Consider the following 57671-nt stretch of genomic DNA (forward strand, 5'->3'; position numbering starts at 1 on the left):
CTTCAAGAAAGGCTGTTACACCGGCCAGGAAATCGTCGCCCGCATGCAGTACCTGGGAAAACTCAAACGCCGCCAGTACCGCCTGGCACTGGACCAGCAGGCCATTCCTGCCCCGGGCGCCGAGATTTTCTCGCCCACCCATGGTTCGTCGGTCGGTGAAGTGGTCATTGCTGCCGGCAACGGCGCGGGCTGCGAACTGCTTGCCGTGCTCAGCGCCGAGGCAGTGGAAGACGGCAACCTGCACCTGGGCAGCCTCGAAGGCCCGCGCCTGCAGGTACTGACCCTGCCTTACGAACTGGACCGCGACCGGGAAATCCAGCGCTGACCAGCCTGCCCCACCCCTGTGGCGGGGCCGCACCACCACTGCGGTAGACATGCCCATGAACAAGCTGGCCGAGTTGGTTCAAGCACAATTGCTCGACGCCATCGAAAAGGATGACCTGGTCCTGCCCACCCTGCCCGAAGTTGCCTTGAGCATCCGCGAAGCAGCGGAAGACAGCGAGATCAGCGTAGCGGCCCTGAGCAAGGTGATCGGTCGCGACGCGGCCCTTTCAGCGCGCCTGATCAAGGTCGTCAACAGCCCACTGCTGCGTGCTGCGGTCGAGGTTACCGACCTGCACACCGCCATCACGCGACTAGGCATCAACTACAGCTGCAACCTGGCCATCGGCCTGGTGATCGAGCAGATTTTCCATGCCCGCTCGCCGGCAGTCGAGCAGAAACTGCGCGATATCTGGGCCAGTAGCCTGGAAGTGGCGGGCATCAGCTACGAAATCTGCCGCCGCTTTACACCTCTCAAGCCTGACCAGGCCACCTTGGGTGGGCTGGTCAACCAGATTGGCGCGCTGCCGGTACTCATCTATGCCGAAGAGCACAACGAACTGTTGTCCGACCCGGTTTGCCTGCATTACGTGATCGAGCAACTCCAGCCCGTGCTGGGGGACAAGATCCTCAAGGCCTGGGAGTTTCCGGAGCAGTTGGTCCACCTGCCAAGCCAGGTTCATGACCTGGACCGCCAGACGGACAAGATCGATTACATCGACATCGTGCAGATCGCCCGCTGCATCAGCCAGCGCGGGCGCCACCGGCCATTGGCTGCGCTACCGGCTTACCGCCATCTGGGGCTGCCGTTTGGCACCGAGCTGGAGGTCGATGAACTGCTGGAAGCGCGGAGCATGTTGCGCTGAGCTGTAACAGCCTGCCAGGGCCTTTTCGCGGTGAACCGCGAAAGGGTCGACACAGGCAAGCCATCAATCCGCTATAAAACTCACCCGTACCCGCAACCCGCCCTTCTCACCATCATGCAGGCTCACCTGCGCCAGGTGCGCCCGACAGATCTCGCCAACGATCGCCAGCCCTAACCCACTGCCCTGCGCGCTTCGCCGGTAGAACCGTTCGAACACACGCTCGCGCTCGGCCTCGGGAATACCTGGCCCGTCGTCTTCCACTTCCAGCACTGCCGGCGCCTTTACCCGCAAAATCACATTGCCACCCGCTGGCGTATGCGCCAAGGCATTGTCCACCAGGTTGCTCAACAACTCGTTGAGCAACGTCGGCTCCCCTTTCAGCCATACCGGCGCCTCGGCCTCCAGCGCCAGCGCCACCCCGCGCTTGTGCGCCAAAGGCGCCATGGCCATGCCCAGCTCGCGGGCCAACTGGCTCAAATCCAGACGCTGCGCACCGCCTTCGGCGATTGCCCGTGCGCCATTCTCGACCCGCGCCAACGACAACAACTGGTTGGCCAGGTGAGTCAGCCTGTCGGTACCCTGGGCTGCAGACTCCAAGGTCTGCCGCCACTCCTGTGGCTCGGCCGAGCGCAAGCCCAGCTCGACACGTGCCTTCAACGCCGCCAGCGGCGTTCGCAGTTCGTGGGCCGCGTCGGCAATGAACTGCGCCTGGCGCTCGAACTGGCCGCGCAAGCGCTCGGTAAAGTGGTTCAAGGCACGCACCAGCGGGCTCAGCTCACGCTGTACCTGTACCACCGGCAACGCTCGCAAGTCGTCCGGCTGGCGTTCTTCCACTGCTGTGCGCAGGCGCTCCAACGGACGCAACGCGGCACTCACGGCAAACCACACCATCACCAACGCCCCCAGTGCCAGCATGCCCAGGCGCAGCAGGGTATCGGCCATCAACCCTCGGGCCATACGCACCCGCGCTTCCTCGGTTTCGGCTACGCGGATTTCTGCCATGCCGTTCATGTTCGGCTCGCTTACCGGCTTCAGCAGGCTGACCACACGAACGTCCTGACCAAGGTAAGTGGCGTTGTAGAACCGTGCCAATGCCGGATAGTCATCGGTGCGCGGTGTGCCAGGCGGCGGTGGCGGCAGGTTCTCATAGCCAGAAATCAGCCTTTGCTTGATATCCAGCACCTGATAGTAAATGCGCCCCGCACTGTCATAGGCGAACGTGTCCAGCGCCACGTAAGGCACATCCGCGCTCAACGAACCATCGCGCTGCGACAGGCCCGCGGCGATGGTCCTCGCCGAAGCCAGCAGGGTGCGGTCGTAAGCGGTGTCGGCGGCCTCGCGGCCATTCCAGTAGGCGCTAAGGCCGCTGGCCAGCATCAGCACCACCAGCAACAGTGCCAAATTACCCAGCAAGCGCCCGCGCAGGCTGCCGTTGTCACGCATCGCGGTGCTCAAGCAAATAGCCCAGGCCGCGGAAAGTGACGATGGCCACAGGGTGCCCGTCGAGCTTCTTGCGCAGCCGGTGAATGTAGATTTCGATGGCATCAGGGCTGGCTTCTTCGTCCAGGCCAAACACCTGGGCAGCCAACTGCTCCTTGCTCATCACTCGGCCAGGACGAGCGATCAGCGCTTCCAGCACACTCTGCTCGCGCGAAGTCAGCGCCAGGTTGTCGTCACCGAGGGTGAAGCGCCGGGTGTCCAGGTCATACACCAACGGCCCACAACGTTGCTGGCGCTCGCCACCGAGCACACTGCGGCGCAGCAAGGCCTTGACCCGCGCCTCCAGCTCGGTCAGCTCAAACGGCTTGGCCAGATAATCGTCGGCGCCCAGGTTCAGGCCATGGACCCGGTCCTTGACGTCGCTGCGCGCAGTCAGCATCAGCACTGGCAAGGTCTTGCCACGACCTCGCAAGCGCGCCAACACCTCAAAGCCGTCCATGCGCGGCAGGCCGACATCCAGCACGGCCACGGCGTATTCCTCACTGGCCAGCGCCAAGTCGGCCGCCACGCCGTCATGCAGCACATCTACGGTCAGGCCATGGCTTTTCAAGGCCTGGGCCACGCTTTCGGCCAGTTGCAGGTGGTCTTCGACCAGCAGCACACGCATCGGGTTCTCCCTGCTCGGGTGGGACGGTGGCGCGGAGTGTACCGCTGTCATCACGCCTGTGAAGCCCCTCGTGACAAACCTTTCACGCTGAAAGGTTAGCGAAAGGTTCGTTGCCTAGCATCGCACCACGGTCGCCCTTCGCGCCGAAAAAAGCACCAGCAAGGTGCAACGAATAAGAACAATAAACGGAGTCCTCGACGATGCTGTCATCGCAGCCGCAGGCGTTCGCGCCTACCCGTTCCTTTATCGCACGCCCCTCGGCCATCGCCAGCGCCCTCGCGCTTGCCGGTGTCGCCCCGATGAGCCAGGCCGCCTTCTTCGAAGACAGCACGGCCACCTTCGAAACCCGCAACATGTACTTCAATCGCGACTTCCGCGACGGCACCAGCGCGCAGCAATCCAAGCGCGATGAATGGGCCCAGGGCTTCATGCTCAATTTCGAGTCTGGCTACACCGATGGCACCGTGGGCTTTGGCCTGGACGCATTGGGCATGCTCGGCATCAAGCTCGACTCCAGCCCGGACCGTGCCAACAGCGGCCTGCTGCCGACCCACGATGACGGCAAGGCTGCCGACGAATACTCCAAGCTGGGCCTGACCGGCAAGGTGAAGATCTCCCAGACTGAACTCAAGATCGGCTCCCTGATCCCCGAACTGCCGACGCTGCAGCCCAACGATGGGCGTATCCTGCCGCAAACCTTCGAGGGCGGCCTGCTCACCTCCAAGGAGATCAAGGGCCTGACCTTCACCGGTGGCCGCATAGACAAGGCCAAGGACCGCAACGACACCAACTGGGAAGACCTGGCGCTGAACAACAAGAACGGCCGCTTCGGTGGCTCTTTCAACGCTGACAACCTGGCTCTGGGCGGGCTCGACTACCAGTTCACCGACCGCATCACCGGCAGCTACCACTTCGCCCAGCTCGACGATATTTACCGCCAGCACTTCATCGGCATGGTCGCCACCCAACCATGGGGCCCGGGCACCTTGGGTGCCGACCTGCGCCTTGCCATGAGTGACGACGCTGGCGCAGCCAAGGCCGGCAACATCGACAACACCACCTTCAACGGCATGCTCAGCTATGCCCTGGGCGGGCACAAGGTCAGCGCTGCCTGGCAGCAGTTGTCTGGCGAAAGCGCCTTCCCGTATGTGGATGGCGCCAACCCGTACCTGGTCAACTTCGTCCAGATCAACGACTTCGCCGGGGCCGACGAACGCTCCTGGCAGGCGCGCTACGACTACAACTTCGCCGCGCTCGGCGTACCGGGCCTGACCTTCATGACCCGTTATGTCAGCGGTGACAACGTCAGCCGGGCTGCCGGTGGCGAAGGCAAAGAGTGGGAACGCAACACCGAACTGAAGTACGTGGTACAAAGCGGCCCGTTGAAGAACGTCGCCGTGCGCCTGCGCAACGCTACCTTCCGCTCCAACTTCGCCCGTGACGCGGATGAAGTGAGGCTGTTGGTCAGCTACAGCGTGGCGCTGTGGTAACCCCATAGCGGTAATCCGATAACAACAACGCTCACGGAGATCGACGATGACCTTTTCACTGCGCCGCCTCGTCCTCGCTACCGGCTGCCTGCTGTTGGCCGGCAACGCCCTCGCTGCAGAACCGAAACGCCCCGAATGCATCGCACCCGCCTCACCCGGTGGTGGCTTCGACCTGACCTGCAAGCTGGTGCAAAGCGCACTGGTACAAGAAAAGATCCTCAGCAAGCCAATGCGCGTCACCTACATGCCCGGCGGTGTCGGCGCGGTCGCCTACAACGCCGTGGTCGCCCAGCGCCCGGCAGACGCCGGCACGCTGGTGGCCTGGTCCAGCGGCTCGCTGCTTAACCTGGCCCAGGGCAAGTTCGGCCGTTTCGACGAAAACGCGGTGAAATGGCTGGCTGCCGTCGGCACCAGCTACGGTGCCATCGCGGTGAAGAGCGACTCGCCCTACAAGACCCTTGATGATCTGGTCGCCGCGCTGAAGAAAGACCCGAGCAAGGTCGTGATCGGTTCCGGCGGTACCGTCGGCAGCCAGGACTGGATGCAGACCGCGTTGATCGCCAAGGCCGCTGGCATAAACCCGCGCGACCTGCGCTACGTGGCCCTGGAAGGCGGTGGCGAAATCGCCACGGCACTGCTGGGTGGTCACATCCAGGTCGGCTCTACCGACATTTCCGACTCCATGCCGCACATCCAGAGCGGCAACATGCGCCTCCTCGCAGTGTTCTCGGAAAATCGCCTGGACGAGCCGGAAATGAAAGACATCCCGACGGCCAAGGAACAGGGCTACGACATCGTCTGGCCGGTGGTGCGTGGTTTCTACCTGGGGCCAAAGGTGAGCGATGAGGATTACGCCTGGTGGAAGGCCTCGTTCGACAAGATGCTGGCCTCAGAGGACTTCGCCAAGCTGCGAGACCAGCGCGAGCTGTTCCCGTTCGCCATGACCGGCGAAGAGCTGGACGGCTATGTGAAGAAGCAAGTGGCTGACTACAAGGCACTGGCCAAGGAATTCGGCCTGATCCAGTAAGCCTTCCACGACCTTTCATAGCCCTTGTGGGTGCGGGTCTACCCGCGCCCACAATCGAGGATTCCCCAATGATCCTTCAACGCATTTTCGCCCTGGCCCTGCTTGCGGTGTGTGCCGCCCTGGCCGTCATGGCCTGGCCCTACCAGGCTGCATTTTCCTATGAACCGGTGGGCCCGCGCGCTTACCCGTTGCTGGTGCTCGGCCTGATGGGGCTGGGGCTGCTGTACCTGGTATTCCGCCCAACGCCCATCGTGCGCAAGGACGACGAACCGGAACTCGATCGCGAGACCCTGATCAAGATCGCCGCCTGTGTCGGCCTGCTGCTCGTCTTCGCCGCCACCTTCGAAGCCCTCGGCTTCATCCTCAGCGCTGTCCTGGTCGGCCTGCCCATGGCCCGCCTGTACGGTGGCCGCGGGCTGCGCAGCGCCATCGTGGTGGTCGGCATGAGCATCTTCCTCTACTGGCTGTTCGACCGCGTGATGGACGTGCCCCTGCCCCTTGGCCTGCTGAGCGTACTGGAGAACTGACACATGGATACCTTGAGCTACCTGGGCCAGGGCTTCGGCATTGCCCTGTCCCCCTACAACCTGGTCACCGCCCTCTCCGGCACCTTGATCGGTACCGTGGTCGGCCTGCTGCCGGGCCTGGGCCCGATCAATGGCGTGGCCCTGCTGATCCCCATCGCCTTTGCCCTCGGCCTGCCGCCGGAATCGGCGCTGATCCTGCTGGCTGCGGTGTACCTGGGCTGCGAATATGGCGGGCGTATCAGCTCGATCCTGCTGAACATCCCGGGCGAAGCCTCGACCGTCATGACCACCCTCGATGGTTACCCGATGGCCCGCCAGGGTCTGGCCGGTGTTGCCCTGTCGCTGTCGGCCTGGAGTTCGTTCATCGGCGCCTTCATCGCCACCTGCGGCATGGTGCTGTTCGCCCCGCTGCTGGCGAAATGGGCCATCGCCTTCGGCCCTGCGGAGTATTTTGTGCTGATGGTGTTCGCCATCGTCGCGCTGGGTGGAATGGCCGGTGACAAACCACTGAAAACCTTCATTGCCGCACTCATCGGCCTGTTCCTGTCGGCGGTCGGCATCGACGCCAACAGCGGCGTGTACCGTTTCACCGGTGACAGCGTGCACCTGGCCGACGGCATTCAGTTCGTGGTGCTCGTGCTGGGCCTGTTCTCCATCAGCGAAATCCTCCTGCTGCTGGAAAAGACCCACCATGGCCACCAGGCAGTCAAGGCTACCGGCCGCATGCTGTTCAACTTCAAGGAAGCGGCCTCGGTGTTCCTGGTCAACATCCGTTGCGGCCTGCTCGGTTTCATCATGGGTGTTCTACCCGGCGCCGGCGCAACGCTGGCCAGCGCCGTGGCCTACATGACCGAGAAGCGCCTGGCGGGTGAAAGCGGCAAGTTCGGCAAGGGCGATGCCCGTGGCCTGGCAGCGCCAGAAACTGCCATTGGTGCGTCCTGCTGTGGCGCCCTGGTACCGATGCTGACCTTGGGCGTACCCGGCTCCGGCACCACGGCGGTGATGATCGGCGCCCTGACCCTGTACAACATCACCCCTGGCCCACTGCTGTTCGAGCAGCAGCCAGATATCGTCTGGGGCCTGATTGCCTCGCTGTTCGTCGCCAACATCATGCTGGTGATCCTCAACATCCCGATGATCCGCATCTTCACCCGTATCCTCGCCGTGCCAAACTGGGCGCTGGTGCCGGTGATCGCCATCATCACCGCGATCGGCGTTTACGCCGTGCATGCCACTACCTTCGACCTGTTCCTCATGGTCGGCATCGGCATCATGGGCTACATCATGCGCAAACTGGACTTCCCTCTGTCGCCGATTCTGCTGGGCTTCATCCTCGGCGGGCTGATGGAGCAGAACCTGCGTCGGGCGCTGTCGATCTCCAATGGTGAACTGGGCATCCTCTGGTCGAGCCCGATCAGCATGGGTATCTGGGCGCTGGTAGTGGCAATGCTCGCCCTGCCGCTGCTGCGCATCTGGCGCAAACGCAGCCTGCAGCGCCGGGCCTTGGCCGATGCCTGATCGGTCGTTGCCATTGTTCGTCGCGACCGGGCTGGTCGGCCTTGCTGGCGGTTTTGCCGCCAGCAAGGTCGGCTGGCCTTTGCCATGGATGGTCGGTTCATTGCTGGCGATCATCCTGGTGCGCTGCCTGACGCCCTGGCAACTTTCGGAAATCCCCAACGGCCGCAAATGTGGGCAGTGGATCATCGGCATCGGCATCGGCCTGCACTTCACACCAGCGGTGATTGAGCAAGTAGCCAGCCATTTCGCGCTGATCTTCTTCGGGGCGTTGTTCACCACCCTGTCCAGCGTGATCAGCGTATGGCTGCTGCGGCAAACCGGCGAAGACCGTGCCACAGCGTTCTTTGCCAGCATGCCAGGCGGTTCGGGAGAAATGGTCAACCTTGGGGCGCGCAATGGCGCGGTGCTCAGCCAGGTGGCGGCAGCGCAGAGCTTGCGTGTGCTGGCAGTGGTGCTGTGCGTGCCGGTGCTGTTCAAGTTCTTGCTGGGTGACGGTGTACCACTGAACCACACCGGTAGCGTGAGCTGGGGCTGGCTGGCGCTGATTGCGCCCCTGGGCGTTGCCGTTGCCTTGCTCTGGCAGCGCTTGCGTCAGCCCAACCCATGGTTGTTCGGGCCATTGCTGGTAGCAGCTACGGTCAGCCTGGCCGGCAACCTGCAGATCGCCCTGCCCAATGGCGCCAGCCAGATCGGCCAGTGGCTCATCGGCAGCGGCCTGGCCTGCCATTTCAACCGCGCGTTTTTCCGCCGCGCACCGTCGTTCCTGGGGCGCACCTTGATGGCCACGGTGTTGTGCATGGCGATTGCCGCCACTGCTGCGTGGGTGCTGAGCATGATGACTGCACTGGACTTGCGTTCGCTGACACTGGGGATGATGCCTGGCGGGATTGCCGAAATGAGCCTCACGGCCGAAACGTTGCAGTTGTCGGTGCCACTGGTTACGGCGCTGCAGGTAATGCGCCTGATTCTGGTGTTGTTTCTTGCAGAACCGCTTTTCCGGTTGTGGGACAACAGGCATTCAAGCTGCAAGCACCCTGAAGATAGATAGTTACCACTTGCTCAATGCCCGGGTGAATAGAGTCGGATTGCTGCCCTGATCGCCAGCAAACCCACACTTCCCGGCATTCAAGAGGTAAAGATGAAAGTCCTTCTTTCTTGCAACTATCGCTCGGCTATTGCCTGGGCATGCCTTGCCTTTAGCGCAGGCAGTCTTGCCGCAGAGTCACCTGCCCCCGTCCAGATCAACGTCGTGGCTATCAATGATCTTCACGGCTACCTGGAACCCAACCCCCAAGACTACGCCGGCGCGCAAGGCGCTACCCGCCTGACCTACGGCGGCATCGCCACACTCGGCGCCATGCTCGATGAACTGCGAACGCAGGACCCCGATCTGCTGTTCATCGGCGCTGGCGACTTGATAGGGGGCAGCCCCGCCATTTCTGCGCTCTGGGCTGACGAGCCTGTGCTTGAGGCCTTGAACGCGATGGGCATGATCGTCAGCGCATCCGGGAACCACGAACTGGATGCAGGCAAGGCCGAGTTTCTTCGACAGATCCACGGAGGATGCGAGTCAACGCGCCCTGAAAAGGCTTGCAAGTTTCGCGGCAACTATCCGGGAAGTGGCTTCCCTTACATAGCGTCCAACCTGATCGATACCACTACGGGCAAACGCTTGTTACCGGCCTATCACATTCAACAGGTAAAAGGGGTCAAGATAGCGTTCGTCGGTGCAGTACCGCGCAACATGGAAAAAGTGGTTTCGGCCAGAGCATTCGCAGGGCTCAAGGCCACAGATGAAGCGCAAGCCATCAATGACGTGATTCCGGAGCTCAAAGCCAAAGGTGTCAATGCAATCATTGCGGTCATGCACCAAGGAGGGGATACCGCCGAGCCGTTCGACACGAAGGATTGCAGTCAGCTGGGCGGTGCGATCGTCGACGTGGCGAAGCGGCTGGATCCTGCGGTAGATGCCGTCATCAGCGGTCACTCGCATGCCAGCTATCAATGCAAGGTGGGTGATCTGAGCATCACTCAGGCTGGCAAATACGGCCACTTCCTGACTCAGTTGAAGTTGCAGGTGACGCCAGGCACCCATCACGTCACGAACATCACCGCCCGCAATATTCCTGCTGACCCACAGAACTACCTGCCGAATGCCAAGTTGACGAGTTTGCTGGAGGAAGTGCGTCAGCGGTCCGGGGAAAAACTGCTCGAACCCATAGGACGCATCTCGACGGCAGAACTTGACCGCGAAGAAAATGCCGCCGGTGAAACAACCTTGGGGAACCTGGTCACGGATGCCCAATTGGCCATGACCCAAGCGTTTCAGACACAGGTTGCCTTTCTCAACCTGGGTGGGCTGCGAAGTGACCTGATACAACCTGCCGATAGCGACCTGACCTACGAACAATTATTCGCCGTACAACCGTTCAATAACCCTCTGATAGTTCAGGAACTGACAGGCAGGCAGATTACCGAACTGCTCAACCTTCAATGGAACAGGGGCAGTTTCAATCCGCTGCAAGTATCGAAGGGTTTTCATTATGAGTGGGATGGTTCACGGCCTGTCGGCAGCCGTGTCGTCGAGGGGAGTGTGCGTCTTCACGGCAAACCCGTTGAGCCGTTGACCCATTATCGCGTCGTCAGCAACCTTTTCCTGGCCGATGGTGGCGGTGGCTTGGCCACTTTCAAAGAAGGAAGGCGACGCCAGGACACCGGCATCACCGACCTTGAAGCCTTGGTGGAGTATGTGCGCCAGAACCATGAGCGGGGTATTGCAATTGGCCAGCGCAGCGAGCCGCGCATCAGCATGACGCCCTGAGCGATTGCGTACCCCACCCGCGGTTTCTCACAGTGGGGGCAGTGCCCAGTTGATGGGCCCGAGCCCCCGCTGCTCGAGGAAGCTGTTGGCACGACTGAAATGCCCGCAGCCGATGAACCCGCGATACGCCGACAGCGGTGAAGGATGGACCGACTTCAATACCAGGTGCTTGGTACCGTCGATCAGCTTCTGCTTGCTCTGCGCATGAGCCCCCCATAGCAGGAATACCACGTTCGGGCATTGCTCACTGACCACCTGGATGATCCGGTCGGTAAACAATTCCCAGCCTTTCTTGGCATGCGACGCGGCATTGGCGCGCTCGACGGTCATGGTCGTGTTGAGCAATAGAACGCCTTGTTCCGCCCAGCTCTGGAGGTAGCCGTGGCTGGGGATCGGGATGTTCAGGTCGCGCTGCAGCTCCTTGTAGATATTGACCAGCGACGGCGGCGTGGCCACGCCCGGTTGCACCGAGAAGCACAAGCCATGTGCCTGCCCCGGCCCGTGGTACGGGTCCTGACCGAGGATGACCACCTTCACCTGATCCAGCGGTGTCGAATTGAGCGCATTGAAGATCAGCGGCCCTGGCGGGTAGATCTCCTTGCCGGCAGCGTACTCGCCACGCAGGAACTGGCGCAGCTGGTGCATGTAAGGCTGGTCGAATTCACCGCGCAATGCGGCCTTCCAGCTGGGTTCGAGTTTGATGCGATCGTCTTCAGTCATGGGGCCTTCCATAAACAATGGCGCGACACTAGGTAAGCCCTTCGCGCTTGTCAAACGATCCGACCGACGACCGGCATGATCGGCCAGGCAAGCCATACTTGAGCGATGACTTGCGAGAGGTAGTCCATGACCATTCACTGCGAGGTACTCACCGGCGTCGATGGCGCCCGCATCGGCATCGCCACCCTGGATGCACCCAAGGCGCTCAATGCCCTGAACCTGCCGATGATCGAGGTGCTGGGCGAACAACTGCATGCCTGGGCCCGCGACCCGGGTATCGTCTGCGTGCTGCTGCGCGGCAACGGGGCAAAAGCCTTTTGCGCAGGCGGCGATGTACGTGCGCTGGTGCAAGCCTGCCGCGACCACCCCGGCAGTGTCCCGCCGTTGGCGGCCTCCTTCTTCGCCGCCGAATATCGCCTGGACTTTGCCCTGCACACCTACCCCAAACCGTTATTGTGCTGGGGTCATGGGCATGTCCTGGGTGGCGGCATGGGGCTGCTGCAAGGCGCCAACGTACGCATCGTCACACCCAGCAGCCGGCTGGCCATGCCGGAAATCAGCATCGGCCTTTACCCTGACGTAGGCGCCAGCTGGTTCCTGACCCGGCTGCCGGGCAAGCTGGGTTTGTTCTTCGGCCTGACAGGTGCACCGATCAACGCCCGCGATGCCCTTGACCTGGGCCTGGCTGACCGCTTTCTGGGCGAGCACCAGCAAGAAGCCTTGATCGAGGAGTTGCTGCAACTCAACTGGCAGGAGCAGACCGCCATACAACTGAATAGCCTGCTCAAGGCCGAGCAGCATCGTGCCTGCGCCGAGCTGCCTGATGCCCAGTGGTTGCCGCGACGGCAAGAGATCGATCAGTTACTCGACGTGGCTGATGCTGCCTCAGCCTGGCGCGCGCTGGAAAGGCTCAAGCAGCATGACGACCCATTGCTGGCCGATGCCGGTCAACGCCTGCATGAGGGTTGCCCGCTGACGGCGCATCTGGTCTGGGAGCAGATCCGCAGGGCGCGGTACCTGTCATTGGCGCAAGTGTTCCAGATGGAATACAGCATGAGCCTGAACTGTTGCCGCCACCCTGAATTCAGTGAAGGTGTGCGCGCTCGCCTGGTGGACAAAGACAATCAGCCGCGCTGGCACTGGCCTGATGTGGCGCAAGTGCCGGCGGCGGTAGTCGAGGCGCATTTTGCCAAGGCATGGGAAGGGCGGCACCCATTGGCGGATGTGGGTTAGCTTGCTGATCCGGGGGCTGCTTTTCAGCCCCCGCCTCCACTCACCTAGCGCTGCCAGTTTCCTCCTCGTCCCTGCCCGCGCCGCCCGTCCCAGCGGCCGCGGTCGTCCACCTGCCGATTGGAGTGCCGATCGCCCTGCCGGTAACGCTGGCTGCCATTGCGATAGTCATGGCGATCCCGGTCCTGCCTGTAGTCTTGCCGCTGGCGATTGCCATAGTCATGGCGCGGGTTGCCATGCCACTGGTTCATCCCTGGCTGCGCATATGGCCGGTAGTGGGGTGCAGGGGCCGCCCCACGGTAGTAACGGGGGGCAGGCTGATAGTAGTAGCGCGGGGCTGGCGCCACATAGTAGCGGTCATGGCGGTAATACCCCGGCGCCACATAGCGGTCGGTGGAGTAGTAGTCCGAACGGTAATAGCCCCCGCGCTCGTAGTACGGGGCGCAGGCGGAAGTCATCAGCCCCAGCAGGGTGACCAACAGGATTCGATAGGACATGGCGGCCTCCTGGACCGCTGGAGTGCCCGAGCAGCGGCGCTGGCGAGCGTCGACACGAGATAGGTCGGTCGACACTGAATAAGACAGTGGCGCGCAGGTGCAGTGCCATTCCTGCAATAACTTGATACAGGTGAAATAACCCTTAAAAACTTGCAGTCATTTGTCGGCCATCTCACTAGAATAAGCGGCTTGGCACACATCACGGGAAGATCATGCCCTTACGTTCCGCTCTGTTCTCGCAGCGCTCGCTGATCGTTACCCTGCTCGTGTTACTGGCCTGCGGCTTCCTGGCTACTTCGCTGCTCAGCTACTTCTCCTCGCGCAGCGCCATCCGCGACGGCATCATCAATACCGAATTGCCGCTGACCTCCGACACTGTCTACTCGGAAATCCAGAAAGACCTGATCCGCCCGGTGCTGATCGCCTCGATGATGGCCCAGGACACCTTCCTGCGCGACTGGGTGCTGTCCGGCGAGCAGGATACCGAACGAATGACCCGCTACCTGGGCGAGGTCACGGGCAAGCAGGACATCTTCACGTCCTTTTTCGTGTCCGATCGCACGCTGACCTACTACCAGGCCAAAGGTGTACTCAAGCATGTCGAACCAGGTACCTGGCGTGATGCCTGGTATTTCCGCCTGCGTGAACTCAAGGCCCCTTATGAGATCAACGTCGATCTGGACATGGCCAACCAGGACAGCCTGACCGTGTTCATCAACTACAAGGTGCACGACTACCAGCAACGCTTCATCGGCGCTGCAGGCGTAGGGCTGAGCGTATCGTCGGTGGTCAAGCTGATCGATCAGTACCAACGCCGCTACCAGCGTGCGGTGCTATTCACGGATGCCAAAGGCAAGGTGCTGCTGACCGGCTCCGAGGGCGGCCCGCATGGTTTGCAAGTCGGCCAGCGACTCAGCGACAACCCTGAGCTGAAGGACATGCTGGCCGAGCAGTTGGTGCCAGGTGAAGGCAGCCACGAGTACCATGACAGCGAAAACCACAGCCACTTTCTCAACGTGCGCCACCTGCCCGAACTGGACTGGTACCTGTTGGTGGACAAACGCGAAACCGGCATCCTCGACCGCATTCGCCACGCTTTGTACCTGAATCTGGCGATCTGTACGATGATCACCCTGGTGGTGCTGGCACTGGTGCATGCCATGGTCCGCCGCCACCAGGCCAGCACCGAAGCCTTGGCCACACTCGACAGCCTCACCGGCCTGCACAACCGGCGCAGCTTCGACCTGCTCGCCGCCCAGGCGCTGCGAGAAGCCCGGCGCGACAGCAGCCCACTGGTGGCCTTGCTGATCGACCTGGACCACTTCAAGGCGCTGAACGACACCCACGGCCACCTGGCAGGTGACGAAGTGCTACGCCAATTCGCCAATGTGCTGCAAGGCAGCCTGCGTCAGTCAGATATACTGTGCCGCTGGGGCGGCGAGGAATTCATCGTGCTACTGCGCGAAGCTGAAGGCCGCCAGGCCATCGAGGTGGCGGAAAAGATCCGCCGACGCACCGAGCAGCTGACCTTCAGTTACGACGACCAGCCGCTGCGGCTGACCACCAGCATCGGCCTGAGCAGCCTGCAACCGGGGGATACCCTGCACGCCCTGCTGACCCGCGCCGACCGCGCGCTTTATCGTGCCAAGCAGGCTGGCCGCAACCGCGTCTGCAGTGAAACACGCCATGAATGACCAGCAACTCTGCCCCGCTTGCGGTGCCCTCAACCAGTGCAGCCTGGCCGACCCACGCCGCGCCACCCAGGCTTGTTGGTGCTACAGCGTGACCATCGACCCGGCCGTGCTCCAGGCCCTGCCCGACGAACTGCGCAACAAGGCCTGTCTGTGCCCGCGCTGCGCCGCCGTTGAAGAACAGCTCCGTCCATCCGCTGCCCACTGATCGTTACCATGCGCCTTGACCGTTTCCTCGCCAACCTGCCCAGCTACAACCGCCAGCAAGTTCGCCTGATGCTGGTGCAACGCCGCGTGCGGGTGGACGGCCAGATCGTCAGCGACCCGCTGACCGAAGTCCGTGAGTTCAGCCGCGTAGAGCTGGACGAGCAACTGCTGCAGGCCGGCCGCCCGGCCCGCTACCTGATGCTGTACAAGCCTACCGGCTGCGTAAGCGCCACCCACGATGCGCAACACCGTACCGTTCTCGACCTGCTGCCAACGGTGTTGCGAGATGACCTGCACATCGCCGGGCGCCTGGACTTCAACACCACCGGGCTGATGATCCTGACCAATGATGGCCAGTGGTCAAGGCGCCTGACCCAGCCTGCTACCAAGCTGCCCAAGCATTATCTGGTGGACACCGAGGACGAGATTGGCGAGCACTATGTGGCCAAGTTTCGCGAGGGTTTCTATTTCGCCTTCGAAAACCTGACCACCCAGCCTGCCCAGCTGGACATCCTCAGCCCCCGCCAGGCCCGGCTGTCGATCGTCGAGGGGCGTTATCACCAGGTCAAGCGCATGTTCGGGCATTTCAACAACAAGGTGGTGGGGCTGCATCGGGAAAGCATGGGGGCGATCCGGCTGGATCCGGGGTTGGCGCCGGGGGAGTATCGTGAACTGACGGCGCATGAGATAGCCACCGTCTAGGCCGCAACAGACAGCCCGGCTCGTCATACGACCGCTCAGCGACAAAAGTCACATTACTTACCGAACGGCACTTGCGCGATCCCCAACCCACTGCTTGAATCCAAATCGTCAGTCTGCATGTGACTACCAAGTCACACCCGCGGTCGATGACACTTTTTGCCGGCCACCCAAGGCCTAGATGCCTTGGGGCACGGCAAATTGCCCGCCAAAAACAATACCGTCGACGCAAGTGCCAAGGATCGACACAGGGCCCCCGGTTTTATCTTCAGGCAAATGCCTACCTGTCATAAAGCACGTGCACCCTAGGTGACGCGAATACCCTTTTTGCGCCAGGAGTCGATGACATGAGGCCAGAAATCGCTGTACTTGATATCCAAGGTCAGTATCGGGTTTACACGGAGTTCTATCGCGCGGATGCGGCCGAAAACACGATCATCCTGATCAACGGCTCGCTGGCCACCACGGCCTCGTTCGCCCAGACGGTACGTAACCTGCACCCACAGTTCAACGTGGTTCTGTTCGACCAGCCGTATTCAGGCAAGTCCAAGCCGCACAACCGTCAGGAACGGCTGATCAGCAAGGAGACCGAGGCGCATATCCTCCTTGAGCTGATCGAGCACTTCCAGGCAGACCACGTGATGTCTTTTTCGTGGGGTGGCGCAAGCACGCTGCTGGCGCTGGCGCACCAGCCGCGGTACGTGAAGAAGGCAGTGGTGAGTTCGTTCTCGCCAGTGATCAACGAGCCGATGCGCGACTATCTGGACCGTGGCTGCCAGTACCTGGCCGCCTGCGACCGTTATCAGGTCGGCAACCTGGTCAATGACACCATCGGCAAGCACTTGCCGTCGCTGTTCAAGCGCTTCAACTATCGCCATGTGAGCAGCCTGGACAGCCACGAGTACGCACAGATGCACTTCCACATCAACCAGGTGCTGGAGCACGACCTGGAACGTGCGCTGCAAGGCGCGCGCAATATCAACATTCCGGTACTGTTCATCAACGGCGAACGCGACGAATACACCACCGTCGAGGATGCGCGGCAGTTCAGCAAGCATGTGGGCAGAAGCCAGTTCAGCGTGATCCGCGACGCGGGCCACTTCCTGGACATGGAGAACAAGACCGCCTGCGAGAACACCCGCAGTGTCATGCTGGGGTTCCTCAAGCCAACCGTGCGTGAACCCCGCCAACGTTACCAACCTGTGCAACAGGGGCAGCATGCATTTGCCATCTGAGCGGCTCGGCGCCTTGTAGCAAATACCCGCAGGCCACAGGCGCCGACAAGCTTTTTTATAACTTGGGCTTCTAATTCGCTGAAGGTTCTGGTAAAAAGTCCAGCTCAGATGCGGGTATAGTTTAGTGGCAAAACGAAAGCTTCCCAAGCTTTAGTTGAGGGTTCGATTCCCTCTACCCGCTCCACATCGCATTCCCGCATGGCGTTCCAGCAACGTCATCGCAGTCAAAAGGAGCCTTGGCTCCTTTTTTCGTTTTTCCCCTTCCCGTGATCTGGCCCATGGCCATTTACCCGCCGATCCGCTTCAATGCGCATCGGGCCTCAGTGCGTGCAAGCGAAACGGCTTGTGGCGGATATGCTCAATGGATTCGTGAAACCATTCGAAAGGACAACGCATGTTTCTCTCCCACTGGCTACCGGGCCTTGCCAATCTGCTGCACTACCGCCGTGAATGGTTCCACGCCGACCTGCAAGCCGGCCTGTCGGTAGCCGCGATCCAGATTCCCATTGCCATTGCCTATGCGCAGATCGTCGGGCTGCCGCCGCAATATGGCCTGTACGCCTGTGTGCTACCGATGATGGTCTACGCGCTGATCGGTAGCTCGCGCCAGCTGATGGTCGGCCCCGACGCCGCCACCTGCGCGATGATCGCCGGTGCCGTGGCACCGCTGGCCATGGGCGACCCACAGCGCATCGCTGAACTGTCGGTGATCGTCACCGTGCTGGTCGGCGTGATGCTGATTGCCGCCGGCCTGGCGCGAGCCGGGTTCATCGCCAGCTTTTTCTCGCGGCCGATCTTGATCGGCTACCTCAACGGTATCGGCCTGAGCCTGATCGCCGGGCAGCTGTCCAAGGTGGTGGGCTTCAAGATCGAGGGCGACGGCTTCATCCTCAGCCTGATCAACTTCTTCCAGCGCCTGGGGGAAATTCACTGGGTCACATTGATCATCGGTCTGGTCGCCCTGGGCCTGCTCATCTGGCTGCCACGGCGCTACCCGCGCCTGCCCGCAGCCCTCACGGTAGTGGCGCTGTTCATGCTGCTGGTTGGCCTGTTCGGCCTCGACCGCTTCGGCGTTGCCGTCCTTGGGCCAGTACCTGCAGGCATCCCGCAACTGGCCTGGCCACACAGCAACCTGGCGGAAATGAAGAGCCTGCTGCGCGACGCCCTGGGTATCGCTACCGTCAGCTTCTGTAGCGCCATGCTTACCGCACGCAGCTTTGCCGCCCGGCATGGCTATGCGATCAACGCCAACCACGAATTCGTCGCGCTGGGCGTGAGCAACCTGGCGGCCGGGGTTTCCCAGGGCTTTGCCATCAGCGGCGCCGACTCACGCACTGCAGTCAACGACATGGTCGGAGGCAAAAGCCAGTTGGTGGGCATCATCGCTGCACTGGTGATCGCCCTGATCCTGCTGTTTTTCACCGCACCCATGGCGTGGATCCCGCAGGCTGCGCTGGGCGCAGTGTTGCTGATGGCTGGCTGGGGGCTGATCGACATCAAGTCGCTGGGGCACATCCGGCGTCTTAGCCGCTTCGAGTTCTGGCTGTGCCTGCTGACCACGGCGGGCGTACTGGGCCTGGGCGTGCTGCCCGGCATCGTGTTTGCCGTAACCCTGGCGATCCTGCGCCTGCTTTACAGCATCTACCAGCCCACCGATGCCGTACTGGGCTGGCTGCCGGGCACCGAAGGCCAGGTGGACATCCGCAAGTTCAAGGACGCCCGCACCGTGCCTGGCCTGGTGGTGTACCGCTTCGACGACGCCATCCTGTTCTTCAATGCCGACTACTTCAAGATGCGCCTGCTGGAAGCCGTGCAAAGCCAGGACCAGCCTAAAGCCGTGCTGTTCGATGCCGAAGCGGTCACCAGCATCGATGTCAGCGGCATCGCCGCCCTACGCGAAGTGCGTGACACCCTGGCGGCCCAAGGCATCTTCTTCGCCATCGCCCGCGCCCGCGGTACTTTCCTGCGCATGCTGGTGCGCTCGGGGATGGCGCGGGACATGGAAGACAAACTGCTATTCGGCTCGGTACGCGCGGGAATTCGCGCGTACCGCGTGTGGCGCAACCGAAACCGCAGTGTGCAAGTGACCGAACAGGGCTGAGCGGCTTTCGTCCTGTTCAACGTGCTGCGACTGTGCTGGCCCTTTCGCGGGTAAACCCGCTCCTACATGGACCTGTAGGAGCGGGTTTACCCGCGAAAGGGCCAGCACAGACAACACAAGACCATCGCCTTGACACCAACCCTCGCACACCTCGCACGACATGCTAAAGTCGCCCCCGTTCCCGCACCACCCAACGGACCCAGCATGCCCGTACTCGATGCCACCCTTACCCCCTGGCCAGAACTCGCCGCCCGCCACCCCTGCGACGCCCTGCTGCTGGGCAATGGCGCCAGCCGCGCAGTATGGAAGCCGTTCGGCTACTTCTCGCTGTTCGAGCAAGCGCAACGCGCAGGCCGCAAGAAAGGCCTGGCGGTCAGCGACCAGGCACTGTTCAAGTCCTTGGCCACGGAACTGTTCGAGCCGGTGCTCAGCGCCCTCAACACCACGGTGCGTACCAATGCCGCCCTGGCCATCAACTCCACCGCACCGCTGAACCGCTACTACTCGATCAAGGAAGCGTTGATCCACGCCGTGCGTACGGTGCATCTGCCCTGGCAACTGCTGCCGCCGGCCACCTTGGCAACCCTCAATCAGGCGCTGCGCAGCTATCGAAGCGTCTACACCAGCAACTACGACCTGCTGCTGCCATGGGCCGTGCAGCACGCCCCGAATGGCTTCGCCGAGCTGTTCGACGAACAGGGCTATTTCGACGTGCGACGCACCGGCAGCGAAGGTACCCGGGTGATGCACCTGCATGGCGGCCTGCACTTGCTCAAGCTGCCCGACGGCACCACCCGCCAGCGCAGCGCTGAAAGTGCCGAACTGCTCGATGGGTTTGCCGTGAACATCCCGGGTGAAGTACCGCTGTTCGTCAACGAAGACCGCAGCGACGAGAAACTGCGCGCCATCCGCAACTCGGACTATCTGAGCTGGTGCCTGGGGCAGCTGGCAGGGGAAAGCCAGGGGCTATGCCTGTTCGGGCAGCACCTGGACAGCAGTGACCGGCACCTGCTCGACGCTGTGCGCCAAGCACGTCCGCAACAGCTGTCCATTGCCATTCGGCCGCTGGGCGAGGCGTCGGTGATTAATCAGAAGCAGCATTTTGCAGATCGTTTCGGGGATTTGCCGGGGACGACGCTGCATTTCTTCGATGCCAGCACCCATCCGCTGGGGCAGGCAGCATTGGCTGTCGAAGTGCCGTCCAGCCTTGAACGAGGGGCTTGAGCAGAAGCTCAATAGGTTGAGTCACAAGCACCAAACACTCGCTCATACGCACTTGAGACATTTACAGCAACGCTCTGCGAGCCAGCTCCAAGGTGCCCTGAGCAAGCCAGTAGTTGCCTTAGGCTCTGTACGAAAAGCCTTTATACTTGTTCATCCTGCGTTGAAAACAGCCTTGGAATGCTCATGTACTCCAGTACACTCCGCTTCCTCGGTTGTTTTCGCCTTGCCTGACCTGCGCCCCAAGACTTTCGTACAGAGCCTAAGAGACCAGATGTCGCTTCGATGAGACGAGCGCTGGTCACAACACTGCAAACGCCTTTCAGCGCGCTCTTGATCGCTTCTTTCGCAGAGGTAGATTCGCGGATAAATACTAGCGCCAATCGAATTGGCTGTCCTAAACCGACCAGCGCAAACTACACCCGCCTTCGGCCAGATGTTCCAATATCGCATCGGTGCCTACTTTTTCGCTCAACTGATACTTGAGCGTTAACCCATATTCCATCGCTACTTCTCCTTCCCAGCATTTGGCGCAACTATCACCGCTTTGCTGCCCAAGCCGTTATCGACCACACGCCTTAACTGGCGCGCAAAATTGCCAGGACGCAGAGGGATGCAATCAGAATACCAACTTCCAAACTCCGAGCAAGACCAGAAATATCCTACAAGCCATTAGGATCGCTCCGTAGTACTTACTTTAAAATGCAACTGCACCTGCAAAAAATCTTGACCGCTCATACGTCTGATGATTCTATCAAGTGCGTCTTATATGTACCTCGCACCATCGCGCCGGGCCTTGACCTGATTCATCAACAGATAAAATAACAGGAAGTTACCCGATGAAATTTATAATTATAGGGTACGGAGCGACTGCAACCGCACTTCTCCCCATACTCTTCGATGAGTTTGGCGACCAGATATCTTCACTTACTGTCATTGACCCACACCCCCGCTGACTATCTCGGCGTTCTCTTGATGGGACATGAGAAGAATGCATATTGGTACGGCTCTGCCCTTAAAAACTGTGCAGCTCAAGCTTTGAATCCCCAAAGTTCTGCCACCACCTTACAAGTAGTTGCAGGTGTAATAGCTGGCATCAGATGGGCCTTAGAAAACCCAAGACATGGAATTGTGGAGGCGGAGGAAATCGATTTCCAGTTCATACTCGGCATTGCACAACCCTATTTGGGAGAGCTGGTCGGCGCATACACAAACTGGTCACCTGATTACAACGCAAAGGATAGCCTTTATCCCTCAACCTACCTCTCATGGCAGTTTGAGAAATTCCTTGAACACGTACAGGACGTACAAACATGGGCTATATAAAGACGGCAATCGGCCTGAAGTGCCATGACTGGTCATCAGTCGAACTATTGAAAGAACTTTCACCTGCTACCATTACCAAAAACAAGAAAGACATCAAGCGTCGCCAAGAAAATTTATGGCACGACATGAGTTCCGAGTTCGATTCGAAGCACTTTCTTCTCTATCTCCTGAAACGTAAAGACCTTAATCTAAGCGATGAATTCCTGGAGTTTACATGCCTTTGGCATCTCGACGAACAAAACCACTACAGAGGCCTGCGCAAGATAAACAGCGTTCTTTACGGACAAAGCGAAGAGCTCATCGAACGCCAGCTGAATGCCAGAGAGCCAGACTTTGGGGCCATTGAAAAATTTCTGACTGATGAATTCACCATTCTGCTCTCTATTGCATTCGATGAAATAACAAGCACAAGAGCCTACAAGCAAGACTTTGATTTTTTTGATAGCTTGGGACCTTCATGTCTGTCAACCTGGATACGTAACGCCGCTAGGGATGAAGCTGCACACTATGGAAACACAATAACAATCTTGAAGCTTCGCCACTCATCAAGATTAAAGGAGGCGCCAACTATACTGGACAACATTTTGGCACATGAAACCTCACAATCATTCACCTACAACAATACATTCCTTTTTGATCATAACACTGACGATTTTTCCCATGAACTATTACAACATAGCAAAAGCACGATCATCGGTGCCCTGGAGCGTCACCCATGACTTGGATATACTTATCTCTAATGGCACCATTACTATGGAGCCTATCCAACATACTAGACAAATTCGCCATTGAACATATAACATCAAATTATATACCCTTTATTTTTCTTCTCAGCATAGGTAATATATTTTTTGCCGCAGCCATACTTACTTTTCTTGATGTCTCTGAAATCGACCCCCTATTCGCCAGCCTTAATATACTTTCTGGGCTTGCTATATTCCTTCAGTATTTCGCATATAGCTACTCCCTGGAGGACATGGATGTTTCGGTAGTGATACCTATCCATCAGTCAGAGCCACTATTTGTTCTGGCGGCATCCATATTAATATTTCACGCTTTCCCCACGCACGAGCAGTTTTTAGGATTTTTCTTGATCACCGGGGGTATTTTATCGCTCTGCCTGTCAAAAAAAACAATTCTTGGGCTAGGAGAAAGAAGGCATGTTGCGATGGTATTTGTATCCGCATTTTTTGGCGCTATATCAACCATCATTTCCGACGAAATACTAAAAAGCAAAAACCTTGAGTTCGTTCTGCTTTTCAACTTTTCAGGGTATGCATTCGGTGGGCTTCTACTGCTGCTTAACCCTGCCTGGAGAAGGCTAATAATTCAGGACCTGAAAGTTCTTAACGCCAGGCAATTTAGCATTTTCGCCGCCACCAATCTATTCGATGTAGGAGGCTACGTATTTTTCATGGCCGCATTGGCAGTAGGCGGCGGCGCGGCCTTGGTCTCAGTCGTTGTTAGTATTCACCCTGTGTTTGTACTTATTTTTGGAATCATCGCCACCCGGTTCTTTCCGAACTTCATTAGCGAAGATATCGCACCCTCTGGCATCCTGAGGAAGTCCATCTCAATCCTGATCATCATATCAGGCATATCGATAGCGGCATTTAATGACATGTAAAAAGCATGAAACTGCAAGAGCCTGGGGGCGCGCCAACATTCACGCAAAGATGACCATCAAAGCAATCCATCCGCGCGCAACAATGTTTCCAGGCAATGCTCCTGCACCCCATAGAACGCCTTGAGCTGGGCAATTTTCTCCAGCAACGCCCCGTTATCCCCCGCCTGGCGCCGCTTCACCGCAAGAATCATCTTGTTCTTGTTGGTGTGCTCCAGCGAGATGAACTCGAACACCTTGGTTTCATAGCCACAGGCTTCCAGATACAGCGCGCGCAGGCTGTCGGTGAGCATTTCGGCCTGCTGGCCCAGGTGCAGGCCGTACTGCAGCATGGGTTGCAGCAACCCCGGGCTGTGCAGTTGCGGGCGGATCTGTTTGTGGCAGCACGGCGAGCACATGATGATTGCGGCGTTGCAGCGGATGCCGGTGTGGATGGCGTAGTCGGTGGCGATGTCACAGGCATGCAAGGCGATCATCACCTCGATGGCCTCAGGCACCACGCTGCGTACATCACCACACTGGAACTCCAGGCCCGGGTGGTCCAGGCGTGCGGCTGCGGTGTTGCACAGGTCGACCATGTCCTGGCGCAGTTCCACGCCAGTCACCTGTGCGTCGCGGCCCAGGCTGTTGCGCAGGTAATCGTGCATGGCAAAGGTCAGGTAGCCCTTGCCCGAACCGAAGTCGGCCACCCGCAGCGCCTGTTCCGCCGACACCGGTGCATTGGCGAGGGCGTGATCGAAGACCTCGATGAATTTGTTGATCTGCTTCCACTTGCGCGACATGGACGGGATCAGTGCGCCTTGTGCGTCGGTCACACCGAGGTCGCGCAGAAATGGCCGCGACAGTTCCAGATAACGCTTCTTCTCGCGGTCATGCCCGCTGCCCGCGTCGGCCACACGCGGCGCCTGGGCACCGTGGCGCTGGAGCATCGGTTTGCCCTTCTTGCTGAAGGTCAGCTGCACTTCGCCGTCAGCATCGAACAGGTGAGCATTGCGGAAGCTGTCCGGCAGCAACTCGGCAACCAGCACCTGGGCCTGGTCCAGCGGCAGGTTGCGGGTGATGTCGCGGGTCTGGTGGCGGTAGACCAGCGACAGGCACGGCTGGCCCTTGACCTGCAGCGGCTTGGCAATGATCCGTTGCAAGGTCTGGTCGGCACCGACATGGCGCGCCAGCACCAGCTTGACCAGGGTTTCGCCGTGCAGGGCGGCGTTCAGCAGGTCGAGAAACTGAGCGCGCGCATCCGGCGCGCAAGAGGCAGAAGTACTGGCGGACATGAAAAAGGGAGCCTTGGGTAGCGGAACGCCTATTCTAACGTGCCCCAAGCACCCTGTGGGAGCGCTCTCCAGAAACGCTGGTGCTCCTTCAGTCGAGAATCACCAAACGGTTGGGCAATTCGTTGCGGGCATGGGTTGGCGGCACGTGCTGGCTAAGCAGCTCGCCACACGCCTCGATGCACTCGACAAAGCCCTGGAACGTTCGCCCCTGGCGCACCTGCTCGGCAAAGCGGGCACCGATGGCCGCGCGGGCTTCGGCATCCAGGCAGTGTTCAATACCCCGATCGACCAGTATTTCCACATGCCGCTCCGCCTCGCTGACAAAAATCAGCACGCCCGTAGCGCCTGCTGTGCGCTGCAGGTTCTGCTCGCGAAACTGCTGGCGGGCCAGGCGCGAGGCGCGCCAGCGGCGCAAGGCACGGGGGATCAACCAATCGGCCAGGCGCGGGTTGCGCAGAAGCAGGCACAGGCCGACGAACAACAGCACGTTGCCCATCAGCACACCGCGCACGCTGGGCCAAGCCAGCAGCCAGTGCAACAGACCGGGTACGGCCAGCGCCAGCACGGCGGCCCAGAGCAACGGCCAATAGGCATAATCGTCTGCTCGGCGGGCCAGCACCGTCACCAGTTCGGCATCGGTACGCCGTTCGGCACGGGCAATGGCTTCGGCAATCTGCCGCTGATGGTATTCGTCGAAGGGGGTCATGCCGTCGGTCTCTTGAGCGTTCTTATAGTTGTTATCCCGGCATTCGGGGCTTCATCCGCAGGCGACATATTCAGGCATAATCCGCCGCTGGAAGAATTGCCCGCAAATCGTACAACAATAGCCGCCTGAAAACTTCGGTCGCGCACCTATCACCGTGGATACGGCAGCGGCCCCATAACGGAATTGATGATGAAACTGTCTTTGCTGGGCCTGGCCATGGGCCTTGCCAGTCAGGCGGCCCTCGCCGCCCCCTCCGCCCCGCCCCTGCAGGACAAGCAGGCATTCATCGAGCATCTGATCAGCCAGATGACCGAAGCCGAAAAAATCGGCCAGTTGCGCCTGATCAGCATCGGCCCGGAAATGCCCCGCGACAAGATCCGCGAGGAGATCGCCGCCGGCCGCATCGGCGGCACCTTCAACTCACGCACTGCCCCCGAAAACCGGCCAATGCAGGACGCGGCCATGCGCAGCCGCCTGAAGATCCCGATGTTCTTCGCCTACGATACCGTCCACGGCGAGCGCACCATCTTCCCGATCGGCCTGGGCATGGCCGCTACCTGGGACATGGAGGCCGTCGCCAAGGTCGGCCGCACCGCCGCGATCGAAGCCTCGGCCGACGCCCTGGACATGACGTTCGCGCCAATGGTGGATATCGCCCGTGACCCGCGCTGGGGCCGCACCAGTGAAGGTTTCGGCGAAGACACCTACCTGACCTCGAAAATCGGCCAGGTAATGGTGCGCTCGTTCCAGGGCAGCAGCCCGGCCAACCCCGACAGCATCATGGCCATCGTCAAGCATTTCGCCTTGTATGGCGCCGTGGAAGGCGGGCGCGACTACAACACGGTCGATATGAGCCTGCCGAAAATGTACAACGACTACCTGCCACCCTATCGCGCCGCGCTCGATGCAGGTGCCGGTGGCGTGATGGTCGCGCTGAACTCGATCAACGGCGTACCGGCCACCTCCAACACCTGGCTGATGAACGACCTGCTGCGCAAGGAGTGGGGCTTCAAGGGCGTGACCATCAGCGACCACGGTGCCATCCAGGAACTGATTCGCCACGGCGTCGCCCGTGATGGCCGTGAAGCCGCCAAGCTGGCGATCAAGGCCGGCATCGACATGAGCATGAACGATACCCTGTACGGCGAAGAGCTACCGGGCCTGCTGAAGTCCGGCGAGGTGACCCAGCGCGAACTGGACCAGGCGGTGCGTGAGGTGCTTGGCGCCAAGTACGACATGGGCCTGTTCAAAGACCCATACGTGCGTATCGGCAAGGCTGAAACCGACCTGAAAGACTACTACAGCAACGACCGCCTGCACCGCGAAGCTGCGCGTGACGTGGCACGCCGCAGCCTGGTGCTGCTGGAAAACCGCAACCAGACCCTGCCGCTGAAAAAGGCCGGCACCATTGCCGTGGTCGGCCCGCTGGCGGATGCCCCGATCGACATGATGGGCAGCTGGGCCGCCGACGGTAAACCCGTCCACTCGGTGACCGTGCGCGAAGGCTTGCGCCGCGCCGTGGAAGGCAAGGCCAAGCTGGTCTACGCCAAAGGCTCCAACGTCACGGGTGACAAGGCGATACTCGACTACCTGAACTTCCTCAACTTCGATGCCCCGGAAATCGTCGACGACCCACGCCCGCCTGCCGTGCTGATCGATGAAGCAGTCAAGGCGGCGAAGCAATCCGACGTCGTGGTCGCCGTGGTCGGCGAGTCCCGCGGCATGTCCCACGAGTCGTCAAGCCGTACCACCCTGGAGATCCCGGCCAGCCAGCGCGAGCTGATCAAGGCGCTCAAGGCCACCGGCAAACCGCTGGTGCTGGTGTTGATGAACGGCCGGCCGCTGTCGATCAGCTGGGAGCGCGAGCAGGCCGACGCCATCCTGGAAACATGGTTCGCCGGCACCGAAGGCGGCAATGCCATCGCCGACGTGCTGTTTGGCGACTACAACCCCTCCGGCAAGCTGGCCATTACCTTCCCACGGTCTGTGGGCCAGATCCCGATGTACTACAACCACACCCGCATCGGCCGGCCGTTCACGCCGGGCAAGCCGGGCAACTACACCTCGCAATACTTCGAAGAACCCAACGGGCCGCTTTACCCGTTCGGCTATGGCTTGAGCTACAGCAGCTTCGAGCTGTCGGGCCTGAACCTGTCGGGCAAGGATCTCAAGCGCGGCGATACGCTGGAAGCCAAGGTAACGGTCAAGAACACCGGCAAGGTTGCAGGCGAGACGGTGGTGCAGTTGTACCTGCAGGATGTGTCGGCGTCGATGAGCCGCCCGGTGAAAGAGCTGAAAAACTTCCAGAAGCTGATGCTTGAACCGGGCGAAACCCGCACGTTGACCTTCCGCATCAGCGAGGACGACCTGAAGTTCTACAATGGCCAGTTGCAGCGGGTTGCCGAACCAGGGGAGTTCAATGTCCAGGTAGGTCTGGATTCCCAGGCGGTGCAGCAGCAGAGCTTTGAATTGCTTTGACTGAAAAAGGCCGCCTGTTCCGGCCTCTTCGCGGGTAAACCCGCGCCTACAGGTGCTGCAGAGTACCTGTAGGAGCGGTTTACCCGCGAAGAGGCCGGCCCCGATACCCCAACACCGGATCCGCCCCCAATGCCCTTTTCCTTTCGCGCCCTGCGTCTGGGGCTGATCACCCTGCTGATCGTGCTGGGTACCGCACTCAGCGCCGGCTGGGCCATGCACCAGGCCAAGCGCCAGGCCATGGAAGACGACGCCAAGCGTGCCAGCCAGCAACTGGGCCTGTACGCCAACGCACTGCACACCCTGATCGACCGCTACCGTGCCCTCCCCGCCGTGCTGGCGCTCGACCCGGAACTGATCGCAGCCTTGCGCGGCCCGGTCGACGAAGGCGTTCAGAACGCCCTGAACCACAAGCTCGAACGTATCAATGGCGCCGCCAATTCCTCCACCCTCGAACTGCTCGACCGCACCGGCCTGGCCATTGCCGCCAGCAATTGGCGGCTGCCCAGCAGCTACGTCGGCTCCAACTACGGTTTCCGTCCCTACTTCAAGCAAACCCGCAGCCAGGGCAGTGGCCGCTTCTATGCCGTGGGCGTGACCAGTGGCGTGCCGGGCTACTTCCTCGCCAGCGCGGTGAACGACGAGCACGGCCGATTCCTTGGTGCCATGGTGGTGAAGCTGGAATTCCCAGAGCTGGAACGCGAATGGCGACAGGGCAACGATATCCTGCTGGTCAGCGACGCCCGCGGCATTACGTTCATCGCAAACCAGGATGGCTGGCGCTACCGCGAGCTTCAGCCGCTCAGTGGCGCCGACCGAGCCGAGCTGGCCGAAACCCGTCAGTACGACAAGCAACCGCTGGTGCCGCTACAGCATCAGGTACTGACGCGGTTTGCCCCCTACAGCACCCTTAGCCGCGTGCAAGGCCCCGAGGGTAGCACCGAGTACTTGTGGGAAAGCCTGCCGCTGGAAGGCGAAAACTGGACCTTGCACCTGCTGCGCAAACCGCAGGTCGCTGCAGACGGCCGTAATGCAGCCCTTGGCGCCGCCGCCGTCTGGCTGAGCCTGGTGTTCGCCGCCCTTTTCGTCAGTCAACGCCTGCGCCTGGCACGCCTGCGCCAGCGCAGCCGGCAAGAACTCAAACGCCAGGTCGAGGAGCGCACCCGCGAGCTGCGCACTGCCCAGGAAGGCCTGGTGCAATCAGCCAAACTGGCCGCACTCGGGCAAATGTCAGCGGCCATGGCCCATGAAATCAACCAGCCGCTGACCACCCAACGTATGCAACTGGAAACCCTGCGCCTGCTGCTTGACCATGGTCGCCATGACGAAGCGCGGCAAGCGCTGGAGCCGCTGGAACAGATGCTCACGCGCATGGCAGCACTTACCAGCCACCTGAAAACCTTTGCCCGCAACAGTCCGATGGGCCTGCGCGAACGCCTTGACCTGGCAACCGTGGTCGACCAGGCCTTGCACCTGCTGGAAGCGCGCATTCGCAGCGAGGAAGTGGAGGTGGCTCTGTACCTGGCACGCCCGGCCTGGGTACGCGGCGATGCCATCCGCCTGGAGCAGGTGCTGATAAACCTCCTGCACAACGCACTCGACGCCATGATCGACAAGCGTTACAAACGCCTGGAGATCCGCATCGAACCCGACGGGGAGCTATGGCGCCTGAGTGTGCTCGACTCGGGTGGCGGCATTGCCGAAGCCGACCTGGCCAAGGTCTTCGACCCGTTCTTCACCACCAAACCGGTGGGGGAAGGGCTAGGGCTGGGCCTGGCCATCTCTTACGGCATCGTCCATGAGGCCGGCGGCCAGTTGCGGGCCGAAAACCTGCCTGGCGGCGCGCGCCTGAGCCTTACCCTGCCCCGTGACCTGGAGCCTGTATGTTGAATTCGGTGATCGTCGTCGATGATGAAGCCAGTATCCGCACTGCTGTAGAGCAATGGCTGAGCCTGTCCGGCTTCAGCGTGCAGTTGTTCGCTCGCGCCGAAGAGTGCCTGGCGCACCTGCCGCAGCACTTCCCTGGGGTGATCATCAGCGATGTACGCATGCCGGGTATGGATGGCCTGCAATTGCTCGAACGCCTGCAAGCGAACGACCCCGACCTGCCCGTGATTTTGCTGACCGGTCACGGTGATGTACCGATGGCGGTAGAAGCCATGCGCAGCGGGGCCTATGACTTCCTGGAAAAACCCTTCACGCCGCAAGACTTGCTGGGCAGCCTGCGTCGCGCCCTGGAAAAGCGCCAGCTGGTGCTGGAGAACCGCCGGCTCCACGAGCAGGCCGACCTCAAGTCACGCCTGGAAGTCACGCTGCTGGGCATGTCCCAGGGCCTGCAACAGCTGCGCCGGCAAGTCCTGGACCTGGCCAGCCTGCCGGTAAACGTGCTGATCCGCGGTGAAACCGGCAGTGGCAAGGAGCGGGTGGCCCGCTGTCTGCACGACTTTGGCCCCCGTGCCGCCAAGCCCTTTGTAGCCCTTAACTGCGCGGCCATCCCCGAGTCGTTGTTCGAGGCCGAACTGTTCGGCCATGAGAGCGGCGCCTTCACGGGCGCCCAGGGTAAACGGATCGGCAAGCTGGAGTATGCCAACGGTGGCACCGTGTTCCTCGACGAAATCGAGAGCATGCCACTGGCCCAACAGGCCAAGCTGTTGCGGGTGATTCAGGAGCAGAAGTTGGAGCGCCTGGGGGCCAACCAGAGCATCAGCGTCGACCTGCGCATCATTGCTGCGACCAAGCCCGACCTGCTCGAGGAGGCGCGTGCCGGGCGCTTCCGAGAAGACCTGGCCTACCGCCTGAACGTCGCCGAATTGCGCCTGGCACCGCTGCGCGAGCGGCGAGAGGACATTCCGCTGCTGTTCGAACACTTTGCCCGCGCTGCCGGTGAAAAGCTTGGTCGCGCGGCCCCTCCGCTATCGGGTGCACAGCTGGCGCAGCTGCTGTCACATGACTGGCCTGGCAACGTGCGTGAGCTGGCCAATGCGGCGGAGCGGCATGCGCTGGGGCTGGGTTCGCCAAACATCGAGGTGGCACCTGCCGGGCAGTCGCTGGGCGAGCAGATGGAAGCATTCGAGGCGCAATGCCTGCGTGCGGCCTTGCGTCAGCATGGGGGCGAGATCAAGTCGGTGATGGAGGCTTTGCAACTGCCGCGGCGCACGCTTAACGAGAAGATGCAACGGCATGGGCTGGTGCGCGAGGATTTTATTGGGCAGGCATAAGCGGAAATCCGCTCATGACCAGGACCGGGTAGGCGAAAAACCGCTCATCTCGTCGAGATTTCAGACTGCTTTGCAGCCCTTCGCGGTCAGGCCCGCACCTGCAAAGGGCGGCGCAACCCCCACTACTGTGCCGGCTTGGGATATTTGACGCCCTCAAATGAATCAGCCTGCACCCATTTGGCACACCTTCTGCAATTGCCTTGGCAAGCTGCGCCACGGCGCGCTCCACAAAAACAACGAGAAGGTATCCCTGATGGATAACGCCACCTCCCTGCCCGCCGGGGCGGCCACCGCGCCTGCCGCAGAAAAAACCACCGCCAGCCGCTTGAAGTCGATTTTCAGCGGGTCCATCGGCAACATGGTCGAATGGTACGACTGGTACGTCTACGCCGCATTCTCGCTGTACTTCGCCAAGGCTTTCTTCCCGGCCGGCGACTCCACCGCACAACTGCTCAATACCGCCGCGATCTTCGCCGTGGGCTTCCTCATGCGCCCGATCGGTGGCTGGCTGATGGGCCTGTACGCCGACCGCAAGGGCCGCAAGGCCGCGCTGATGGCGTCGGTACTGCTCATGTGCGCGGGCTCGCTGGTCATCGCCCTGACCCCCGGTTATGAAACCATCGGCGTCGCCGCGCCAGTCCTGCTGGTCATCGCACGCCTGCTGCAAGGCCTGTCGGTGGGTGGTGAATACGGCACCTCGGCCACCTACCTCAGCGAAATGGCCAGCAAGGAGCGCCGTGGTTTCTTCTCCAGCTTCCAGTACGTGACCCTGATCTCCGGCCAGCTCATCGCCCTGGCGGTGCTGATCGTCCTGCAACAGACCCTGACCACCGAGCAATTGTACGCCTGGGGCTGGCGCGTGCCGTTCGTGATCGGTGCGCTGTGCGCCGTGGTGGCCCTGTACCTGCGTCGCGGCATGGAAGAAACCGCCTCGTTCACCAAGAAGGAAAAGGCCAAGGAAAGCCTGATGCGCACGCTGCTGCGTCACCCCAAGGAGCTGATGACCGTCGTCGGTCTGACCATGGGCGGTACCCTGGCCTTCTACACCTACACCACCTACATGCAGAAGTACCTGGTCAACTCCGTAGGTATGAGCATCAGTGACTCGACCACCATCTCGGCCGCCACGCTGTTCCTGTTCATGTGCCTGCAGCCGGTGATCGGTGGTCTGTCCGACAAGATCGGCCGCCGTCCGATCCTGATCGCCTTCGGTGTGCTCGGCACCCTGTTCACCGTCCCAATCCTCAGCACCCTGCACACCATCCAGAGCTGGTGGGGGGCGTTCTTCCTGATCATGGCAGCGCTGATCATCGTAAGCGGCTATACCTCGATCAACGCCGTGGTCAAAGCCGAGCTGTTCCCTACCGAGATTCGCGCCCTGGGCGTGGGCCTGCCGTATGCCCTGACCGTGTCGATCTTCGGTGGCACCGCCGAATACGTGGCCCTGTGGTTCAAGAGCGCTGGGATGGAGAGCGGCTTTTACTGGTACGTCACCGCCTGTATCGCCTGCTCGCTGCTGGTTTACGCGACCATGAAGGACACCAAGCAGCACTCGCGGATTACCACTGAGTAACGCTGGCCTGGCAATACTGAAAGGGGCGCTCCATTGCATGGAGCGCCCCTTTTCTATTCAGACCTTTCCTTCTTAACGCCCTATTAATTCCACCTTATCAAGCTGCAATGGCTGGCAGAACGTTGGCGCCCGCGCGAACGCTCCCAAGCCAGGCTTGAGGCCTGAAGCACGACATACTCGGCTAAAAACATCGAACAAATAGATTATTAAGCGCTGTTTTTTGCGCTTTTTAATCAAATTATTCGGCGTAGGATTAAACCCATAGAAACAAACAACTCACAAACCCCTGGAGCAACGACCATGAAAAATAAACTGATCCTGACCCTGGCCCTCTCGGTTTTCGCAGCTGGCGCCTTCGCCGAAGATGGCTTCGACCGGACCGACGCTCACACCTTTGCCGCGGCTCAAACCCAGCCCGCCAGCTACGCTGAAGACGGCTTCGATCGCACCAACGGCCAACGCTTCGCCGAAGACGGCTTCGATCGCACCAACGGCCAGCGCTTCGCCGAAGACGGCTTCGATCGCACCAACGGCCAACGCTTCGCCGAAGACGGCTTCGATCGCACCAACGGCCAACGCTTCGCCGAAGACGGCTTCGATCGCACCAACGGCCAGCGCTTCGCCGAAGACGGCTTCGATCGCACCAACGGCCAACGCTTCGCCGAAGACGGTTTCGACCGCACCGGCGGCCAGCACTTTGCCGAAGATGGCTTCAACCGCACCAACGCGCACCGCATCAGCTGATACCTGATTGCGAGCACCCAGCCCGGCTTCGGCCGGGCTTGATCATTTGCAGGCGAGCTCAGGCTTGGCACACTAGGCACCTTGTCCACCAGGAGGTAGGGCCAACAAGCCCAGCACAGATGTATTACTACGAACCCGCCAAAGGCCACGGCCTGCCGCACGACCCGTTCAATGCCATCGTCGGTCCCCGCCCTATCGGCTGGATCTCCTCTCAGGACCGCGAAGGCCGCCTGAACCTGGCGCCTTACAGCTTCTTCAATGCGTTCAACTACATCCCGCCGATCATCGGTTTCTGCAGCGTCGGGCGCAAAGACAGCCTGAACAACATCGAGCAGACCGGTGAGTTCGTCTGGAACCTGGCCACCCGCCCTCTGGCCGAGCAAATGAACCTGAGCTGCGCACCGGTTGCTGCCGAAGTAAACGAATTCGAATTGAGCGGCCTCACTGCCGCACCCTCGAGCATCGTCAAGGTGCCGCGCGTGGGTGAAACGCCGGTAGCCTTCGAGTGCAAGGTCAGCCAGATCGTCCAGCTCAAGCGGGCCGACCAGGAACAGGTGCCCAGCTGGCTGATCCTTGGGGAAGTGGTGGCGGTGCACATTGCCGAGCACCTGCTGAACAACGGCATCTACGATACCGCTGCCGCCGAGCCTATCCTGCGGGGGGGTGGCCCGGCGGACTATTTCGAGCTGGGCAACCTGTTCAAGATGGCCCGGCCGCCGGCCTGATCACCAGACCAGCTCACCCTCTTCGCTGACGCCCTGCAGGCGTTGCAGCTCAGCGGTGGCCGCTTCGTCGGCGGCCACGGCGCCCTTGAACACCTGCCCGTCGAGAACCTTGTGAAAGCGCGGCGCGCCGCCCATGCCCAAGGCTTTGACCGCGATGGCGGCGTTGTAGCCGCCACCTTCCACCGGCACCATCGCCGATACCGCTTCGAAATGAGTGAATTCCCTACGTGCCATATTGCTGTCCGCGTGATTGAACAAAGGCGTCACTTTACCTCATCAACACTCAATCGAAGGTATGCAAGTCCAGGCTGCTGACCACCTGGGCCTGCACCAGCTCACCAAACACCTCCAGTGTCGGCGAAGCAAAGTAACCACTCATCGCCTGCTGGTCCTGCCAGCTTCCGCTGAGCAACCACAGGTCAGCATCAGCCTGCGAACGCTGCACGGTAAAACTCAGGCAACCCGGTGTACGCAGCGAAGGCTCAAGCATGTCACGCAGGCGCGCGCCCAGCTCTGCCGAGCGCCCGCTGCTGGCACGGATGAAAGCAAGGTGGGTGACCGGTTGTTTAAGGGTCATTGCACAATCTCCTTGAAGCAGGCGGACGGAAAAGCCAGGCTGCCAAGGTTAGGCGCTCACCCGCGCGGCGCGTTAGGCCATTACTGCACGCCGATTGCCTGATCCTGCAGCGCGGCAGGATCAGGCAATCGGCGTGCAGCTTTCGACTAGCGCCCGTCTTTGCCCAAACCTATGCTGCGTCGGTCAGCAGAGGAAAGCCATCATGACCACCGCCACGTCCACCGAACCGACCCTGGAACTGCAGCGCCTGGAGCTGGCCGAGCTGATCAACCGCCACGCGGGCGAGCCCTATGGCCCAGCATCGGCCATCGATGACCTGTACCTGGTGCGTCACACCGAAAATGTGCGTTCTGTACCCACCCTGGCGCAGCCTGCCCTGTGCATCCTTGCCCAGGGCAGCAAAAGCCTGTTCCTGGGTGACGAGCAGTACGCCTACGACCCACTGCATTACATGGTCGTTTCGGTAACCTTGCCACTCAGTGCCGTGAGGCTGGATGCCAGCCCCGAGAACCCAAGCCTGGGCCTGCGCATGGACCTGGACCCGGCCGAGATCAGCCAGCTGATCGCCGAGAGCGGGCCGATGCTGGTACCCAATCGACCTTCCGGCCGTGGTTTGTATGTGGAAAGGACAGATGCCGCATTACTCGATGCCCTGCTGCGGCTACTGCGCCTGCTGGACACCCCCCGCGACATCGCAATGCTGGCGCCGCTGTTCCGCCGCGAGATTCTCTACCGCCTGCTGCGTGGTCCGCAGGGTTACCGGCTGTATGAAATTGCCTTGGCCAACAGCCAGACCCACCGGGTGTGCCAGGCCATCACCTGGCTCAACAACAACTACCAACAGCCGCTGCGGATCGAGGACCTGGCCCGTGAAGTCAACCTCAGTACCTCGACCTTGCACCACCGCTTCAAGGCCGTGACCTCGATGAGCCCGCTTCAGTACCAGAAGCAACTGCGCCTGCAAGAGGCGCGGCGGCTGATGTTGAACGACGGGCTGGAGGCGGCGGTGGCGGCTTATCGGGTGGGTTATGAAAGCCCGTCGCAATTCAGCCGTGAATACAGCCGGCTTTACGGCGCGCCGCCAATTCGCGATGTGGCTCGGTTGCGGGCTACTGCGGTCTGAAGCTCGACATTCGCCTGCAGCGGCGCTTTCGCGGGTAAACCCGCTCCTACAGGTTTTTGCACAGATGCGAAAATTGCGCGCTGCCTGCAGGCGCGAGAGGCCGATACAGGCAATCGCAATGCTTCACCCCAACACCGCGGCCTGCCACTGATTCTGGTCCACCTGAATCAAGGTCGGCCCCTTGCGCTCCGCCGCTTGCCCGAGCACGGCCTGCAATTGGGCGATATCGGCCACGTTCTCTGCTGCCGCGCCCAACGCCCGCGCCACGCCGATGAAATCCGGGGTATGGATATCCACCCCGACCGGCTCGATCGCCCGATTGACCATGTATTTCTTGATTTCCTCGTACCCCTGGTTATTCCACAGCAGTACGATCAGCGGTACCTGCGCCTCCACTGCACTGGCAAGTTCCGGCAGGGTGAACTGCAAACCACCATCACCAATCAGGCACACCGCCGGGGCGCGTTCGACGGCCTGCTCGGCACTGCCCAACCAGGCGCCCATGGCTGCTGGTAACGCGTAACCCAAGGTACCGTAGCCGGTCGAGGCGTTGAACCAGCGGCGTGGCTGCTCCATGTCGAGTGTCAGGTTGCCGGTGTACACAGGCTGGGTCGAATCGCCCACCAGAATGGCATCAGGCAGGCGCTCCAGTATGGCGCTCAGCAAGCGCGTCTGGCTCAGGGTGGGCTGGTCCCAGTCTGCCGCCAGGACCTTGCGCAGATTGGCCACGCGGGCCACGCCCCAAGTGCTTTCGTACACTGGCTGCGGCTGGGCTTGCAGGGCGCCGATCAGCGCTTCGGCTGCCAGCTCGGCATCGGCTACCAGCGCCAGCTCCGGCAGATAATTGCGCACGGTCTGGTCCGGGTCGATGTCAATACGCAACAGCCTGCCCGGGATCTCGAAACCACCCTTGAAGGTCACGTCATAATCGGTTTCGGCCAGTTCGGTGCCGATCGCCAGCACCACGTCGGCCTCGGCAATCAGCGCCCGTGTGGCGGGTAACGACTGGGTCGAGCCGATCTGCAATGGGTGGCTGGCAGGCAGCAAGCCTTTGGCATTGATGGTCAGCGCCACCGGGGCCTGAAGGTGTTCGGCCAGGCGCGCCAGCGCAGCGCCCGCAGCCAACGCCCCGCCACCGGCCAGAATCAGCGGCCGACGTGCACTGGCCAGTCGCTCAGCCATCTGCGCCACGGCCTGCGGTGCAGCCCCTGCCCGACTACCACGTACGGGGCGGCCCGGCAGCAGGAAGTCGGCCGGCTCAACCAGCACATCGAGCGGGATTTCGATATGCACCGGGCGTGGCCGGGCACTGTCGAACACGGCAAATGCCCGGGCCAGCACCTGCGGCAAGTCGGCTGCACTCATCAAGGTGTGGGAAAACGCCGCCACACCCGATACCAGCGCGGCCTGGTTGGGCAGCTCGTGCAGCTTGCCACGGCCACCGCCCAGCTGGTCACGGGGCTGCACGCTGGAAATCACCAGCATCGGGATCGAGTCGGCATAGGCCTGGCCCATGGCAGTGGTGATATTGGTCATGCCCGGGCCGGTAATAATGAAGCACACCCCGGGTTTGCCGCGGGTGCGCGCATAGCCGTCAGCCATGAACCCGGCACCTTGCTCATGACGTGGGGTGATGTGGCGAATGGAAGAGCCCGCAAGGCCACGATAGAGCTCCACGGTATGTACACCGGGAATGCCGAAGACATGATCGACGCCATAGCCTTCAAGGAGTTTGACCAGTACTTCGCCGCAGGTTGCCATCAGGGATCACCATGAATCTTGTTGGGGTATGCCCTTATTGGACCCAAGCCACGGCTATCGCCACAATGTAAAAAAACACATACTAGCCATGTCCTGTGATCATGGCTTACTGCAATGAAACGCCTCCCACCCCTGCCTGCCCTGCACACATTTCTGGTCACCGCCCAGCACTGCAACTTCACCCGCGCAGGGCAGCAGTTGCACATCACCCAAGGCGCTGTCAGCCGCCAGATTGCAGCTCTCGAAGAACACCTGGGTTATGCCCTGTTCAAGCGCGAGGCCCGCGGGTTGAGCCTGACCCGTGAAGGCCTGGACTGGCTGCCGCGGGTGCAGCAGGTGTTCGCGCTGATCGAACAGGGGGTGCGCGAAGTGGGTGAGCACAGCACTACCTTGCAGCTCAAGGCACCCACCTGCGTGATGCGTTGGCTGCTACCGCGCCTGATGGAATGGCAGGCACTGCGCCCGGACGTACCGGTGGAGCTGACCACGACCGTGCAGCACGGGGTGGATTTGCGTCGCGAGGGCTTCGATGCAGCGGTGGTCTATGGCAATGCACCAAACCACGGGCTACATGTGCGCAAACTGTTCGATGAGCAACTGACCCCAGTGTGCGCTCCATCACTGCGTGAAGGGCCAGTGCCGTTGCAGCAGGTGGAAGACCTGGCCAGGCACATGCTGCTGCACCCCTCGCGAGATGAACACGACTGGCGGTTGTGGTTGCAGGCGGCTGGAGTGACGCTGGCCACACATGGACCCAAACAGCATTTCGAGACACTGGACATGGCGATGGCCATGGCTTCGCAGGGCACAGGGGTGGCGATCGGTGACTGGTCGCTGATTGGCGATGACCTGCGCGGTGGGCGGTTGTGCATGCCGTTTGCGCTGAAGGTGCTGACGGGCAAGGGGTATTACCTGGTGAGCCAGGCCAGAAGCTTGCCGCCGGGGTTGCTCGAATTACTGGACTGGCTGGAAGGCCAGGCCAGCCTGTGACAGCCCTTTCTCGGGGTCGCCCACAGGTATGCACATGCCTTGGGATCTGCGCGGTCCCAGTGGGAGATCACCCAGCCCTTCCGGGCTGCGCTGTCGCGCAGCAAACATGAGGTGTACGGCTTTAGATCCGCAGCGACGCTGACATTTTGAAAAAGAAAAGGCGGTTGGCCCGGTAGGGCCAGCCGCCTTTTGCTTTGTTAGGGTTCGTGTGCGCGGGACAGAGATCGTAGCCAGCACTGGTGTGTGTCCGCACACCCGCGTGGGAGAGTGATCCGCACGGTATCGGCGTGAAGTCCCTGTAGGCATCAGCTGATTCAGCTGTGACCACGTATGAGAGAGTGAACCCTTTCGCCACCGTGTGCCCCGCGCGCCCTTTATCCTGCGAGGATTCATCATGGCGCGCAAGCCTTCCAAGCAACGCTTTACCGTCGTCCATCCCGATTGCGCAGCGATCGATGTCGGTGGTCGAGAGCATTTCGTGGCGGTCGATCCCCGGCACGAAAATCCCGTCCAGTCGTTCACGTCCTTTACTGACGACCTGCTCAAGATGGCTAACTGGCTTGAAAGCCTGGGGATCAAGGTCGTTGCCATGGAATCCACGGGGGTTTATTGGATTCCAATTTACGAGATTCTCAGCGAGCGCGGTTTTGAGGTTTATCTCGTCAATGCCAGAGCAACTCGGCAAATCACGGGCCGTAAATCAGATGTGCTGGATTGCCAGTGGATTTGGCAGCTGATGACTCATGGACTGCTCAGAGGCGCATTCCGCCCCGATGATCTGACCTGCTGCGTCCGGTCATTGGTCAGGCAGCGTGCTTCCAAAGTGAAAGACCAGGCGCAGACGCTGAACCGGATGCAAAAGGCCATGAGCCAAATGAACATCCAGCTGGCCAATGTCATCAGTGATATTTCCGGCGTAACTGGCATGAAGATTTTGCGAGCCATCTGCGCAGGTGAACGGGACCCAGTGCAACTGGCTGAACTGACCGACCGCCGCATCAAGGCAGGCAAGGAGGCTGTCGCTCGGAGTCTTCATGGCAATTGGCGGCGCGAGCATTTGCATGCGCTAACTCAGGAATTGGCTGCCTATGACTTCCTGGAGCAGCAAATTGCTGATTGTGACGACGCCATAAAAGCCGCGTTAGAGCAGTTGCCGGTGCTGCAAAACAAGCCAGAGCCATCCAATAAGCCTTTACGGAGCCCGCACCGAAACGGTGCCCAACAGACTGAACTGCATCAGACATTGTGGAAAGTTCTTGGCGTGGACCTAACCGCAATTCCAACCATTGGGGTGGACACTGCATTAGTGCTGACAGGGGAGATCGGTACAGATCTATCACGCTTCCCGTCCTCACAGCACTTCTGCTCTTGGTTGGGACTGGCTCCCCCTACTCGAATCTCCGGCGGTCATCGACTGGCAAGTGGTGGGCCAAAAATAGTCAATCGAGCAGCTCAAGCACTCAAGCAGGCTGCATCCAATGCCCGTAACGACAAGGGTTTCATTGGTGCATCGCACCGAGCCAGACTGACTCGAATGGATACCAGCTGCGCCATCAAGGCCACTGCGCATCAGTTGGCACGTCTGGTGTACAACCTTTTAACCAAGAAGCAGGCTTATGTTGAAAAAGGTCTTGAGGAGTTCGAAACCAGAAGCCAGGACCGGCAGGTCCGGGCTTTGCTCCGCAAAGCCCGGAAACTGGGGTATCAGCTGGTGGCCGCTTGAGTGCTTAGAAAACAGTGGGTTGTATTTTGTTTGATGAGAGCGGGCATGCCCGCGAAGCAGGCGACTCAATGGCCGACTGTGGGGTGCAAACTTGAGCGCCGTCCGTTGAATGGACGGCGCTCTGCCGATCACTCCTCGACGCTCATGTATTCCTTGGCCCAGCGAATGTAGTCTTCAGGCTGGGTGTAGGTGTGCGACAGCTCGGTGGCACTGAGGTTTTCCGACTTGTTCTGCCGACCACGCTGCAGCCGCAGGCAGTCGTAAGTGGCCTTGATTGCGGCAAAGTAAGCCGCATGGCCATCGACTACGATGCGCACGCCCAGACGCGCCAGGCGTTCGTCATCGCGCAGGTTCGGGTTGCCATAGGTGACCAGCATCAGCGGCACCGTCAGGTGCTCGGCAATCTGCTCGAGCTGCTCGAAGTCTTTGACCCCGACCATGCAAATGCCATCAGCGCCCGCTTTCTGGTAGCTCTGCGTACGCACGATGATTTCTTCGGTGCTGAGTACGCCCGCGTTGGTTCGGGCAATGATCGACAGGGACGAGTCGACCCGTGCCTCCAGCGCCGCACGGATCTTGCCAACACCCTCATCGACCGGAATCAGGTCGGTGGACTTGCGCCCGAACTGGGCGGGCAGAAGGGTGTCCTCGATGGTCAGTGCGGCCACACCGGCGCGCTCCAGTTCGATCACCGTACGCATCACGTTCAGTGCGTTGCCATAGCCGTGGTCGGCGTCCGCCAGTACCGGCAGTTGCGCGACCCGACCAATGCGGGTGGCCTGCTCGACGAACTCGCTTAGGGTGATCAGAGCAAAGTCCGGAGCAGCCAGCACCTGCAACGAAGCGACCGAACCGCCGAGGATACCGACTTCGAAGCCCAGGTCTGCGGCAATGCGTGCCGACATCGGGTCGAACACCGAGGCAGTGTGGAAACAGGAACCTGAAGCGAGCAGCTCGCGGAAGGCAAAACGCAGATCTTGGTGGGAAGCCTTGGGCATGATCACTCCGCAAAAAAGTTGAAATTTGAACGGTAACTACCGACCCCTGTAATCGGGTCTACCTGACCTGTTCCAACCGTCGCCATCTGGGCGGTCATGCTCGACATGCAGGCAGAGGAATAAAAGGTGTGGGAGACAGCGTACTGAAAAACCTGCGGCAATATGTTGCACCAAGCTGGTGCAAGCCCCGAATTTCAGCCTCTGTGGCATACCAACGATATCACGCAGCCATGCCTCGCTGGATGAATGCGCCAATGCCGATCTTGCATAGGGGATGCAGATAGTACATAGGAAGCTACCTAACTCAGGGTACAATTCGGGGGCTTCTCTGAGAGCAGGCTTGCCCGCCAAGGGGCTGCCGTAGACAAAACAAGGTATTCCCGTGACCGCCGCCCTGCCCCCTACCTCCCTGCGCAACGTGCTCACCGCCCTCATGCTGGCCATCTTCCTTGGCGCTCTGGACCAGACCATCGTCGCCGTCTCACTGCCCGCCATCTCGGCACAGTTCAGCGATGTCGGCATGCTGGCCTGGGTCATTTCCGGGTACATGGTGGCAATGACCGTGGCTGTGCCGATCTACGGCAAACTGGGCGACCTTTACGGCCGGCGCCGGATGATCCTCACCGGCATCAGCCTGTTCACCCTGGCTTCCATTGCCTGTGCAATGGCCCAGGACATGCAGCAACTGTTGCTGGCCCGGGTACTGCAGGGTATTGGCGCAGGCGGCATGGTCTCGGTGAGCCAGGCAATCATTGGCGACTTCGTACCCCCACGCGAACGCGGCCGCTACCAGGGCTACTTCAGCAGCATGTACGCCGCGGCCAGCGTGGCCGGGCCAGTGCTGGGCGGCTGGTTGACCGAGTACCTGTCGTGGCGCTGGGTGTTCTGGATCAACCTGCCGCTGGGGCTGGTCGCCTTGTGGTTCATACACCGAGCCCTCAGTGGCATGCCGCTGCAGCGTCGCGAGGCACGGGTAGACTACCTTGGCGCCGTGCTGTTGATCCTTGGCCTTGGCAGCCTGCTACTGGGCATCACCTTGGTGGGCCAGGGCCACGCCTGGGCCGACCCGGCCGTGCTGGCGCTGTTCGGCTGCGCCCTGCTGGGCCTGACGCTTTTCATCGCCCACGAACGCCGCTGCACAGAGCCGCTGCTGCCGCTCAGCCTGTTCAGCAACCGGGTGGCGGTGCTGTGCTGGGCAGTGATCTTCTTCGCCAGTTTCCAGTCCATTTCCCTGACCATGCTCATGCCCTTGCGCTACCAAGGCATCACCGGCGCAGGTGCCGACAGCGCCGCCCTGCACCTGCTGCCGCTGGCCATGGGGCTGCCCTTGGGTGCCTTCACAGGTGGCCGCATGACCAGCCGGACCGGGCGCTACAAGCCGCAGATCCTGGCCGGTGCACTGCTGATGCCAGTGGCCATTTTCGCGATGGCACTGACTCCGCCGCAATCAGCGTTGCTCGGTGCGCTGTTCATGCTGCTTACCGGTATTGCCTGTGGGCTGCAATTTCCGACCTCGCTGGTGGGCACACAAAGCGCGGTGGCCAGCAAGGACATCGGCGTGGCCACCAGCACCACCAACCTGTTCCGCTCGCTGGGCGGAGCCATGGGCGTGGCGTGCATGTCCAGCCTGTTGCTGGCCCTGCTGCATCAGGGTGGTTTCGAACTGTCGGGTAATCCGTTGCTGGGGAGCTTGAAGGCCGCGGAGGTGGACCTGGTGACTCAGGGGCGGTTGCTGGACACGTTCAGGAAGTTGCTGATGGGGAGTGCACTTGTCGCGGTGCTGGGGCTGTTTGCGGCATTGGCTTTGCCCGACCGGCAATTGCGCGGCCGCTGAAGGCTACGCAATCGCTGCAAGAGCCGCCTTGTGCTGCGCACAGCCGCAAGGCAGCCGCGCCCTTAATCCCCCCTTAACACAAAGGGGAAACACTCCCTCACAATCCTTAACAAAGTGTCATTTGCGCAGAGCCGGGCTCAAGCGCAGCATATCCAGCCCGGTGTCGACCCATTTTTCGACATCACCCAACAGATCGACACTGTCAGGCAGCAAGAGCCAGCGCCCGATCAGGCCATCGACATAGGCAAACATGGCCACCGCCGCGCGCTCGACATCCAGCTCGCCAGGCAACTGGCCCCGGCGCACGGCATTGGCCAGCGCCAGGGTGATGCCCTTGTGGCAATCCAGCACCGCACCCTGGCGCTGCTGGCGAATTTCACACATGTCATCGGTGAACTCGCACTTGTGATGCAGGATTTCATTGATACGGCGGGTTCGGGCATCGAGCACCAGCTCGTTGAACACCTGCAACAGCAGCTTGCGCATGCAGCCAAGCGGGTCGACTTCATCCTCGCTTTCGCTCGCGCGCGCCAAATGGTCATGGGTCTCGTGCAGGCTGTCGAGCAACGCCTGCACCAGCTCGGCCTTGTTGTTGAAGTGCCAGTAGATCGCCCCCCGCGTCACACCCGCCAGTTCGGCGATGTCGGCCAGGGTGGTTCGCGCAACCCCGCGCTTGTAGAAGGCCTTTTCCGCCGCCTCGATGATCTGGGCGCGGGTTTCCTGGGCTTCTTCTTTGGTTCGACGGACCATGGCAGTACAACCTCATCTGGCCCGAACGCGCAGCGCGTGCGGGGAACGCTCCGGGGAACCTCTGCTGGGGGCCTCTCGGATGAACTAATCAAGCGCTGAGGCAGTACCTGAGTACAGCTCAGCAGTATTTACAAACAACCATGAATGTAAGTATATTCCTTAGCAAGCTATTTATCCACCGGATAGCATTTTTTCCAGATCAAGATCTCTTCCATTACTCTTGAGCGTCTCCCTGCTCCAGCGACCCGAGGATCCTCATGCAATTCAAGCCAGCCGTTACCGCTCTGGTTTCCGCCGTCGCCCTGGCAACCTTGCTCAGTGGCTGTAAGAAAGAAGAAGCAGCGCCAGCGGCGCAGGCTCCTCAGGTCGGCGTCGTGACCATCCAGCCGCAAGCCTTCACCCTCACCTCGGAATTACCGGGGCGTACCAGTGCCTACCGCGTCGCCGAAGTGCGCCCGCAGGTCAACGGCATCATCCTCAAACGCCTGTTCAAGGAAGGCAGTGAGGTCAAGGAAGGCCAGCAGCTGTATCAGATCGACCCTGCCGTATACGAAGCCACCCTGGCCAATGCCAAGGCCAACCTGCTGGCTACACGCTCACTGGCCGAACGCTACAAGCAACTGATTGACGAGCAGGCCGTCTCCAAACAGGAATATGACGACGCCAATGCCAAACGATTGCAGGCCGAGGCTTCGCTCAAGAGCGCACAGATCGACCTGCGCTACACCAAGGTTCTGGCGCCGATCAGCGGCCGTATAGGCCGTTCTTCGTTCACCGAAGGTGCACTGGTAAGCAATGGTCAGACCGATGCCATGGCCACCATCCAGCAGCTCGACCCTATTTATGTCGACGTTACCCAGTCCACCGCCGAGCTGCTCAAGCTGCGCCGCGACCTGGAAAGCGGTCAGTTGCAGAAGGCTGGCGACAACGCCGCCTCGGTTCAGTTGGTGCTGGAGGACGGCAGCCTGTTCAAACAGGAAGGCCGCCTGGAATTCTCCGAAGTCGCGGTCGACGAGACCACAGGCTCTGTGACCCTGCGCGCCCTGTTCCCCAACCCCGATCACACCCTGCTGCCAGGCATGTTCGTGCATGCGCGGCTTAAGGCCGGTGTCAACGCCAACGCCATCCTGGCACCGCAACAAGGCGTGACCCGCGACCTCAAGGGCGCACCAACCGCCCTGGTGGTCAACCAGGAGAACAAGGTCGAACTGCGCCAGCTCAAGGCCAGCCGCACCTTGGGTAGCGACTGGCTGATCGAGGAAGGCCTCAACCCGGGTGACCGCCTGATCACCGAAGGGCTGCAGTACGTGCGCCCAGGCGTTGAGGTGAAGGTCAGCGAAGCCACCAACGTCAAGAAGCCGGCCGGCCCTGATCAGGCCAGCGCGGCAAAAGCAGACGCCAAAGCGGAGTAAACCATGTCGAAGTTCTTTATCGATCGCCCGATCTTCGCCTGGGTGATCGCCTTGGTGATCATGCTGGTCGGGGCCTTGTCGATCCTGAAGCTGCCGATCAACCAGTACCCCAGTATCGCGCCGCCGGCCATCGCCATCGCCGTGACCTACCCGGGCGCCTCGGCGCAAACCGTGCAGGACACCGTGGTGCAGGTGATCGAGCAGCAGCTCAACGGTATCGACAACCTGCGTTATGTGTCGTCGGAAAGTAACTCCGACGGCAGCATGACCATTACCGCCACCTTCGAACAGGGTACCAACCCCGACACCGCGCAGGTACAGGTACAGAACAAGCTGAACCTGGCTACCCCGCTGCTGCCGCAGGAAGTGCAGCAACAAGGTATCCGCGTCACCAAAGCAGTGAAGAACTTCCTGCTGGTGATCGGCCTGGTCTCCGAAGACGGCAGCATGACCAAGGACGACCTGGCCAACTACATCGTCTCGAACATGCAGGACCCGATCTCGCGTACTGCGGGTGTGGGTGACTTCCAGGTGTTCGGTGCGCAGTACGCCATGCGTATCTGGCTCGATCCGGCCAAGCTGAACAAGTTCCAGCTGACCCCGGTCGACGTCAAGACAGCTGTCGCCGCCCAGAACGTGCAGGTGTCTTCCGGCCAGCTCGGCGGCCTGCCAGCCCTGCCGGGCACCCAGCTTAACGCCACCATCATCGGCAAGACCCGCCTGCAAACCGCCGAGCAGTTCGAGAACATTCTGCTCAAGGTCAATAAAGACGGTTCACAGGTGCGTCTGGGTGACGTCGCCCAAGTGGGCCTGGGGGGTGAAAACTACGCAGTCAGCGCCCAGTTCAACGGCAAGCCGGCCTCCGGCCTGGCGGTAAAACTGGCAACCGGCGCCAACGCCCTGGACACCGCCAAGGCACTGCGCGAGACCATCAAAAGCCTGGAACCGTTCTTCCCGCCGGGGGTCAAGGCGGTATTCCCGTATGACACCACCCCAGTGGTCACCGAATCGATCAGCGGCGTGATCCACACCCTGATCGAAGCCGTGGTGCTGGTGTTCCTGGTGATGTACCTGTTCCTGCAGAACTTCCGCGCCACCATCATCACCACCATGACCGTACCGGTCGTATTGCTGGGTACCTTCGGCATCCTTGCCGCTGCAGGCTTCAGCATCAACACCCTGACCATGTTCGCCATGGTATTGGCCATCGGCTTGCTGGTGGACGACGCCATCGTCGTGGTGGAGAACGTCGAGCGGGTAATGTCCGAGGAAGGCTTGCCACCCAAGGAAGCGACCAAGCGCTCGATGGAACAGATCCAGGGCGCCCTTGTGGGTATCGCCCTGGTGCTCTCGGCGGTACTGCTGCCCATGGCGTTCTTCGGCGGTTCCACGGGTGTCATCTACCGGCAGTTCTCCATCACCATCGTCTCGGCCATGGGTCTGTCGGTGCTGGTTGCGCTTATCTTCACCCCGGCGCTTTGCGCAACCATGCTCAAGCCGCTGAAGAAGGGCGAGCACCACACCGCCAAAGGCGGGTTCTTCGGCTGGTTCAACCGCAACTTCGACCGCAGCGTCAATGGCTACGAGCGCAGTGTCGGCACCATCCTGCGCAACAAGGTGCCATTCCTGCTGGCCTATGCACTGATCGTGGTCGGCATGATCTGGCTGTTCGCCCGCATCCCTACCGCGTTCCTCCCGGAAGAAGACCAGGGCGTACTCTTCGCCCAGGTGCAGACCCCGGCCGGCTCCAGTGCCGAACGCACGCAGGCCGTGGTCGATCAGATGCGTGAATACCTGCTCAAGGACGAAGCCGATACCGTATCGTCGGTATTCACCGTCAACGGTTTCAACTTCGCAGGCCGCGGCCAGAGCTCGGGCATGGCATTCATCATGCTCAAACCATGGGATGAGCGCTCGAAGGAGAACAGCGTGTTCGCGCTGGCACAGCGTGCCCAGCAGCACTTCTTCACCTTCCGTGATGCAATGGTGTTCGCCTTCGCCCCGCCAGCGGTGCTTGAACTGGGTAACGCCACCGGCTTCGACGTGTTCCTTCAGGACCGCGGCGGTGTCGGCCACGAGAAGTTGATGGAGGCGCGCAACCAGTTCCTGGCCAAAGCCGCGCAGAGCAAGATCCTCAGCGCCGTGCGACCGAACGGCCTGAACGATGAACCGCAGTACCAGCTGACCATTGATGACGAACGTGCCAGCGCCTTGGGCGTGACCATTGCCGACATCAACAACACCCTGTCGATTGCGCTGGGCGCCAGCTACGTCAACGACTTCATCGACCGTGGCCGGGTCAAGAAGGTGTACATCCAGGGCGAACCAAGCGCGCGGATGAGCCCGGAAGACCTGCAAAAATGGTACGTGCGCAACGGCGCAGGCGAGATGGTGCCGTTCTCCTCCTTCGCCAAAGGCGAATGGACCTACGGCTCGCCAAAGCTGTCGCGTTACAACGGTGTCGAAGCGATGGAAATCCTCGGTGCACCGGCGCCTGGCTACAGTACCGGTGAAGCCATGGCCGAGGTCGAGCGCATTGCTGGCGAGCTGCCAAGCGGTATCGGCTTCTCCTGGACCGGCATGTCCTACGAGGAAAAACTCTCCGGCTCGCAGATGCCGGCGCTGTTCGCCCTCTCGGTACTGTTCGTGTTCCTGTGCCTGGCAGCCCTGTACGAAAGCTGGTCGATCCCGATCGCTGTGGTGCTGGTAGTACCGCTGGGCATCATCGGTGCACTGATCGCCACCAGCCTGCGCGGCCTGTCCAACGACGTGTACTTCCTGGTTGGCCTGTTGACCACCATCGGTCTTGCGGCGAAAAACGCCATTCTGATCGTCGAGTTCGCCAAGGAGCTGCACGAACAAGGCCGTAGCCTGTACGACTCAGCGATCGAAGCGTGCCGCATGCGTCTTCGCCCGATCATCATGACCTCGCTGGCGTTCATCCTTGGCGTGGTACCGTTGACGATCGCCAGCGGCGCTGGCGCCGGCAGCCAGCACGCCATCGGTACTGGCGTGATCGGCGGCATGATCAGTGCGACCGTGCTGGCTATCTTCTGGGTACCACTGTTCTTCGTCGCAGTGTCGTCACTGTTCGGCAGCAAAGAGCCGGAAAAAGACGTCACCCCTGAAAATCCACGTTATGAGGCTGGGCAATGACCAAGTCTTTGTTGTCCCTGGCGGTAACCGCTTTCATTCTTGGCGGCTGCTCGCTGATCCCTGATTACCAGACCCCGGAGGCGCCGGTGGCTGCGCAGTGGCCGCAAGGCCCTGCCTATTCGCCGACGCAATCGGCGGATGTTGCCGCTGCTGAACAGGGCTGGCGCCAGTTCTTCCACGACCCGGCGCTGCAACAGCTGATCCAGACCTCGCTGGTCAATAACCGCGACCTGCGGGTCGCGGCGCTGAACCTCGACGCCTATCGTGCGCAATACCGCATTCAGCGCGCCGACCTGTTCCCGGCGGTTTCGGCCACCGGCAGCGGCAGCCGCCAGCGTGTCCCGGCGAACATGTCGCAAACAGGCGAATCTGGCATCACCAGCCAGTACTCGGCCACTTTGGGTGTCAGCGCCTACGAGCTGGACCTGTTCGGCCGTGTGCGCAGCCTGACCGAGCAGGCCCTGGAAACCTACCTCTCCAGCGAGCAGGCGCGTCGTTCCACGCAAATCGCCCTGGTAGCCAGCGTGGCAAACGCCTACTACACCTGGCAGGCCGACCAGGCCCTGTTCAAGCTGACCGAAGAAACGCTGAAGACCTACGAGGAAAGCTACAACCTCACCCGTCGCAGTAATGAAGTCGGCGTGGCCTCGGCCCTGGACGTCAGCCAGGCGCGCACCGCCGTGGAAGGCGCCCGGGTCAAGTACTCGCAGTACCAGCGCTTGGTCGCCCAGGACGTCAACAGCCTGACTGTGCTGCTGGGTACCGGCATTCCTGCCGACCTGGCCAAGCCGCTGGCGCTCGATGACGACCAACTGGCCGAAGTACCCGCCGGGCTGCCATCGGATATCCTCCAGCGTCGCCCGGACATCCAGGAAGCCGAGCACCTGCTCAAGGCCGCCAACGCCAACATTGGCGCAGCCCGCGCAGCGTTCTTCCCAAGCATCAGCCTGACCGCCAACGCCGGCAGCCTGAGCCCCGACATGGGCCACCTGTTCTCGGGCGGCCAGGGCACCTGGCTGTTCCAGCCGCAGATCAACCTGCCGATCTTCAACGCCGGCAGCTTGAAAGCCAGCCTGGACTACTCGAAGATCCAGAAGGACATCAACGTCGCCAAGTACGAAAAAACCATCCAGACCGCCTTCCAGGAAGTCTCCGATGGCTTGGCGGCGCGCAAGACCTTCGACGAGCAGTTGCAGGCCCAGCGTGACCTGGTGCAGGCAAACCAGGACTACTACCGCCTGGCCGAACGCCGTTACCGCATCGGGATTGACAGCAACCTGACCTTCCTCGATGCCCAACGCAACCTGTTCAGTGCCCAGCAAGCTCTGATCGGAGACCGCCTGTCGCAGCTGACCAGCGAAGTCAACCTGTACAAGGCGCTCGGCGGTGGCTGGTACGAGCAGACCGGGCAGGAAAACCAGCAGGCTTCGGTGGAAACACCGAAAGGCTGATCGGCCTTGTTACAGCACAAGCCCACCCTTAGCGGTGGGCTTTGCTTTTTTACTGCCTGTGCCGGCCAATATCCCCCGGTGATTCACCGTCGCAGCCACCACCGTATTCGCGGGTGAACCCGCTCCTACACAGATCGTGTGGTGGACACATATCGGTGGTTGGGCGCAAGCCGTTGTAGGAGCGGGTTTACCCGCGAAGAGGCCAGCACAGGAGACTTATTAACCAACCAGAACATTCCGTTCGATTATCGCCCCGTTCCGTTTGCGGCGAATTGCCTCACCCCCGCACAACCCCGCACCATCCCCTCCACGCAACGTTGCCCAAGTTCATCAAAAAGACCCGCACCTGCAGGCCTGATCCTGCAGTGCAACAGCTCGACCATAAAAACAAGAGATCCACGACAGATGAGCATTTCGCTACCCGCACGCCAGCTGCTGCCCGGCCTGTTGGCCATGTCCTGCGCCCTCCCCGTGTTCGCCGCCAACGAAGGCGGTTTCATCGAGGACGCCAAGGCCACCCTCAACCTGCGCAACTTCTACATCAACCGCAACTTCGTTGACCCGGCCCACCCACAGGGCAAGGCCGAGGAATGGACGCAAAGTTTCATCCTCGATGCCCGTTCCGGTTTCACCCAGGGCACGGTCGGCTTCGGCGTGGACGTACTGGGGCTCTACTCGGTCAAGCTCGACGGCGGCAGAGGCACCACCAACACTCACTTGCTACCTGTGCATGACGACGGGCGCCCGGCCGATGACTTCGGCAGGCTGGGTGTGGCGCTGAAAGCCAAGCTGTCCGAAACCGAGCTGAAAGTCGGTGAATGGATGCCGGTACTGCCAATCCTGCGTTCAGACGATGGTCGCTCGTTGCCGCAAACATTCCGCGGTGGTCAACTGACCTCCAGGGAAATCGCCGGCCTGACCCTGTATGCCGGCCAGTTCCGCGGCAACAGCCCACGCAACGATGCCAGCATGGAAGACATGTCGCTCAACGGCAAAGCTGCCTTCACCTCCGACCGTTTCAATTTCGGCGGCGGTGAGTACAGCTTCAACGACAAGCGCACCATGATCGGCCTGTGGGATGCCCAGCTCAAGGACATCTACCGCCAGCAGTACCTCAACCTGACGCACAGCCAGCCGCTGGGCGACTGGACGCTGGGCGCCAACCTGGGCTACTTCATCGGCAAGGAAGATGGTGCCGAACGGGCCGGCAAGCTGGACAACCGCACCGCCTCCGCCTTGCTTTCGGCGCGCTACCAAGGCCACACCTTTTACGTTGGCCTGCAGAAGGTCAGCGGCGACGATGCCTGGATGCGGGTCAATGGCACCAGTGGCGGTACCCTGGCCAACGACAGCTATAATTCAAGCTTCGACAATGCCAAGGAGCGTTCCTGGCAGGTTCGCCATGACTTCAACTTCGCCACCGTCGGCGTACCCGGCCTGACCCTGATGAACCGCTATATCAAGGGTGAAAACGTCACCGTGGGCAGCGTGGACGATGGCAAGGAATGGGCACGGGAAACAGAGCTGGCCTATGTGGTGCAGTCGGGCAGTTTCAAGGACCTGTCGGTGAAATGGCGCAACTCGACCATGCGTCGCGACTTCAGCACCAACGCGTTCGATGAGAACCGCTTGATTGTGAGTTATCCGCTGAATCTTCTGTGAATCAGATGGCCTCTTCGCGGATAAACTCGCGAAGAGGCCAGTCTCCCCCTCAAGTGACCTAACGCTATAAACATTCATGCACCTTCTTCGGGGGTACGATTTGCTGCAGCTGAATAAAGCCCTGCCATGAATTTGCCAGTGCGAACTGCCACCATTCGCTGAGCTGATGATGGTGGTGACGGCGGACTATCCTGATCACTATCGGGTACAGGTGAAACCAAGCAGAACAGGGAGGCACAACAATGAAAACCCTCGTCGACCACCTGAGCCAATACGCCAACTACCACCGCGACCCGCGCAACATCGCCACCCACTTCGTCGGTATTCCCATGATCGTACTGGCAGTCACCATCCTGCTTTCACGCCCAGGCTGGGAGATGGCTGGCATGTGGCTGTCCCCTGCCCTGGTGGCAGCGGCGGCGTCGGTGTGGTTCTACCTGCGCCTGGACCTGCGCTTCGGGCTGGTGATGGGGCTGTTGCTGGGGCTGTGCCTGTGGGTCGGTGAGGTGCTGGCAGTGCAGTCGACAACACTATGGCTCGGCGCCGGGCTGGGGGCGTTCGTGGTGGGCTGGGTCATCCAGTTCATCGGCCATTACTACGAAGGCCGCAAGCCGGCATTTGTCGACGACCTGAGTGGCCTGATCATCGGGCCACTGTTCGTGGTGGCCGAAGCTGCGTTCATGTTGGGCCTGTGCCCGACGCTGAAGCATGCCGTAGAAACCAACGCCGGCCCGGTTGCCATGCGGGAGAAAAAGGCATCGGTTTAAGGGCCATCGCGGGCAAGCTCCCGGCCACAGGTCTGCAGGGTTATGCAGGACCTGTGGCAGGGAGCTTGCCCGCGAACACGATTTACTGGCGCGACTCTACGCCAAGCTCATCCCACACCGACTCAGCCAAGTGGAACGTGGCATTGGCCGCCGGAATGCCGCAGTAGATCGCGCTCTGCATCAGCACTTCCTTGATCTCGTCGCGGGTCACGCCGTTGTTGGCTGCGGCGCGCAGGTGCAGCTTCAGTTCGTCGTTGCGGTTCATGCCGATCAGCATGGCGATGGTGATCAGGCTGCGGGTATGGCGCGGCAGCCCCGGGCGGGTCCAGATGTCACCCCAGGCGTGGCGGGTGATCATTTCCTGAAACTCGCCATTGAAGTCGTTGAGTTTCTCCAGGCTGCGGTCCACGTGGGCATCGCCCAGCACTGCGCGGCGCACTTGCATGCCAGCGTCGTAACGTTGTTTCTCGTCCATGGCATTGTCCTCAGTGAGCCAGCAGGAAATCGAGCACGCGGCGGCTGAAGGCCTCGCCAATCTCGACATTGGACAGGTGCGCAGCCGGGAAGTCGACGTACTCGGCACCTTGGATACCGGCCTGCATGAAGCGGCCATGCTCAGGGGTGGTCACTACGTCTTCAGTACCGGCTACGATCAGCGCAGGCACCTGGATGCGGCCCAGTTGCTCACGATAATCAGCGTCACGTACCGCTGCGCAGTTGCCGGCATAGCCTTGCGGGCTGGTTTGCGCCAGCATCTGACAGATACGCTGAGCCTGCTCCGGCTGTGCTTGGGCAAAACCTGGGGTGAACCAGCGGGCGATGGAGGCATCGCGCAGGTCGACCATGGCCTGCTGGCCACCTTTGAGCACAGTGTCGATACGGGTGTTCCATACCTCGTCGTTGGCGATCTTGGCGGCCGTGTTGCACAGGGTCAGGCTGCGCAGGCGCTCACCTGCATTGATGCCCAGCCACTGGCCGATCAGCCCGCCCATCGACAGGCCGACGAAGTGAGCCTTCTGGATGTCCAGCCCGTCGAGCAGGGCCAGCACGTCGCGGCCCAGCTGTTCGATGCTGTAAGGGCCTTCAGTGACCAGCGATGCACCGTGACCGCGGGTGTCGTAACGCAGCACCCTGAAGTGCTGGCTCCACAACGGAATCTGGGTGTCCCACATGCCCAGGTCGGTACCCAGCGAGTTGGACAGGACCAGCACCGGGGCGTCTTCCGGGCCATCGATCTGATAATTCAAAACGCCATCGGCCAGTTGCAAGTGCGCCACAGCGGTCTCCTTCAGGCAGTGAAACGTTGATGTTCGGACACGGCGCGCGCCACCCAGACGCGGGCCTGGCCCAGGTAATGGGCAGGGTCGAGCAGGCGATCGAGTTCTTCGCCAGACAGCTCGGCGCTGACCTGCGGTTCGTCACCCAGCACGGCACGCAGGTGCCGTTGTTCGGCTACCGCGCGCTGGCAGCATTGTTCCAGCAGGTGGTGGGCACGGTCGCGCCCCAGGCGCTGGGCAAGGACAATGCTCACCGCTTCGGCCAGCACCAGGCCTTGTGTCAGGTCGAGGTTATGGCGCATGCGCGCGGCATCCACCTCCATACCCTCGGCAATCATTTGAGCCTGGCGCAGGGCGCCAGAGACCAGGCAGCAGATATCCGGCAAGGTTTCCCACTCGGCATGCCATAGGCCCAGGCTGCGTTCGTGCTCCTGGGGCATGGCCGCGAACAGCGTCGACAGCAGGCCCGGCACGCGGGTTGCGGCACCGATCAACACGGCAGCACCCACCGGGTTGCGCTTGTGTGGCATGGTCGAAGACCCACCCTTGCCCGGCGCAGAAGGCTCAAACACCTCCCCCGCCTCGGTTTGCATCAGCAAGCTGATATCGCGGCCGAACTTGCCCAGGCTGCCGGCAACCAGGCCCAGTACCGAGGCAAACTCCACCAGGCGGTCACGCTGGGTGTGCCAGGGCTGTTCGGGCAGGGACAGTTTGAGCTGTTCGGCCAGCGCTTCGGCCACCGGCATCGCCTTGCTGCCCAAGGCCGCCAGGCTGCCCGAGGCTCCGCCGAACTGCAGGACCAGCAGGCGCGGGCGCAGTTCATGCAGGCGCTGACGGTGGCGGGTCAAAGCACCCAGTACACCGGCCAGCTTCATGCCCAGGGTCACCGGGGTAGCATGCTGCAACCAGGTACGCCCCACCAATGGCGTATCGGCATGCTTCAACGCCTGCTGCGACAGGGTATCAGCCAGCTTGCCAAGGTCAGCCTCGATCAAGTCCAGGGCATCGCGCAACTGCAGAACCAGACCGGTGTCCATCGCATCCTGGCTGGTCGCCCCAAGGTGCACATAGCGCTCAGCTTCAGGTACGCCAGTGGCGATCACTTTGCCCAACGCTTTCACCAACGGAATTGCCGAGTTGCCAGCGATCGCAATGGCATTGGCCAGTGCGCCGACGTCATAGCGCTCGGCCTGGCATGCCGCCTCGATGGCCGCCACCGCGGCGTGCGGGACCAAACCGGTAGAGGCTTCGGCACGGGCAAGCGCTGCTTCGAAATCCAGCATGCCCTGCAGGCGGCCACGGTCGGAGAAAATCTCGCGCATGGCCGGCGCGGTGAAATAGGCGTCGAACAGTTGGTTGCTCATGCAGCGTCCTTAATCATCATGGTGCAGGTACGCCGCCTGCTTCGGCAGGCGCAGGCTGAACAGGAAGGCAATCGCCATCATCGCCGTCACGTACCAGTAGAAAGTGTTTTCCATCCCCAGGGTTTTCAGGCCCAGGGCCACATATTCGGCCGAACCGCCGAATGCTGCGTTGGCCACCGCATAGGCCAGGCCCACCCCCAGTGCACGCACCTGTGGCGGGAACATTTCGGCTTTCACCAGGCCGCTGATCGAGGTGTAGAAACTGACGATACACAGGGCCAGGCTGATCAGCACGAAGGCCATGAGCGGGCTGGTCACGGTTTTCAGTGCCATCAGCAGCGGCACGGTGAACAAGGTGCCGAGCGCGCCGAACAGCAGCATCGAATTGCGCCGACCGATACGGTCGGACAGCATGCCGAAGAACGGCTGTACCACCATGAACAGGAACAATGCTCCGGTCATCACGTAGCTGGCGTTCTTGGCTGTCATGCCCGCAGTGTTGACCAGGTATTTCTGCATATAAGTGGTGAAAGTATAGAAAATCAGCGAGCCACCAGCGGTGTAACCCAATACTGTGATGAACGCCGCTGCGTGATTGCGGAACAGGCCACCGATCGAACCTGCATCCTTGTCATTGCGGGCTTCGGCGCTACTGGTCTCGTGCAGCGAACGGCGCAGCATCAACGAGATCAGGGCGGCGATGGCCCCCACCACGAAAGGAATGCGCCAGCCCCAGGCCCGCAGTTCATCTTCAGTCAGCAGCTGTTGCAGGATCACCACGACCAGTACCGCCAGCAACTGGCCGCCAATCAGGGTGACGTACTGGAACGAAGCAAAGAAGCCGCGCTGCCCACGCAGGGCCACTTCACTCATGTAAGTGGCCGTGGTGCCGTATTCGCCCCCAACCGACAGGCCCTGGATCAGGCGAGCCAGCAATAGCAGCGCCGGTGCCCAGGTGCCGATGCTGGCATAGGTGGGCAGGCAAGCGATCATCAGGGAGCCGAAGCACATCATCAGCACCGAGATCATCAGGGAATTCTTGCGACCATGGCGGTCGGCGAGGCGGCCGAAGATCCAGCCACCGATTGGGCGCATCAGGAAACCTGCGGCGAATACACCAGCCGTGTTCAACAACTGCACGGTGGGATCGTCCGAGGGGAAGAAGGCCGGGGCGAAGTAGATCGCACAGAAGGCGTAGACGTAGAAGTCGAACCATTCCACCAGGTTGCCTGACGAGGCACCGACGATAGCGAAGATGCGCTTGCTGCGTTCTTCGCCAGTGTAATAGGTTGAAGTCATGACGGTTTTACTCCTGGAGGGTACTAGGTAAATCTAGACATACCTGGTAACACACTCGTTCCGCTATCTGGCTGGCAATTGGCCTTATGTCTCACAGGACAGGCCTCTTCGCGGGCAAACCCGCTCCCACAGGTGATTGCGTGGATCCCTGTGGGAGCTGGCTTGCCCGCGAAGAGGCCGGTACAGGTCAAACCCGCTCGATGGCCAGTGCCAGACCTTGGCCAACGCCCACACACATGGTCGCCAGGCCTTTACGCCCACCACTCTTCTCCAGCTGGTGCAGCGCAGTCAGCACCAGGCGCGCACCGCTCATGCCCAGCGGGTGGCCCAGGGCAATGGCGCCGCCATTAGGATTTACCTGTGGCGCATCGTCAGCAACACCCAGCTCACGCAGCACTGCCAGGCCTTGGCTGGCAAACGCCTCGTTAAGCTCGATCACGTCGAAATCACTTACCGCCACCCCCAGACGCTCAGTCAGCTTGCGCACCGCCGGCACCGGGCCAATGCCCATGACACGTGGAGCAACGCCGCCGCTGGCCATGCCCAGAACGCGGGCGCGCGGGGTCAGGCCGTGCTTCTTCACCGCAGCGGCCGAGGCCAGGATCATCGCCGCGGCACCGTCGTTCACGCCCGAGGCGTTGCCGGCGGTGACCGTCTTGTCCGGACCGTTGACCGGTTTGAGCTTGGTCAGCGCCTCCAGAGTGGTTTCCGGGCGCAGGTGTTCGTCACGTTCGACGATGATTTCGCCCTTCTTGTGAGCGATACGCACCGGCACAATTTCTTCGGCGAAGAAGCCGGCAGCCTGCGCAGCAGCAGCCTTTTGCTGACTGCGCAGGGCGAACGCGTCCTGGTCAGCACGCGAAACCTGATAGTCATCAGCCACGTTGTCGGCGGTTTCCGGCATGGAATCCACACCATACTGGCTCTTCATCAGCGGGTTGATGAAACGCCAGCCAATGGTGGTGTCTTCCAGCTTCATGTTGCGCGAATAGGCGCTTTCAGCCTTGCCCATGACGAACGGGGCGCGCGACATCGACTCGACGCCACCGGCAATCACCAGTTCCATCTCGCCGCTGGCGATGGCGCGGAAAGCAGTGCCGATGGCATCCATGCCCGACGCACACAGGCGGTTCAGGGTGACACCCGGGATGCTTTCCGGCAGGCCGGCCAGCAGCAGTGCCATGCGGGCCACGTTGCGGTTGTCTTCACCGGCCTGGTTGGCGCAGCCGAAGAACACTTCGTCTACCTGGTCCCACTGCACGCCTGGGTTGCGCTCTACCAGCGCCTTCAGCGGCACCGCTGCCAGGTCGTCGGCCCGCACGCTGGCCAGGGCGCCGCCGAAGCGGCCGATGGGGGTACGGATGGCGTCACAGATGAATACGTCGTGCATCAGGCTTCTCCTGCCAGCTGGCCATGGGCCGCGGCGGTACGGGCGTCGAGGTCACACATGGTGGACAGCTCGATTTGGGTGGATTCGGAAATGGTCTGCGCGTGGCATTTGGAGGCTCCTGGTCAGGGTGCTTCGATAAACCCAGATTAAGGAGACTGGTGGGTACCTTACAATCCGATAATCGACTATTCGTG

48 protein-coding genes, 1 tRNA gene and 1 pseudogene (1 of these 50 only partly in view) are annotated in these 57671 nt (G+C 61.2%); 34 read left to right on the plus strand and 16 right to left on the minus strand.

Going from position 1 to position 57671, the window contains the following annotated elements; translation table 11 throughout:
• A protein-coding gene (ygfZ, locus tag AC3B5Q_RS20800; protein ID WP_021785744.1) for a CAF17-like 4Fe-4S cluster assembly/insertion protein YgfZ crosses the window boundary here: on the plus strand, positions 1-325 show its 3' end. Its footprint begins 617 nt before the window's first position; the window shows 325 of its 942 coding nt (coding positions 618-942); its start codon lies off the left edge, out of view; it ends in the stop codon at positions 323-325.
• A 55-nt stretch (positions 326-380) separates the two neighbouring features.
• Positions 381-1187, plus strand: a complete 807-nt coding sequence (locus AC3B5Q_RS20805; RefSeq protein ID WP_028698136.1) for an HDOD domain-containing protein — start codon at positions 381-383, stop codon at positions 1185-1187.
• A gap of 63 nt (positions 1188-1250) precedes the next feature.
• Here AC3B5Q_RS20805 and tctE read toward each other — a convergent pair whose 3' ends face one another.
• Positions 1251-2630: a two-component system sensor histidine kinase TctE gene (tctE, locus tag AC3B5Q_RS20810; protein ID WP_021785745.1), complete on the minus strand. Its 1380-nt coding sequence runs from the start codon at positions 2628-2630 to the stop codon at positions 1251-1253.
• Positions 2623-3294: a two-component system response regulator TctD gene (gene tctD / locus AC3B5Q_RS20815; protein ID WP_021785746.1), complete on the minus strand. Its 672-nt coding sequence runs from the start codon at positions 3292-3294 to the stop codon at positions 2623-2625. The genes tctE and tctD overlap by 8 nt, the downstream gene beginning before the upstream one ends.
• Before the next feature lie 200 nt (positions 3295-3494).
• On the opposite strand from tctD, the gene AC3B5Q_RS20820 reads away from it, so the two are divergent.
• From AC3B5Q_RS20820 to AC3B5Q_RS20845, 6 genes are all read left to right on the plus strand, one after another.
• The gene (locus AC3B5Q_RS20820) at positions 3495-4784 is read left to right on the plus strand and encodes an OprD family porin (protein ID WP_021785747.1); all 1290 of its coding nucleotides are present in this window, start codon (positions 3495-3497) and stop codon (positions 4782-4784) included.
• A gap of 46 nt (positions 4785-4830) precedes the next feature.
• The gene (locus AC3B5Q_RS20825; RefSeq protein WP_021785748.1) at positions 4831-5811 is read left to right on the plus strand and encodes a Bug family tripartite tricarboxylate transporter substrate binding protein; all 981 of its coding nucleotides are present in this window, start codon (positions 4831-4833) and stop codon (positions 5809-5811) included.
• Between the two features lie 68 nt (positions 5812-5879).
• A complete protein-coding gene (locus AC3B5Q_RS20830) occupies positions 5880-6338 on the plus strand; it encodes a tripartite tricarboxylate transporter TctB family protein (protein ID WP_084850814.1) in 459 nt (152 codons plus the stop codon).
• Positions 6339-6341: 3 nt separating this feature from the next.
• Positions 6342-7856, plus strand: coding sequence for a tripartite tricarboxylate transporter permease (locus AC3B5Q_RS20835; protein ID WP_021785750.1), 1515 nt, complete (start codon positions 6342-6344; stop codon positions 7854-7856).
• On the plus strand, positions 7849-8904 hold the full coding sequence (locus tag AC3B5Q_RS20840; RefSeq protein ID WP_021785751.1) for an AbrB family protein: 1056 nt from the start codon (positions 7849-7851) through the stop codon (positions 8902-8904). The genes AC3B5Q_RS20835 and AC3B5Q_RS20840 overlap by 8 nt, the downstream gene beginning before the upstream one ends.
• A gap of 90 nt (positions 8905-8994) precedes the next feature.
• Positions 8995-10677 carry a bifunctional metallophosphatase/5'-nucleotidase gene (locus AC3B5Q_RS20845; protein ID WP_488392727.1) on the plus strand — a complete coding sequence of 561 codons (1683 nt, stop codon included), beginning with the start codon at positions 8995-8997 and terminating at the stop codon, positions 10675-10677.
• Positions 10678-10704: 27 nt separating this feature from the next.
• Here AC3B5Q_RS20845 and ung read toward each other — a convergent pair whose 3' ends face one another.
• On the minus strand, positions 10705-11397 hold the full coding sequence (ung, locus tag AC3B5Q_RS20850; RefSeq protein WP_103469429.1) for a uracil-DNA glycosylase: 693 nt from the start codon (positions 11395-11397) through the stop codon (positions 10705-10707).
• Between the two features lie 126 nt (positions 11398-11523).
• On the opposite strand from ung, the gene dspII reads away from it, so the two are divergent.
• Entirely contained in the window at positions 11524-12630 is a 1107-nt protein-coding gene (dspII, locus tag AC3B5Q_RS20855) for an enoyl-CoA hydratase/isomerase DspII (protein WP_103469430.1), read from the plus strand.
• 44 nt (positions 12631-12674) lie between these two features.
• Here dspII and AC3B5Q_RS20860 read toward each other — a convergent pair whose 3' ends face one another.
• Positions 12675-13124: a hypothetical protein gene (locus AC3B5Q_RS20860; RefSeq protein WP_028698138.1), complete on the minus strand. Its 450-nt coding sequence runs from the start codon at positions 13122-13124 to the stop codon at positions 12675-12677.
• A gap of 212 nt (positions 13125-13336) precedes the next feature.
• Here AC3B5Q_RS20860 and AC3B5Q_RS20865 point away from each other — a divergent pair, with 212 nt between their 5' ends.
• From AC3B5Q_RS20865 to AC3B5Q_RS20910, 10 genes are all read left to right on the plus strand, one after another.
• Positions 13337-14818, plus strand: a complete 1482-nt coding sequence (locus AC3B5Q_RS20865) for a sensor domain-containing diguanylate cyclase (RefSeq protein ID WP_021785756.1) — start codon at positions 13337-13339, stop codon at positions 14816-14818.
• On the plus strand, positions 14811-15023 hold the full coding sequence (locus AC3B5Q_RS20870; RefSeq protein ID WP_021785757.1) for a cysteine-rich CWC family protein: 213 nt from the start codon (positions 14811-14813) through the stop codon (positions 15021-15023). Before AC3B5Q_RS20865 ends, AC3B5Q_RS20870 begins: the two co-directional genes overlap by 8 nt.
• 8 nt (positions 15024-15031) lie before the next feature.
• Complete coding sequence (locus AC3B5Q_RS20875) at positions 15032-15724, plus strand: pseudouridine synthase (protein ID WP_021785758.1); 693 nt, start codon at positions 15032-15034, stop codon at positions 15722-15724.
• 344 nt (positions 15725-16068) lie between these two features.
• Complete coding sequence (gene phaG / locus AC3B5Q_RS20880) at positions 16069-16956, plus strand: (R)-3-hydroxydecanoyl-ACP:CoA transacylase (RefSeq protein ID WP_003252003.1); 888 nt, start codon at positions 16069-16071, stop codon at positions 16954-16956.
• A gap of 110 nt (positions 16957-17066) precedes the next feature.
• Positions 17067-17140 (plus strand) — tRNA-Gly (locus tag AC3B5Q_RS20885).
• 210 nt (positions 17141-17350) lie between these two features.
• Entirely contained in the window at positions 17351-19057 is a 1707-nt protein-coding gene (locus AC3B5Q_RS20890; RefSeq protein ID WP_021785759.1) for a SulP family inorganic anion transporter, read from the plus strand.
• Between the two features lie 204 nt (positions 19058-19261).
• Complete coding sequence (locus tag AC3B5Q_RS20895) at positions 19262-20281, plus strand: DUF4917 family protein (RefSeq protein ID WP_488392728.1); 1020 nt, start codon at positions 19262-19264, stop codon at positions 20279-20281.
• 972 nt (positions 20282-21253) lie between these two features.
• The gene (locus AC3B5Q_RS20900; protein WP_135192771.1) at positions 21254-21604 is read left to right on the plus strand and encodes a hypothetical protein; all 351 of its coding nucleotides are present in this window, start codon (positions 21254-21256) and stop codon (positions 21602-21604) included.
• A complete protein-coding gene (locus AC3B5Q_RS20905; protein ID WP_021785764.1) occupies positions 21592-22323 on the plus strand; it encodes a hypothetical protein in 732 nt (243 codons plus the stop codon). Before AC3B5Q_RS20900 ends, AC3B5Q_RS20905 begins: the two co-directional genes overlap by 13 nt.
• On the plus strand, positions 22320-23231 hold the full coding sequence (locus AC3B5Q_RS20910; RefSeq protein ID WP_021785765.1) for an EamA family transporter: 912 nt from the start codon (positions 22320-22322) through the stop codon (positions 23229-23231). Before AC3B5Q_RS20905 ends, AC3B5Q_RS20910 begins: the two co-directional genes overlap by 4 nt.
• A 56-nt stretch (positions 23232-23287) precedes the next feature.
• On the opposite strand, the gene AC3B5Q_RS20915 is transcribed toward AC3B5Q_RS20910, so the two are convergent.
• Together AC3B5Q_RS20915 and AC3B5Q_RS20920 are read right to left on the minus strand one after the other, a co-directional pair.
• A complete protein-coding gene (locus AC3B5Q_RS20915) occupies positions 23288-24502 on the minus strand; it encodes a class I SAM-dependent methyltransferase (protein ID WP_021785766.1) in 1215 nt (404 codons plus the stop codon).
• 88 nt (positions 24503-24590) lie between these two features.
• Positions 24591-25208, minus strand: coding sequence for a TPM domain-containing protein (locus AC3B5Q_RS20920; RefSeq protein ID WP_021785767.1), 618 nt, complete (start codon positions 25206-25208; stop codon positions 24591-24593).
• Positions 25209-25394: 186 nt separating this feature from the next.
• On the opposite strand from AC3B5Q_RS20920, the gene bglX reads away from it, so the two are divergent.
• The 6 genes and pseudogenes from bglX (at position 25395) to AC3B5Q_RS20950 (ending at position 33943) form a co-directional block, all read left to right on the plus strand.
• Positions 25395-27686, plus strand: coding sequence for a beta-glucosidase BglX (gene bglX, locus AC3B5Q_RS20925; RefSeq protein WP_021785768.1), 2292 nt, complete (start codon positions 25395-25397; stop codon positions 27684-27686).
• Between the two features lie 129 nt (positions 27687-27815).
• The gene (gene mifS / locus AC3B5Q_RS20930; RefSeq protein ID WP_021785769.1) at positions 27816-29573 is read left to right on the plus strand and encodes a two-component system sensor histidine kinase MifS; all 1758 of its coding nucleotides are present in this window, start codon (positions 27816-27818) and stop codon (positions 29571-29573) included.
• Positions 29567-30901 (plus strand): two-component system response regulator MifR, encoded by a 1335-nt coding sequence (gene mifR / locus AC3B5Q_RS20935; protein WP_103469436.1) that lies wholly within the window; start codon positions 29567-29569, stop codon positions 30899-30901. The genes mifS and mifR overlap by 7 nt, the downstream gene beginning before the upstream one ends.
• Positions 30902-31154: 253 nt before the next feature.
• Complete coding sequence (locus tag AC3B5Q_RS20940) at positions 31155-32474, plus strand: MFS transporter (RefSeq protein WP_028697504.1); 1320 nt, start codon at positions 31155-31157, stop codon at positions 32472-32474.
• Positions 32475-32774: 300 nt separating this feature from the next.
• A pseudogene (locus AC3B5Q_RS20945) lies at positions 32775-33098 on the plus strand (heme utilization protein); the annotation flags it as partial.
• Positions 33099-33337: 239 nt separating this feature from the next.
• A complete protein-coding gene (locus AC3B5Q_RS20950) occupies positions 33338-33943 on the plus strand; it encodes a flavin reductase family protein (protein WP_010952506.1) in 606 nt (201 codons plus the stop codon).
• On the opposite strand, the gene AC3B5Q_RS20955 is transcribed toward AC3B5Q_RS20950, so the two are convergent.
• Together AC3B5Q_RS20955 and AC3B5Q_RS20960 are read right to left on the minus strand one after the other, a co-directional pair.
• Positions 33944-34210, minus strand: coding sequence for a hypothetical protein (locus AC3B5Q_RS20955; protein WP_014859143.1), 267 nt, complete (start codon positions 34208-34210; stop codon positions 33944-33946).
• A 16-nt stretch (positions 34211-34226) separates the two neighbouring features.
• On the minus strand, positions 34227-34520 hold the full coding sequence (locus AC3B5Q_RS20960) for a putative quinol monooxygenase (RefSeq protein ID WP_021785773.1): 294 nt from the start codon (positions 34518-34520) through the stop codon (positions 34227-34229).
• Between the two features lie 202 nt (positions 34521-34722).
• On the opposite strand from AC3B5Q_RS20960, the gene AC3B5Q_RS20965 reads away from it, so the two are divergent.
• Positions 34723-35643 (plus strand): AraC family transcriptional regulator, encoded by a 921-nt coding sequence (locus AC3B5Q_RS20965; RefSeq protein WP_021785774.1) that lies wholly within the window; start codon positions 34723-34725, stop codon positions 35641-35643.
• 123 nt (positions 35644-35766) lie between these two features.
• Here the strand turns inward: AC3B5Q_RS20965 and AC3B5Q_RS20970 are convergent, their stop codons facing one another.
• Positions 35767-37404, minus strand: a complete 1638-nt coding sequence (locus AC3B5Q_RS20970) for a 5-guanidino-2-oxopentanoate decarboxylase (RefSeq protein ID WP_488392729.1) — start codon at positions 37402-37404, stop codon at positions 35767-35769.
• 114 nt (positions 37405-37518) lie between these two features.
• On the opposite strand from AC3B5Q_RS20970, the gene AC3B5Q_RS20975 reads away from it, so the two are divergent.
• Both AC3B5Q_RS20975 and AC3B5Q_RS20980 read left to right on the plus strand, forming a co-directional pair.
• The gene (locus tag AC3B5Q_RS20975) at positions 37519-38394 is read left to right on the plus strand and encodes a LysR substrate-binding domain-containing protein (protein ID WP_021785776.1); all 876 of its coding nucleotides are present in this window, start codon (positions 37519-37521) and stop codon (positions 38392-38394) included.
• Between the two features lie 394 nt (positions 38395-38788).
• Positions 38789-40117, plus strand: coding sequence for an IS110-like element ISPpu9 family transposase (locus tag AC3B5Q_RS20980; RefSeq protein ID WP_274119533.1), 1329 nt, complete (start codon positions 38789-38791; stop codon positions 40115-40117).
• A 128-nt stretch (positions 40118-40245) separates the two neighbouring features.
• Here AC3B5Q_RS20980 and AC3B5Q_RS20985 read toward each other — a convergent pair whose 3' ends face one another.
• Positions 40246-41115, minus strand: coding sequence for an oxaloacetate decarboxylase (locus AC3B5Q_RS20985; RefSeq protein ID WP_021785777.1), 870 nt, complete (start codon positions 41113-41115; stop codon positions 40246-40248).
• A 382-nt stretch (positions 41116-41497) separates the two neighbouring features.
• Between AC3B5Q_RS20985 and AC3B5Q_RS20990 the strand changes: the two genes are divergently transcribed.
• A complete protein-coding gene (locus tag AC3B5Q_RS20990) occupies positions 41498-42949 on the plus strand; it encodes an MDR family MFS transporter (protein ID WP_392473350.1) in 1452 nt (483 codons plus the stop codon).
• Between the two features lie 117 nt (positions 42950-43066).
• Here the strand turns inward: AC3B5Q_RS20990 and ttgR are convergent, their stop codons facing one another.
• Entirely contained in the window at positions 43067-43699 is a 633-nt protein-coding gene (ttgR, locus tag AC3B5Q_RS20995; RefSeq protein ID WP_021785779.1) for an efflux transport transcriptional regulator TtgR, read from the minus strand.
• A gap of 257 nt (positions 43700-43956) precedes the next feature.
• Here ttgR and ttgA point away from each other — a divergent pair, with 257 nt between their 5' ends.
• From ttgA to AC3B5Q_RS21020, 5 genes are all read left to right on the plus strand, one after another.
• Positions 43957-45111, plus strand: coding sequence for a toluene efflux RND transporter periplasmic adaptor subunit TtgA (ttgA, locus tag AC3B5Q_RS21000; RefSeq protein ID WP_488392730.1), 1155 nt, complete (start codon positions 43957-43959; stop codon positions 45109-45111).
• A gap of 3 nt (positions 45112-45114) precedes the next feature.
• Complete coding sequence (gene ttgB, locus AC3B5Q_RS21005) at positions 45115-48267, plus strand: multidrug efflux RND transporter permease subunit TtgB (protein ID WP_021785781.1); 3153 nt, start codon at positions 45115-45117, stop codon at positions 48265-48267.
• On the plus strand, positions 48264-49718 hold the full coding sequence (locus AC3B5Q_RS21010; protein WP_021785782.1) for an AdeC/AdeK/OprM family multidrug efflux complex outer membrane factor: 1455 nt from the start codon (positions 48264-48266) through the stop codon (positions 49716-49718). The genes ttgB and AC3B5Q_RS21010 overlap by 4 nt, the downstream gene beginning before the upstream one ends.
• Positions 49719-50123: 405 nt before the next feature.
• Positions 50124-51380 carry an OprD family porin gene (locus AC3B5Q_RS21015; protein WP_021785783.1) on the plus strand — a complete coding sequence of 419 codons (1257 nt, stop codon included), beginning with the start codon at positions 50124-50126 and terminating at the stop codon, positions 51378-51380.
• Between the two features lie 242 nt (positions 51381-51622).
• Positions 51623-52147 (plus strand): Mpo1 family 2-hydroxy fatty acid dioxygenase, encoded by a 525-nt coding sequence (locus AC3B5Q_RS21020; RefSeq protein WP_021785784.1) that lies wholly within the window; start codon positions 51623-51625, stop codon positions 52145-52147.
• Positions 52148-52229: 82 nt separating this feature from the next.
• Here the strand turns inward: AC3B5Q_RS21020 and pcaC are convergent, their stop codons facing one another.
• The 5 genes from pcaC to pcaF form a co-directional block, all read right to left on the minus strand.
• Positions 52230-52622: a 4-carboxymuconolactone decarboxylase gene (gene pcaC / locus AC3B5Q_RS21025; protein WP_010952489.1), complete on the minus strand. Its 393-nt coding sequence runs from the start codon at positions 52620-52622 to the stop codon at positions 52230-52232.
• A gap of 10 nt (positions 52623-52632) precedes the next feature.
• Positions 52633-53424: a 3-oxoadipate enol-lactonase gene (gene pcaD, locus AC3B5Q_RS21030; RefSeq protein WP_021785785.1), complete on the minus strand. Its 792-nt coding sequence runs from the start codon at positions 53422-53424 to the stop codon at positions 52633-52635.
• Positions 53425-53435: 11 nt separating this feature from the next.
• Positions 53436-54788, minus strand: a complete 1353-nt coding sequence (locus tag AC3B5Q_RS21035) for a 3-carboxy-cis,cis-muconate cycloisomerase (protein WP_135192505.1) — start codon at positions 54786-54788, stop codon at positions 53436-53438.
• A gap of 9 nt (positions 54789-54797) precedes the next feature.
• On the minus strand, positions 54798-56087 hold the full coding sequence (locus tag AC3B5Q_RS21040) for an MFS family transporter (RefSeq protein ID WP_021785787.1): 1290 nt from the start codon (positions 56085-56087) through the stop codon (positions 54798-54800).
• 187 nt (positions 56088-56274) lie between these two features.
• Positions 56275-57480, minus strand: coding sequence for a 3-oxoadipyl-CoA thiolase (gene pcaF / locus AC3B5Q_RS21045; protein WP_173401673.1), 1206 nt, complete (start codon positions 57478-57480; stop codon positions 56275-56277).
• Between the last annotated feature and the right edge of the window lie 191 nt (positions 57481-57671).

It is taken from the genome of Pseudomonas sp. D5(2026), assembly GCF_057766845.1.

Coding starts and splice junctions, on each gene's coding strand:
- AC3B5Q_RS20970 (WP_488392729.1), bottom strand. CDS start 37,404: ATGGCAACCTGCGGCGAAGTACTGGTCAAACTCCTTGAAGGCTATGGC.
- ttgA (WP_488392730.1), top strand. CDS start 43,957: ATGCAATTCAAGCCAGCCGTTACCGCTCTGGTTTCCGCCGTCGCCCTG.
- AC3B5Q_RS20825 (WP_021785748.1), top strand. CDS start 4,831: ATGACCTTTTCACTGCGCCGCCTCGTCCTCGCTACCGGCTGCCTGCTG.
- AC3B5Q_RS20900 (WP_135192771.1), top strand. CDS start 21,254: ATGGGACATGAGAAGAATGCATATTGGTACGGCTCTGCCCTTAAAAAC.
- AC3B5Q_RS20915 (WP_021785766.1), bottom strand. CDS start 24,502: ATGTCCGCCAGTACTTCTGCCTCTTGCGCGCCGGATGCGCGCGCTCAG.
- AC3B5Q_RS20875 (WP_021785758.1), top strand. CDS start 15,032: ATGCGCCTTGACCGTTTCCTCGCCAACCTGCCCAGCTACAACCGCCAG.
- AC3B5Q_RS20845 (WP_488392727.1), top strand. CDS start 8,995: ATGAAAGTCCTTCTTTCTTGCAACTATCGCTCGGCTATTGCCTGGGCA.
- AC3B5Q_RS21035 (WP_135192505.1), bottom strand. CDS start 54,788: ATGAGCAACCAACTGTTCGACGCCTATTTCACCGCGCCGGCCATGCGC.
- AC3B5Q_RS20910 (WP_021785765.1), top strand. CDS start 22,320: ATGACTTGGATATACTTATCTCTAATGGCACCATTACTATGGAGCCTA.
- AC3B5Q_RS20975 (WP_021785776.1), top strand. CDS start 37,519: ATGAAACGCCTCCCACCCCTGCCTGCCCTGCACACATTTCTGGTCACC.
- AC3B5Q_RS20950 (WP_010952506.1), top strand. CDS start 33,338: ATGTATTACTACGAACCCGCCAAAGGCCACGGCCTGCCGCACGACCCG.
- tctE (WP_021785745.1), bottom strand. CDS start 2,630: ATGCGTGACAACGGCAGCCTGCGCGGGCGCTTGCTGGGTAATTTGGCA.
- AC3B5Q_RS20960 (WP_021785773.1), bottom strand. CDS start 34,520: ATGACCCTTAAACAACCGGTCACCCACCTTGCTTTCATCCGTGCCAGC.
- mifS (WP_021785769.1), top strand. CDS start 27,816: ATGCCCTTTTCCTTTCGCGCCCTGCGTCTGGGGCTGATCACCCTGCTG.
- AC3B5Q_RS20895 (WP_488392728.1), top strand. CDS start 19,262: ATGCCCGTACTCGATGCCACCCTTACCCCCTGGCCAGAACTCGCCGCC.
- AC3B5Q_RS20905 (WP_021785764.1), top strand. CDS start 21,592: ATGGGCTATATAAAGACGGCAATCGGCCTGAAGTGCCATGACTGGTCA.
- ttgB (WP_021785781.1), top strand. CDS start 45,115: ATGTCGAAGTTCTTTATCGATCGCCCGATCTTCGCCTGGGTGATCGCC.
- ung (WP_103469429.1), bottom strand. CDS start 11,397: ATGACTGAAGACGATCGCATCAAACTCGAACCCAGCTGGAAGGCCGCA.
- AC3B5Q_RS20840 (WP_021785751.1), top strand. CDS start 7,849: ATGCCTGATCGGTCGTTGCCATTGTTCGTCGCGACCGGGCTGGTCGGC.
- AC3B5Q_RS20965 (WP_021785774.1), top strand. CDS start 34,723: ATGACCACCGCCACGTCCACCGAACCGACCCTGGAACTGCAGCGCCTG.
- AC3B5Q_RS20805 (WP_028698136.1), top strand. CDS start 381: ATGAACAAGCTGGCCGAGTTGGTTCAAGCACAATTGCTCGACGCCATC.
- AC3B5Q_RS21040 (WP_021785787.1), bottom strand. CDS start 56,087: ATGACTTCAACCTATTACACTGGCGAAGAACGCAGCAAGCGCATCTTC.
- AC3B5Q_RS20940 (WP_028697504.1), top strand. CDS start 31,155: ATGGATAACGCCACCTCCCTGCCCGCCGGGGCGGCCACCGCGCCTGCC.
- AC3B5Q_RS20865 (WP_021785756.1), top strand. CDS start 13,337: ATGCCCTTACGTTCCGCTCTGTTCTCGCAGCGCTCGCTGATCGTTACC.
- AC3B5Q_RS21020 (WP_021785784.1), top strand. CDS start 51,623: ATGAAAACCCTCGTCGACCACCTGAGCCAATACGCCAACTACCACCGC.
- tctD (WP_021785746.1), bottom strand. CDS start 3,294: ATGCGTGTGCTGCTGGTCGAAGACCACCTGCAACTGGCCGAAAGCGTG.
- dspII (WP_103469430.1), top strand. CDS start 11,524: ATGACCATTCACTGCGAGGTACTCACCGGCGTCGATGGCGCCCGCATC.
- ttgR (WP_021785779.1), bottom strand. CDS start 43,699: ATGGTCCGTCGAACCAAAGAAGAAGCCCAGGAAACCCGCGCCCAGATC.
- AC3B5Q_RS20890 (WP_021785759.1), top strand. CDS start 17,351: ATGTTTCTCTCCCACTGGCTACCGGGCCTTGCCAATCTGCTGCACTAC.
- AC3B5Q_RS20835 (WP_021785750.1), top strand. CDS start 6,342: ATGGATACCTTGAGCTACCTGGGCCAGGGCTTCGGCATTGCCCTGTCC.
- AC3B5Q_RS20980 (WP_274119533.1), top strand. CDS start 38,789: ATGGCGCGCAAGCCTTCCAAGCAACGCTTTACCGTCGTCCATCCCGAT.
- phaG (WP_003252003.1), top strand. CDS start 16,069: ATGAGGCCAGAAATCGCTGTACTTGATATCCAAGGTCAGTATCGGGTT.
- AC3B5Q_RS20920 (WP_021785767.1), bottom strand. CDS start 25,208: ATGACCCCCTTCGACGAATACCATCAGCGGCAGATTGCCGAAGCCATT.
- AC3B5Q_RS20830 (WP_084850814.1), top strand. CDS start 5,880: ATGATCCTTCAACGCATTTTCGCCCTGGCCCTGCTTGCGGTGTGTGCC.
- pcaC (WP_010952489.1), bottom strand. CDS start 52,622: ATGGACGAGAAACAACGTTACGACGCTGGCATGCAAGTGCGCCGCGCA.
- bglX (WP_021785768.1), top strand. CDS start 25,395: ATGATGAAACTGTCTTTGCTGGGCCTGGCCATGGGCCTTGCCAGTCAG.
- AC3B5Q_RS20870 (WP_021785757.1), top strand. CDS start 14,811: ATGAATGACCAGCAACTCTGCCCCGCTTGCGGTGCCCTCAACCAGTGC.
- mifR (WP_103469436.1), top strand. CDS start 29,567: ATGTTGAATTCGGTGATCGTCGTCGATGATGAAGCCAGTATCCGCACT.
- AC3B5Q_RS20820 (WP_021785747.1), top strand. CDS start 3,495: ATGCTGTCATCGCAGCCGCAGGCGTTCGCGCCTACCCGTTCCTTTATC.
- AC3B5Q_RS20985 (WP_021785777.1), bottom strand. CDS start 41,115: ATGCCCAAGGCTTCCCACCAAGATCTGCGTTTTGCCTTCCGCGAGCTG.
- AC3B5Q_RS20860 (WP_028698138.1), bottom strand. CDS start 13,124: ATGTCCTATCGAATCCTGTTGGTCACCCTGCTGGGGCTGATGACTTCC.
- AC3B5Q_RS21015 (WP_021785783.1), top strand. CDS start 50,124: ATGAGCATTTCGCTACCCGCACGCCAGCTGCTGCCCGGCCTGTTGGCC.
- AC3B5Q_RS21010 (WP_021785782.1), top strand. CDS start 48,264: ATGACCAAGTCTTTGTTGTCCCTGGCGGTAACCGCTTTCATTCTTGGC.